General features: G+C 42.0%; 56 protein-coding genes and 1 other annotated feature (1 of these 57 running past the window's edge). Of the genes, 42 read left to right on the forward strand and 14 right to left on the reverse strand.

Features of this window, described 5'->3' with window-relative positions; all coding sequences use genetic code 11:
• The first annotated feature begins 201 nt into the window (after positions 1–201).
• The 3 genes from NE665_RS03650 to NE665_RS03660 are packed head-to-tail and all read left to right on the forward strand — an operon-like array spanning position 202 to position 3278.
• Complete coding sequence (locus NE665_RS03650) at positions 202–504, forward strand: cupin domain-containing protein (protein WP_178760055.1); 303 nt, start codon at positions 202–204, stop codon at positions 502–504.
• 10 nt (positions 505–514) lie between these two features.
• Positions 515–2227, forward strand: coding sequence for a hydroxylamine reductase (hcp, locus tag NE665_RS03655; protein ID WP_256302462.1), 1713 nt, complete (start codon positions 515–517; stop codon positions 2225–2227).
• On the forward strand, positions 2220–3278 hold the full coding sequence (locus tag NE665_RS03660) for a hemerythrin domain-containing protein (protein WP_178760057.1): 1059 nt from the start codon (positions 2220–2222) through the stop codon (positions 3276–3278). The genes hcp and NE665_RS03660 overlap by 8 nt, the downstream gene beginning before the upstream one ends.
• 130 nt (positions 3279–3408) lie before the next feature.
• On the opposite strand, the gene NE665_RS03665 is transcribed toward NE665_RS03660, so the two are convergent.
• The 3 genes from NE665_RS03665 to NE665_RS03675 all read right to left on the reverse strand — a co-directional run bounded on the left by NE665_RS03665 (position 3409) and on the right by NE665_RS03675 (position 6446).
• Positions 3409–3648: a hypothetical protein gene (locus tag NE665_RS03665; RefSeq protein WP_118654482.1), complete on the reverse strand. Its 240-nt coding sequence runs from the start codon at positions 3646–3648 to the stop codon at positions 3409–3411.
• 14 nt (positions 3649–3662) lie between these two features.
• Positions 3663–4916, reverse strand: a complete 1254-nt coding sequence (locus tag NE665_RS03670; protein WP_118654481.1) for a hypothetical protein — start codon at positions 4914–4916, stop codon at positions 3663–3665.
• A gap of 564 nt (positions 4917–5480) precedes the next feature.
• Entirely contained in the window at positions 5481–6446 is a 966-nt protein-coding gene (locus NE665_RS03675; protein ID WP_233104808.1) for an Rpn family recombination-promoting nuclease/putative transposase, read from the reverse strand.
• A gap of 427 nt (positions 6447–6873) precedes the next feature.
• Positions 6874–7082: a binding site (T-box leader), on the forward strand.
• A 34-nt stretch (positions 7083–7116) separates the two neighbouring features.
• Between NE665_RS03675 and metG the strand changes: the two genes are divergently transcribed.
• From metG to NE665_RS03690, 3 genes are all read left to right on the forward strand, one after another.
• Positions 7117–9090 (forward strand): methionine--tRNA ligase, encoded by a 1974-nt coding sequence (metG, locus tag NE665_RS03680; RefSeq protein ID WP_117441747.1) that lies wholly within the window; start codon positions 7117–7119, stop codon positions 9088–9090.
• Entirely contained in the window at positions 9091–9282 is a 192-nt protein-coding gene (locus NE665_RS03685; protein ID WP_117441746.1) for a hypothetical protein, read from the forward strand.
• Positions 9283–9611: 329 nt separating this feature from the next.
• Positions 9612–10877 (forward strand): DUF4143 domain-containing protein, encoded by a 1266-nt coding sequence (locus NE665_RS03690; RefSeq protein WP_117441745.1) that lies wholly within the window; start codon positions 9612–9614, stop codon positions 10875–10877.
• 60 nt (positions 10878–10937) lie between these two features.
• On the opposite strand, the gene NE665_RS03695 is transcribed toward NE665_RS03690, so the two are convergent.
• Positions 10938–11885 carry a CehA/McbA family metallohydrolase gene (locus NE665_RS03695; protein WP_117441744.1) on the reverse strand — a complete coding sequence of 316 codons (948 nt, stop codon included), beginning with the start codon at positions 11883–11885 and terminating at the stop codon, positions 10938–10940.
• Positions 11886–12223: 338 nt separating this feature from the next.
• Between NE665_RS03695 and NE665_RS03700 the strand changes: the two genes are divergently transcribed.
• The 8 genes from NE665_RS03700 (at position 12224) to NE665_RS03735 (ending at position 19954) form a co-directional block, all read left to right on the forward strand.
• Positions 12224–14671 (forward strand): sigma 54-interacting transcriptional regulator, encoded by a 2448-nt coding sequence (locus NE665_RS03700; RefSeq protein ID WP_238135226.1) that lies wholly within the window; start codon positions 12224–12226, stop codon positions 14669–14671.
• 61 nt (positions 14672–14732) lie between these two features.
• Positions 14733–15143: a hypothetical protein gene (locus tag NE665_RS03705; RefSeq protein ID WP_117441742.1), complete on the forward strand. Its 411-nt coding sequence runs from the start codon at positions 14733–14735 to the stop codon at positions 15141–15143.
• A gap of 11 nt (positions 15144–15154) precedes the next feature.
• Complete coding sequence (locus tag NE665_RS03710; protein WP_117441741.1) at positions 15155–15940, forward strand: PTS sugar transporter subunit IIC; 786 nt, start codon at positions 15155–15157, stop codon at positions 15938–15940.
• A complete protein-coding gene (locus tag NE665_RS03715) occupies positions 15927–16736 on the forward strand; it encodes a PTS system mannose/fructose/sorbose family transporter subunit IID (RefSeq protein WP_117441740.1) in 810 nt (269 codons plus the stop codon). Before NE665_RS03710 ends, NE665_RS03715 begins: the two co-directional genes overlap by 14 nt.
• Positions 16737–16745: 9 nt before the next feature.
• Positions 16746–17234, forward strand: a complete 489-nt coding sequence (locus NE665_RS03720; protein WP_117441739.1) for a PTS sugar transporter subunit IIB — start codon at positions 16746–16748, stop codon at positions 17232–17234.
• An 8-nt stretch (positions 17235–17242) separates the two neighbouring features.
• On the forward strand, positions 17243–17851 hold the full coding sequence (locus NE665_RS03725) for a YitT family protein (protein ID WP_117441738.1): 609 nt from the start codon (positions 17243–17245) through the stop codon (positions 17849–17851).
• Positions 17852–17902: 51 nt separating this feature from the next.
• Positions 17903–18913, forward strand: coding sequence for a Gfo/Idh/MocA family oxidoreductase (locus NE665_RS03730; protein ID WP_256302460.1), 1011 nt, complete (start codon positions 17903–17905; stop codon positions 18911–18913).
• Positions 18914–19066: 153 nt separating this feature from the next.
• The gene (locus tag NE665_RS03735; protein WP_178759809.1) at positions 19067–19954 is read left to right on the forward strand and encodes an aldose 1-epimerase family protein; all 888 of its coding nucleotides are present in this window, start codon (positions 19067–19069) and stop codon (positions 19952–19954) included.
• Positions 19955–20170: 216 nt separating this feature from the next.
• Here NE665_RS03735 and NE665_RS03740 read toward each other — a convergent pair whose 3' ends face one another.
• Complete coding sequence (locus NE665_RS03740) at positions 20171–20641, reverse strand: DUF6088 family protein (RefSeq protein ID WP_256302463.1); 471 nt, start codon at positions 20639–20641, stop codon at positions 20171–20173.
• Positions 20642–20720: 79 nt separating this feature from the next.
• Positions 20721–21257 carry a flavodoxin family protein gene (locus NE665_RS03745; protein ID WP_117441734.1) on the reverse strand — a complete coding sequence of 179 codons (537 nt, stop codon included), beginning with the start codon at positions 21255–21257 and terminating at the stop codon, positions 20721–20723.
• 276 nt (positions 21258–21533) lie between these two features.
• Between NE665_RS03745 and NE665_RS03750 the strand changes: the two genes are divergently transcribed.
• The 10 genes from NE665_RS03750 (at position 21534) to NE665_RS03795 (ending at position 31802) form a co-directional block, all read left to right on the forward strand.
• A complete protein-coding gene (locus tag NE665_RS03750) occupies positions 21534–21845 on the forward strand; it encodes a hypothetical protein (protein ID WP_178759811.1) in 312 nt (103 codons plus the stop codon).
• Between the two features lie 628 nt (positions 21846–22473).
• Entirely contained in the window at positions 22474–24048 is a 1575-nt protein-coding gene (locus tag NE665_RS03755) for an alpha-glucoside-specific PTS transporter subunit IIBC (RefSeq protein ID WP_117441732.1), read from the forward strand.
• Positions 24049–24104: 56 nt separating this feature from the next.
• Complete coding sequence (locus NE665_RS03760) at positions 24105–25430, forward strand: 6-phospho-alpha-glucosidase (protein ID WP_178759812.1); 1326 nt, start codon at positions 24105–24107, stop codon at positions 25428–25430.
• Between the two features lie 177 nt (positions 25431–25607).
• Positions 25608–26384 carry a MurR/RpiR family transcriptional regulator gene (locus NE665_RS03765; protein WP_117441730.1) on the forward strand — a complete coding sequence of 259 codons (777 nt, stop codon included), beginning with the start codon at positions 25608–25610 and terminating at the stop codon, positions 26382–26384.
• 7 nt (positions 26385–26391) lie between these two features.
• Positions 26392–27012: a MerR family transcriptional regulator gene (locus NE665_RS03770; protein ID WP_233104547.1), complete on the forward strand. Its 621-nt coding sequence runs from the start codon at positions 26392–26394 to the stop codon at positions 27010–27012.
• The gene (locus tag NE665_RS03775) at positions 27012–27542 is read left to right on the forward strand and encodes a MerR family transcriptional regulator (RefSeq protein WP_178759813.1); all 531 of its coding nucleotides are present in this window, start codon (positions 27012–27014) and stop codon (positions 27540–27542) included. Before NE665_RS03770 ends, NE665_RS03775 begins: the two co-directional genes overlap by 1 nt.
• Positions 27543–27735: 193 nt before the next feature.
• Complete coding sequence (locus NE665_RS03780) at positions 27736–28800, forward strand: DUF2185 domain-containing protein (RefSeq protein WP_178759814.1); 1065 nt, start codon at positions 27736–27738, stop codon at positions 28798–28800.
• Between the two features lie 264 nt (positions 28801–29064).
• Positions 29065–29439 carry a GntR family transcriptional regulator gene (locus NE665_RS03785; RefSeq protein WP_178759815.1) on the forward strand — a complete coding sequence of 125 codons (375 nt, stop codon included), beginning with the start codon at positions 29065–29067 and terminating at the stop codon, positions 29437–29439.
• A complete protein-coding gene (locus NE665_RS03790; RefSeq protein ID WP_178759816.1) occupies positions 29432–30325 on the forward strand; it encodes an ABC transporter ATP-binding protein in 894 nt (297 codons plus the stop codon). The genes NE665_RS03785 and NE665_RS03790 overlap by 8 nt, the downstream gene beginning before the upstream one ends.
• A complete protein-coding gene (locus NE665_RS03795) occupies positions 30285–31802 on the forward strand; it encodes a hypothetical protein (RefSeq protein ID WP_178759817.1) in 1518 nt (505 codons plus the stop codon). Before NE665_RS03790 ends, NE665_RS03795 begins: the two co-directional genes overlap by 41 nt.
• A gap of 278 nt (positions 31803–32080) precedes the next feature.
• Here NE665_RS03795 and NE665_RS03800 read toward each other — a convergent pair whose 3' ends face one another.
• The gene (locus tag NE665_RS03800; protein WP_178759818.1) at positions 32081–33016 is read right to left on the reverse strand and encodes a PD-(D/E)XK nuclease family transposase; all 936 of its coding nucleotides are present in this window, start codon (positions 33014–33016) and stop codon (positions 32081–32083) included.
• Between the two features lie 363 nt (positions 33017–33379).
• Between NE665_RS03800 and rpmE the strand changes: the two genes are divergently transcribed.
• From rpmE to NE665_RS03865, 13 genes are all read left to right on the forward strand, one after another.
• Positions 33380–33583, forward strand: a complete 204-nt coding sequence (gene rpmE / locus NE665_RS03805) for a 50S ribosomal protein L31 (protein ID WP_002607019.1) — start codon at positions 33380–33382, stop codon at positions 33581–33583.
• A gap of 217 nt (positions 33584–33800) precedes the next feature.
• Positions 33801–34394 carry a thymidine kinase gene (locus tag NE665_RS03810; RefSeq protein WP_117441723.1) on the forward strand — a complete coding sequence of 198 codons (594 nt, stop codon included), beginning with the start codon at positions 33801–33803 and terminating at the stop codon, positions 34392–34394.
• Positions 34395–34794: 400 nt separating this feature from the next.
• Positions 34795–35259: a PTS sugar transporter subunit IIA gene (locus NE665_RS03815; protein WP_117441722.1), complete on the forward strand. Its 465-nt coding sequence runs from the start codon at positions 34795–34797 to the stop codon at positions 35257–35259.
• Positions 35259–35543 (forward strand): PTS sugar transporter subunit IIB, encoded by a 285-nt coding sequence (locus NE665_RS03820; RefSeq protein WP_117441721.1) that lies wholly within the window; start codon positions 35259–35261, stop codon positions 35541–35543. Before NE665_RS03815 ends, NE665_RS03820 begins: the two co-directional genes overlap by 1 nt.
• Before the next feature lie 9 nt (positions 35544–35552).
• Positions 35553–35837, forward strand: coding sequence for a PTS sugar transporter subunit IIB (locus NE665_RS03825; protein ID WP_117441720.1), 285 nt, complete (start codon positions 35553–35555; stop codon positions 35835–35837).
• A 32-nt stretch (positions 35838–35869) separates the two neighbouring features.
• Positions 35870–37249, forward strand: a complete 1380-nt coding sequence (locus NE665_RS03830) for a PTS transporter subunit IIC (RefSeq protein ID WP_117441719.1) — start codon at positions 35870–35872, stop codon at positions 37247–37249.
• Positions 37250–37251: 2 nt separating this feature from the next.
• Complete coding sequence (gene dhaL, locus NE665_RS03835; protein ID WP_117441718.1) at positions 37252–37902, forward strand: dihydroxyacetone kinase subunit DhaL; 651 nt, start codon at positions 37252–37254, stop codon at positions 37900–37902.
• Between the two features lie 5 nt (positions 37903–37907).
• The gene (locus tag NE665_RS03840; RefSeq protein WP_117441717.1) at positions 37908–38906 is read left to right on the forward strand and encodes a dihydroxyacetone kinase subunit DhaK; all 999 of its coding nucleotides are present in this window, start codon (positions 37908–37910) and stop codon (positions 38904–38906) included.
• 77 nt (positions 38907–38983) lie between these two features.
• A complete protein-coding gene (locus NE665_RS03845; protein ID WP_117441716.1) occupies positions 38984–41062 on the forward strand; it encodes a BglG family transcription antiterminator in 2079 nt (692 codons plus the stop codon).
• A complete protein-coding gene (locus NE665_RS03850) occupies positions 41056–41724 on the forward strand; it encodes a class II aldolase/adducin family protein (RefSeq protein ID WP_117441715.1) in 669 nt (222 codons plus the stop codon). The genes NE665_RS03845 and NE665_RS03850 overlap by 7 nt, the downstream gene beginning before the upstream one ends.
• 1 nt (position 41725) lies before the next feature.
• A complete protein-coding gene (locus tag NE665_RS03855; protein ID WP_117441714.1) occupies positions 41726–42358 on the forward strand; it encodes a histidine phosphatase family protein in 633 nt (210 codons plus the stop codon).
• Positions 42339–43349 carry a dihydroxyacetone kinase subunit DhaK gene (locus NE665_RS03860; RefSeq protein WP_117441713.1) on the forward strand — a complete coding sequence of 337 codons (1011 nt, stop codon included), beginning with the start codon at positions 42339–42341 and terminating at the stop codon, positions 43347–43349. Before NE665_RS03855 ends, NE665_RS03860 begins: the two co-directional genes overlap by 20 nt.
• Positions 43350–43359: 10 nt before the next feature.
• Entirely contained in the window at positions 43360–43992 is a 633-nt protein-coding gene (locus tag NE665_RS03865) for a dihydroxyacetone kinase subunit L (protein WP_117441712.1), read from the forward strand.
• Positions 43993–44176: 184 nt separating this feature from the next.
• Here the strand turns inward: NE665_RS03865 and NE665_RS03870 are convergent, their stop codons facing one another.
• Complete coding sequence (locus NE665_RS03870) at positions 44177–44809, reverse strand: transaldolase family protein (protein WP_117441711.1); 633 nt, start codon at positions 44807–44809, stop codon at positions 44177–44179.
• Between the two features lie 203 nt (positions 44810–45012).
• Here NE665_RS03870 and NE665_RS03875 point away from each other — a divergent pair, with 203 nt between their 5' ends.
• The 3 genes from NE665_RS03875 to NE665_RS03885 are packed head-to-tail and all read left to right on the forward strand — an operon-like array spanning position 45013 to position 46811.
• Positions 45013–45825: an iron-containing alcohol dehydrogenase gene (locus NE665_RS03875; protein WP_233104546.1), complete on the forward strand. Its 813-nt coding sequence runs from the start codon at positions 45013–45015 to the stop codon at positions 45823–45825.
• Positions 45800–46000, forward strand: a complete 201-nt coding sequence (locus NE665_RS03880; protein WP_233104545.1) for a hypothetical protein — start codon at positions 45800–45802, stop codon at positions 45998–46000. The genes NE665_RS03875 and NE665_RS03880 overlap by 26 nt, the downstream gene beginning before the upstream one ends.
• Entirely contained in the window at positions 45993–46811 is an 819-nt protein-coding gene (locus NE665_RS03885) for an HAD family hydrolase (protein ID WP_117441709.1), read from the forward strand. The genes NE665_RS03880 and NE665_RS03885 overlap by 8 nt, the downstream gene beginning before the upstream one ends.
• Before the next feature lie 128 nt (positions 46812–46939).
• On the opposite strand, the gene NE665_RS03890 is transcribed toward NE665_RS03885, so the two are convergent.
• On the reverse strand, positions 46940–48427 hold the full coding sequence (locus NE665_RS03890; RefSeq protein ID WP_117441708.1) for a PRD domain-containing protein: 1488 nt from the start codon (positions 48425–48427) through the stop codon (positions 46940–46942).
• Between the two features lie 421 nt (positions 48428–48848).
• Between NE665_RS03890 and NE665_RS03895 the strand changes: the two genes are divergently transcribed.
• The gene (locus tag NE665_RS03895; RefSeq protein ID WP_117441707.1) at positions 48849–50225 is read left to right on the forward strand and encodes an MATE family efflux transporter; all 1377 of its coding nucleotides are present in this window, start codon (positions 48849–48851) and stop codon (positions 50223–50225) included.
• A gap of 51 nt (positions 50226–50276) precedes the next feature.
• Positions 50277–51179 carry a hypothetical protein gene (locus NE665_RS03900; protein WP_178759819.1) on the forward strand — a complete coding sequence of 301 codons (903 nt, stop codon included), beginning with the start codon at positions 50277–50279 and terminating at the stop codon, positions 51177–51179.
• 187 nt (positions 51180–51366) lie between these two features.
• On the opposite strand, the gene NE665_RS03905 is transcribed toward NE665_RS03900, so the two are convergent.
• The 5 genes from NE665_RS03905 to NE665_RS03925 all read right to left on the reverse strand — a co-directional run.
• Complete coding sequence (locus tag NE665_RS03905) at positions 51367–52539, reverse strand: aminotransferase class I/II-fold pyridoxal phosphate-dependent enzyme (RefSeq protein WP_347285917.1); 1173 nt, start codon at positions 52537–52539, stop codon at positions 51367–51369.
• Positions 52536–53024: an Lrp/AsnC family transcriptional regulator gene (locus NE665_RS03910; protein ID WP_117441704.1), complete on the reverse strand. Its 489-nt coding sequence runs from the start codon at positions 53022–53024 to the stop codon at positions 52536–52538. The genes NE665_RS03905 and NE665_RS03910 overlap by 4 nt, the downstream gene beginning before the upstream one ends.
• 194 nt (positions 53025–53218) lie before the next feature.
• On the reverse strand, positions 53219–55861 hold the full coding sequence (locus tag NE665_RS03915) for a sigma 54-interacting transcriptional regulator (RefSeq protein ID WP_178759821.1): 2643 nt from the start codon (positions 55859–55861) through the stop codon (positions 53219–53221).
• A 64-nt stretch (positions 55862–55925) separates the two neighbouring features.
• The gene (locus tag NE665_RS03920) at positions 55926–56822 is read right to left on the reverse strand and encodes a dihydrodipicolinate synthase family protein (protein WP_178759822.1); all 897 of its coding nucleotides are present in this window, start codon (positions 56820–56822) and stop codon (positions 55926–55928) included.
• Positions 56823–56831: 9 nt separating this feature from the next.
• Positions 56832–57671: the 3' portion of a phosphoglycerate dehydrogenase gene (locus NE665_RS03925; RefSeq protein WP_178759823.1), read on the reverse strand. Its footprint extends 111 nt past the window's final position; only the last 840 of its 951 coding nucleotides appear in the window; its start codon lies off the right edge, out of view — the gene reads right to left on this strand; it ends in the stop codon at positions 56832–56834.

Below are 57671 nucleotides of genomic sequence, written 5' to 3' on the forward strand. Positions count from 1 at the left end.
AGTCATCAAAAAATTCAATATATCCTTCAAAATATACAAAAAAAGACAATTTCATTTCGAAAATTGCCTATATACAATAAAAAGCCTATGTCCTTACGAAAAGGTATAGGCTTTTGTCAACAATCTGAAACGGTAATATAGATTACCGCTTTTTTTCTGTCTGTACGCTATACTTGCTTCGTAATCAAGGAGGCGATATCTGTGAAAACAGAAACAATACAGGAAATGGCCGCGATACAAAGCGGTGCTATCGTATCGAACGTACTGACGCAGAACGGAAGTGTAACATTATTTGCTATGGCACAGGGAGAATCTATTTCTGCACATACAAGTGCGTGTGCAGCTCAGGCTGTTGTTTTAACGGGTACTATTATATTTACAGTAGACAAGGAACAGAAGGAGCTTCAACCGATGGAGTGTATCCATCTTACGGCGAATTTACCACATGCACTGTATGCAGAGAAGGACAGCAGAATGCTGCTGATTCAGAAGGGAGAGCAGTAAGTTGGAAGAAATGTTTTGCTTTCAGTGTCAGGAAGCGATGAACCAGACGGCATGTACCGTACAGGGCATGTGTGGGAAAAGTGCGGCGTGTGCCAATCTGCAGGATGCCTTGATACGGGCAAGTCAGTATTCCGCATTATATGATACAGCATCAGATGAACAGCTTATGAACAATCTGTTCATGACGATAACAAATGCTAACTTTTCGACAGCGGATATCCGCAGGGCGATTGAAAAAACATATACCGGAAAATCTGTGGAGGAGCTGCTACAAAAGAGAGGTCTGAAGGATTGTGAAGAGACGAAGCGTTCTTTGCAGGAGCTTATTCTGTACGGACTGAAGGGACTGTGCGCCTATCTGTCGCATGCCGCTGTGCTGGGATTCCAAAAAGCAGAGCTGAGCAGCTTTGTTCGCAGCACCCTTGTATATTTGCTAAAGGATTATGCACAAAAGGAGTATCTGGCTTTGCTTGATAAAACCGGAGAGATGGGGGTACAGGCCATGGCGCTGCTGGATGAAGCGAACACAGTCACCTATGGTCAGCCGGAAATCACCACGGTATCTCTGGAAACAGGAAGCCGCCCGGGTATTCTGGTATCCGGACACGACCTGCACGATTTAAAGGAGCTGCTGGAACAGTCACGTTCACAGTCGATCGATATTTATACACATGGAGAAATGCTGCCAGCGCATTATTATCCGGAATTTAAGAAATATGAGCATTTTAAAGGGAATTACGGAAATGCGTGGTGGAAACAGAATGAGGAATTTGATACATTCAACGGGCCGATTCTGATGACAACCAACTGTATCATACCAATAAAGGATAGCTACAAGCATCGAATTTTTACAACGGGTGTTGTCGGATATGATGGACTTAAACATATAGAAGCAGTAAATGGAAGAAAGGACTTCCGCAGTATTATCGAACTGGCGAAGCACTGCCCTGCACCGCAGCAGCTGGAAACAGGAAGTGTAACCGGCGGCTTTGCACATGCACAGGTCATGGCGTTACAGGATCAAATCGTGGAAGCCGTAAAAAACGGGGATATCCGACAGTTTATCGTTATGGCAGGCTGTGATGGACGGCACAGCTCCAGAAGCTACTATACCGATTTCGCTAGGACACTTCCAAAGGATACGGTGATTCTGACAGCCGGCTGTGCGAAATACCGTTATCTGAAGCTTGATCTGGGAATGATCAACGGGATTCCCCGTGTACTGGATGCGGGACAGTGCAATGATTCCTATTCTCTGGTACTGATTGCAGAAGCACTGAAGGAGGCCTTTGGTTTACAGGATATCAATGAGCTTCCGATTACCTATAACATCGCGTGGTATGAACAGAAGGCGGTTATCGTACTGCTGGCTCTGCTGCATCTGGGTGTGAAGAATATCCATCTGGGCCCGACACTGCCTGCCTTTTTGAGCCCTGCGGTGGTGCAGTGGCTAAAGGAGAACTATGGTATCAAAACAATTCAGGAGGTTGAAAAAGATATGGAGAATTTCGGTATTACGAAACGTGAACCATCCTATAAGGATATGACGATGGCTGAGCTTTTGAAGCTGGATGAGGGGATGGAGGATGTGCTGTATAAGGCAGGCTTTCACTGTCTGGGATGTCCAAGCGCCCAGTTTGAATCCTTACGCGATGCCTGTGAGCTGCATGCCCTGGATGTTGATGAGGTATGCGCAGCCATACGGGAGTACGTTCATGAGTAAGCGGCTGGGAGGGATTCATCAGCTGCTGTATAAGCGCATCTGTTTTCTGAGCGAATGGAATGAAGCGTTGTGCAGTGCCTTGCACAGGGAACAGAAGCATAGCTATCACAAGCTGCAGCTAGCGGATCTGATTGATGAAAACAGCATTCATGAAAGCCTGCAGGAAATGATTCGGCAGGTACAGTGCGAGCATGCTGCGTTAAGTGAGCGTCTTGTCCATGAACAGGGAAAAGAGATTGCCGCGCAGGTGCTTGCAGACTTTGGACAGCGGCATACAGTCAATGGTGATCTGACACAGCTGCTAAAGCATATCGAAGCACTGTTTCTTCATGGAATGCCCTGTGAACGTAACCTGATCATGGAAATGCAGGATGATACGCATGCACGTATTGTATGGAAGAATGATTCCCAGCTGCAGTATTATCAAAATCCTTCCTTATGGCTGTGGGAGCGGGAACAGCTGCTTCAGAAAATGCTTCCGGAAGGCTATGTATATGAGGAGTATGCAAAGGAAGCAGTTTTATATAAAAACGCTGTATCCCGTACATGGGTGGAACAGCTGGAATATGAGCATGCAATGATTTCACACCTGCTTGCTGCCATGCAGGAATACTCGCTATCCATACTGCGGACAAAGCAGGTGGACAGGGAATGGCTGAAAAACTGTCTTGATCATCTACAGGAATATGCGGATGTCTTTCATCATCAGAAGGAGGAGGAGCTGGTATTCAGCCGCTTGAAGCAGGCAAGTCCACAGGGGAAGCTCCTTGTTGAACAGGGAATGCTTGTGGAGCATGATCTGGCAAGATATTACATCCGCTCCATGAAAAAGCTGCAGGAGGAGACTGTCACAGAGGAGGTCTGTGTGCGGCTGATCGGTTTCCTGCAGGCATATATTGATCTGCTGCAACGCCATATTGAAAAGGAAAACAGCGTGGCGTATCCCTATGCTGTCCGTATGCTGAAACAGGATGAAATTCAGAAGGATTTTGATGCACATGGTGATTATGAGCGTATGGAGGAGTTAAGGAAGTTTTTGAAGCTGTCATAGCTTGTTTGAGCCATGGGCCGCAGCTAGTTGCTTGCCGTAAAAAACCTTTCTATTTGTATAAAAACACAGGCCATGAAGTTCTTCACAGCGGTGTTGATATCCAATAGAAAGGCTTTTTCTATATAGGTGTTTATTCCAGAGAGCCTGATGTATTGGCTTTATGCTTCAGGTACAGCTGTTTCAGCTCTCTTTGATAAAACAGCAGAAGGAAGATGATGGATGCAAGACCTCCCCTGAGGATATAAAGCGATGCTGTTTGGTAGTCACTGTAGAATACAAACAGTACAGCTCCGCTGGTCATTTGATAGCCTGTTAGGATGAGTGATGCAATCATAAGCACGATGCTTCCATATTTCAAATATGCTTTCATATCGGTTCTCCTATCTATCCTGCCAGTGTCGGCGAGTCATTGATTTCTTTATCAAAGGTAAAGGTAATGCCGTCCTTTGATTTGTACCGCCCCTTGACAAGTGCGCCATCCTTCATATAATCGGCGTCTGTTCCCTGCGCGACGATCATATAGGTGGTTCCCTTCTTTTGATAAACATATTCCATATGAACGAATGGCTTGAAGCTACTGCCCAATATCTTTACCTCATGAGCAGGGATTGTCAGAGTGGTATACGTATTTCCATCATCCTCTGTATAGTACACAAGCGGATTTCCCTGTTCATCAGTACCTGCGCTGACATAGGCAGTCCCATCGGAAATAAAGATGATGTCTCTTTTCTCATTCAATGCTTCACCAATCAGCTGCTTCCAGTTTTTTAAATCATCACTTTTGAACGTACTGTAATACTCATGACCAAGTGAACGATCTGTCGCCAGTGTGATATAACAGCTGTTTTCTGTTTTTGACAGATAGAGGTAGTCTCCGCGATATGTTCTTGAAATGATTCTGCTTTTTTTCCATGTCTTTCCCATGTCTTCACTGTATTGCAGGTAGCTTCCGGTTTCGTCATAGCAGACAAAAGCAGTAAAGTCCCTGCTTACGATATATCCGTGTGCCGGTAGCAGTTCATTGTAGGTGCTGTTATTTGTCCCTGCGATATCCTCATAAGGTACCGGAACCTCGGTAAAGCTTTTCCCTGCATCATAGGTGACATACAGCTGATTTTGAGAGAATGCATAGGTTTCCTTCTTATCATCCATCGCGTAATGCGTGGTTGGCGGTTCGCGCAGGGAAGGGTCTGTCTGGATTTGATACTGTACCGGAGACATTTTGTTTTTCATTGTATATCCGATCGATGTTTTCTCAAGCTGTAATACAACCTGCGCTACATGCCAGCCGTTCTCCTGTAAGGTAGCGGTATAGTAGGCTGTGACATAAGGGTTATCGCTTGCAGGCTTGAATTCATAATCGAGCTGTACAAAGCCATCTTCTTTGTTTAAGACCGCGATGGTTTTTACCCTTTTCTCCTTTATACGGAATTCAAAGGGGACAAAAAGGCCTTCATATTGCTTGAAAAAATCATCAAACCATTGCTCAGTGACTTCCTTTAAATCGGTTTTTTCCGTTTGTATGCTGCTGCCGATTATCGCTGTGGGATTGTATTGATTCCAGATACCAAAAAGTACTATAGCCGATACACCGCAGGCGAGAAGCAGACACAGCAGAGCCAGTCCGATTTTTTTCATGTTATGCACTTCCTTTTTTCATAGTATAGCACAGGTTGACAGCTATAGATACATGAAATACGATATGGTAAAATGCCATGATTTCCGGTTTCTTGAAAATCATACACCTTTGATGTATGTCCTTCCTGACAACGCACTCGTCGGTATACAGGCATTTCCGTTATTTATTAAAAGCAGTATGTTTATCATATCAGGCTTTCCCAAACGGACACACCTGCATATAGCTTTCTCATGGATAGTAAGATAAGAACCCCTGCTCGATGTTATCGGCTATGCCGAATTGTTACTGAATCAAGGGGCTAATAAAGGGTACTCCTTTTTTATGGATTACTGCTATGCGATAATTTTGTTTTTTTACCCTTTTTCCAATCTTTTTTCACAGATATATAACATTTAACAAACGAATTTAAAGTGCTGCCATCTCCTGCTTTTATGTATACTGTGTTTTACTTCCTGATAAAATCAGCATGTTTCAAGGCGTTATTTCGTAAACATCTCGTATACAGCTGCAATGAAAAAAACTGTTCTCGTTCATAAAACAGTTTTTTTGTTGTTTCATATGTATTATTTTTTAACTTCAAGCTGATTCTTCAGTTCTTGTAAGGTATCACAGGTAAACAACAGATTGGATACAAGATTGAGCTGTTCCATTGTCAAAGGATAAAGCCATGTTGAGCAGTCTTCATGGTACTTGCTTTCCATTTGTCGATTCAACAGCAATCTCATACCTTCTTTTTGTCCTTTTTCTCGTCCTTGCTCAACACCCTCTTCAAAACTATCCAAAATAGCATTTTTTTCACGCTGTTCCTGTATCTGCGTTGCCATCGCTATCGACCAGAGGTCTTCCGCATCATGAAATTTCCTGTACTTTTCCATAACCTTCTTCACCAGCCTTTCCTCTGTTTTTAGTATACCATCTTCATCATTATTTTTAAACAGGTAGCACAGTTGTTCAAAGTCGTTCAGCTTCTCAAATCCCTTGCGCTTGACGATTGCATTGATTTCCGGCAGATAGATGTAAATTCTCCTCATCAGGCTTCGCTTACTTTCCACTTCACCTTCCTCATTTCTCATCTGATAAGTATCGATCAATTTTCTGGTATGTTCGGCGTAGGAATCAAGAAAGATGATTTGATAAACAGGAAGAAGCTCGTAATACTTTTCTCCGCTATCAAGCTGATTCGATAACATTCTAGCACCGTACAGTTCAAAGCGCTTCAACTCTGATTTCTTTGAATAGGTAGTCTGCATTTCGATGCCGTATTCTCTTCCTTTGTTGTCCTTCACACGAATATCCAATACCATTTTCTTCTTTTTGAGGATAGCGGGATCCAGATTGGGATTTAATACAGAGCTTTCCTTAGGATGGATTCCTGTAACTCGTTCGATAATGGTGTTACGGATAAAAGCCGCATCTTCATCTTCTGTCCCAAGAGCGAACTTAAAGAAAATATCGTTATCATAGTTAAGTCGTTCTTCCACCTCCTCTTTTTTCATATCTTTGTTTCCTAATACATCTTTTGTAAGCATAGTATTCACTTCCTTTCGTATGCAGTCTTATGCTTTACACTACTACATACGTAATGAAATGGCGAAATTCCTAAAAATTAGATAAATTTCTTTATATATTTAACAAATTTTATCAAGTGACGTTATCGTCTATGAAAGAACATCTATTCAATACTTTTACCAGGCTGCTACATAAGAATTATAGCGGTATCTCTCTGCCTTGATTGAGGTTCGGTGTGAAACAGGAGAAAACACGTTACAATAATCCAATAACTAACAAAGGGAATGAAAGATATAAGGAAACAGTTTTATCTATTGATCTAATATCTCCTTTAACCTGTATCACGGGCAAGATGGATTTTCTGCGCTGTGCAGTATAGATAACTGAAATCCTTCATTTTATGTATTTTTCCTTGTCTTTGCGGGAAGAATTCTATATAATGATACTACAAAGGTAATGACAGGAAGAGTAGCTTTTATCCAAGGCGAAGAGAGAGAATGGTTGGTGTAAATTCTCATGAGGAAAAAAGCGAACATGGCCCTGGAACCGTTTTTCTGAATAATTAGGAAGAACCGCAGGCCGGCGTTAACGGCAAATGAGGTGTACGCGTATGCGTGCATGAATAAAGGTGGTAACACGAAGCTTTCGTCCTTTGGCGGGGGCTTTTTCTTATATAAGGAGGATATGAATATGTGTAAGGAATGTAAGAACAAAAAACCATACTACATCACAACCGCGATTACCTATACATCGGGAAGACCGCACATCGGTAATACGTATGAAATCATACTGACAGATGCAATCGCTAGATACAAGCGCCAGCAGGGCTATGATGTGTTTTTTCAGACAGGCACGGATGAGCATGGACAGAAAATCGAGGAAAAGGCAAAGGAAGCCGGTGTAACGCCGAAGGAATTTGTCGACAAAGTTGCCGGAATTGTGCGCAAAAACTTTGATATGATGAACACATCCTACGATTACTTTATTCGTACAACGGATGATTATCACGAAAAGCAGGTACAGAAGATCTTTAAGAAGCTGTATGAGCAGGGCGATATCTACAAGAGCACCTATGAGGGCTTATATTGTACGCCGTGTGAATCCTTCTGGACGGAAAGTCAGCTGGTTGACGGAAAATGTCCGGATTGCGGGCGTCCTGTGGAAAAAGCAAGTGAGGAAGCATACTTTTTCAATCTACAGAAATATGCACCGCGTCTGATTAAGCATATTGAGGATCACCCGGAATTTATTCAGCCGGAATCCAGAAAGAATGAGATGATCAACAACTTCCTGAAGCCGGGTCTGCAGGATCTGTGTGTATCCCGTACATCCTTCAAATGGGGTATTCCTGTTGATTTCGACCTGGGACATGTTGTCTATGTCTGGATTGATGCCCTAAGCAACTATATCACATCACTGGGCTTTGACGCTGATGGAAACCATGGAGAGCTGTATCAGAAATACTGGCCTGCGGATGTACATATCATCGGTAAGGACATTCTGCGCTTCCATACCATTTACTGGCCAATCATGCTGATGGCACTCGGTGAGCCGCTGCCAAAGCAGGTGTTCGGTCATCCATGGCTGCTTGTTGGAGATGGAAAGATGTCCAAATCCAAAGGAAACGCCATCTATGCGGATGAGCTTGTGCATTATTTCGGTGTGGATGCTGTGCGGTATTTCGTCCTGCATGAAATGCCGTTTGCACAGGATGGAACGATTACCTGGGATCTGGTCGTGGAGCGTATCAATTCTGACTTGGCCAATGTTCTGGGAAATCTGGTGAATCGAACCATTTCCATGCAGAATAAATACTTCAACGGTGTGATTTCCAATCCGCTAGAGCAGGAGGATATCGACAAGGAGCTGATTGCTCTTGCTCTGGATACACCAAAGCGTGTGGAAAAGAAAATGGAGACTCTGCATGTCGGAGAAGCAATTGATGAAATCTTTACCCTGCTGAAGCGCTGCAATAAGTATATTGATGAAACGACGCCATGGGTGCTTGGCAAGGATGAAGCGAAGAAGGATCGTCTGGCAACTGTACTGTATAACCTGCTGGAATGCATCCGTATCTCTGCGGTACTGCTGAGCAGCTATATGCCGGAGACTGCTGAGAAAATTCTTGAGGAGCTGAGCACATCCGAGCGTGATGCAAAGAGCCTGAAGGAGTTTGGAATGCTGGAATGCGGACATACGGTGGAAGGAAAGCCGGAAATCCTGTTTGCACGAATTGATGCAAAGGAGTTTATGGAAACACTGGAAGCAGACCGCAAGAAGGAAGAAAAAGCTGCGAAAAAGGCTGATAAAAAAGAAGCGAAGAAAGAAGAAGCACCTGTTAAACAAATCGGTATCGAGGATTTTACGAAGGTGGAGCTGAAGGTTGGGACGATCATCTCTGCTGAAAAGCATCCAAAGGCTGACAGATTATTGGTGGAACAGATTGATCTGGGTGAGGAAACACGTCAGATTGTCAGTGGCATTGCCGCAAGCTTTTCACCAGAGGAAGTTGTCGGGAAGAAGGTCATCGTAGTGACCAATCTGAAGCCGGTCAAGCTGCGTGGTGTAGAGAGTCAGGGCATGATTCTGTGCGCCAGCAATGCGGATGATCTGGATATTGTAACGATTGTTAAGGATCTGCCAAACGGAACGAAGGTGAGCTAATTGCAAACAAAAACGGTACTGCCTGCATTACTGACAGCTATATTCGTATGTCTGATTTCCTGTTTCTTTATCTATTATGGTATCGACAGTGATCAAATCGTGTTGTCGGTCATCGGCGGGGCATTGCTGATTGTTGGAATTTTACGTCTGGTATTGTTTACGAAAGCATATCGTGAGCATAAAGAGAATTAAGAACTTATGAAGAAGGATTCCATTTCTATCAAAGATATGGAGCCCTTTTTTTTGTATTTGCCTACAGATGGAGGCTGGAACTTTTGTACCGTGATGGAATGGTATTACTATCAAAGGGGTGGTATTGCATATCCTTTTGCCGGCTTACTATAAAATAGAGGATGTGTATATCATTTATAACGATCATAAACGATAAAGATAGTTTGGCACAAATCACTTTAATGAAATACCACAAATTACATTAGTGAAAAAGCACAAATTACTTTAATTCGCTTGATACTCATCGAAAATAAGGGTATACTTCTTATAGAATAGGAGGTGTGCATACTATGGCTGAATATATGAAAAGAATTATCGATGGGATATTAACAGAATATCTGGAGGTCTTTGGAGCTGTTTTGCTTGTTGGACCCAAATGGTGTGGAAAAACTACAACTGCTAAACAACAGGCACGAAGTGTTATTCAACTTCAGGATCCTGCGAAAGCACACGAATATATGAAGATGATAGATGTAAACCCTTCTCTGATTTTAAAGGGAGATACCCCGCTGCTTTTAGATGAATGGCAAACTGCTCCCACTTTATGGGATAGTGTCCGTACGGAAGTGGATAATAGAAATTCATCCGGACAATTTATATTGACAGGCTCTGCGGTACCTGTAGATAATAGCAGGATGCATACAGGTACAGGCCGAATTGCAAGAGTAAAGATGTATCCAATGAGCTTATACGAGTCCAAAGAGTCAAATGGAAACATATCACTGGAAGCGCTGTTTAATGGTATTACGGATATAAATGGAATATCGTCTTTTATGCGAGTGGAAGACATTGCTTATGTCATATGTAGAGGAGGCTGGCCTGCATCGATTGGGAAAAGTGCGAGAGCATCTTTTCTGATAACCTCCAGTTATGTAGATGCATTATGTGAAAGCGATGTTTCAAGATTAGATGAGAGTATGAGAAATCCACAAAGGATACGATCCATACTTCGTTCCTATGCACGAAATGTATCCACTCTGGCTACAAAAGCGACGATACGTAAGGGTGTGATTGCGAATGACCAGAATATTTCAGAAACGACATTCTTCTCCTATTTAAATGCATTGGAGCGCTTATTTGTTATAGAGGATATACCTGCATGGAATCCAGCAATCCGTTCAAAAACAGCAATTCGTTCCGGAACAAAAAGAGGGTTTGTCGATCCTTCTCTTGCATGCGCTTCCCTGGGGCTTACTTATGAGGGGTTAATGCAGGATCTCAATACCCTTGGATTTTTGTTTGAATCTCTTGTGATTCGTGATCTGCGTATTTATTCCCAGCATCTGGGTGGAGAAATATCATATTATCATGATCGCTACGGTCTGGAATGTGATGCTGTTCTACATTTACGTGATGGTCGTTATGCGTTAATAGAAATGAAGTTGGGCAGCCGTGAAATTGAAGAGGGAGCTTCACATTTACGTAAATTAAAAGCATTGATACAGGAGCACAATCTGAAGGAGCCGTCATTCCTCATGGTGATTACCGGTGGTCAATTTGCATATAGACGGGAGGATGGGGTCCTAATCGTTCCTATTGGCTGTTTAAAACCTTGATATTGAAAAAATCTTCTTAGCTCCATAAGCTTTGGAACCAGGAAGATTTTTTGCTATAAATCAATCCTCCAGATAGATGGGGTTTGACCATGCACATCTGCCTTTCTCATCTATGCACTTCACACGAATCCATTTTTCACCACCGCGAAGGGCATAGGTTGCAGTAGAACATCCGTTATCATTTGTTGGCTGTATGCAATATCCTCTTTTTGGCCATGCCTTAAATACAATAGATGCAACCTTACTACAAGTAACACTAATCTCATTACCACATCGTGAAAACTGATAAATTTCAGGTCCGCTAGAAGCATAAAATCTTCCGTTTTTTAGAGCATCACTAATTCCCTTTCGACTAAACTCATCCAACTGTAGCATGGTAAACCCACCAAAGCTATCCCACATATGAACACCGGGAATATAGCGATTAGAATTATGATTATCATCAGCGGCAACTGCTTTTACGTTTTTATATTTAAGAAGCTCATCGAAAAAAATTTCATTGTTTCCATGATCTGTTCCTATATGGCAGTTATGATTATACACTTCAATAAAATCGTAGTTATTGAGAGATTGAAGATGTTCAAAGGTATTAAAAGACCAGTAAGGATGATTTAACATAACAAAGTTTCCTCGTTCCTTCACTTCATCAATGATGGTTTGTACATCCTGCATATGGTTATATTTCGGTACCGGTATGTATTCATCATGGCGATATCGGTTTGAGCATTCTTCGCTGTAATTGGCAATGCCATGGATATGAAAGGCTTCTTTATCCGGCAGCTCAATACTTCTTTCTATCCCAGGATAAACAATCATATCGTTTGTGTCAAATTCTTCAGTATCTGTATACTTTTCATGTTCAGATAAAGTAAGAATCGAATATCCTTGTTCTTTATAGCACTTAATCATTTGTTCGGGAGTAAGTAATCCATCGGATCTTGTAGAATGAGCATGGAAGTTAGCTTTGTACCAGCGCTTGTTTGTATCAAATTGTTCAAATTTTTTCATAGTGTCACCTCTCATGCATAAAGCAGCAATTTCCATGCCAAAAAAATTTGACACTAAATGGCATAGAAATTGCTACTATTATATTGTATATTTAAGAAAGACAGGGGATTCTTATGAAAGGAGAAGATGCAGGGGACATCAAATATATTATGCGTGTAAAAGATACTGTATTTGAAAAACTAAAAGAATTGACAATAGAGTCAAATAACGGAATCAGTGCCGCTGATCTGGCAGAGCATTTGAGTATGCGACGAAATCTTGTTTCCCAATATCTGAATGAACTAGTGATGGAACAACGAGTTGTGAAATCAAACACACGACCAGTTTTGTTTCAATTGATGAGCAATGAAACAGAGGAAGGAAAGAACCAGGAGGAGAAAACGGATGTGTTTTCTTCCTTTATTGGCGCGCAAGGAAGCTTACAATATGTGATTGAACAATGCCGTTCTGCGGTGCAATATCCGGGCAAAGGATTACCGATTCTTTTAAATGGTTCCAGTGGTGTAGGGAAAAGCTTTTTGGCAGAGCTGATTCACAGCTATGCAGTGGAAAGTGAAAATATAAAAAAAGATGCGCCGTTTATTACCTTGAACTGTGCGGATTATGCAAGCAATCCGGAACTTTTATCCGCACTGCTTTTCGGTTATGCGAAAGGGGCGTTTACCGGAGCAGAGCAAGCAAAGGCTGGTTTGATTCAGCAAGCTGATGAAGGGTATCTGTTTCTTGATGAAGTCCACCGCCTTAGCAGTGAAAGTCAGGAAAAGCTGTTCCTTCTCATGGATAAGAATGAGTATAGAAGAATTGGGGAAACCGATACGGTGCGCAAAGCACATGTCCGTATGATTTTTGCAACCACAGAGGATCCGCAAACGGTTTTAACACATACTTTGCGCAGAAGAATACCTATGATTATACACATACCATCACTGCAAGAACGTCCGATAAAAGAAAAACTTGAGTTGATTCGTTTATTTTATTACAGGGAATGTCAGGTATTTGAGCAGGAGGTATGTGTGCGTTCGCAAGTTATCAACCTTTTGCTTTCCTTACACGCAGAAGGAAATGTGGGAAGTCTACAAAATATTATTCGATATAGCTGTGCTTCTGCATTTCATTCCAGTCAAAAAAGAGATCAAATTCTGGTAGATGTTCCATCCCTTCCGGCAGATTGCAAGCTATCACAAATAGAAATGAAGGAATATGTGAAAGAAGACTTGGTGGTACATCGTCTTCAAAAGTTACAAATGGAAAGAGAATTGCATCATGAGCAGGATTTAACAAATATCTTGCGTGAATTTCAATCGAATTATGTGGAAAGTAAACACGAGTTTCAAGATATAGGAACGATGCAAAAAGCACTGTATCGCATTCTGGATACATATCACTTAGCTCCTGAACATGCTTTACAGGCTTCTCTGATTGAAGTTGTGATAACAGATTTTGAAGAAAAAAACGGCATCCATTTAGCTATGAATACCGGTAAAATTATCACTTGTTTATTAGAACGCTATGGAGAAGATTGTTTCAAAGATTTGGATAAATCCTTTACAGCAGAAATTCAGCGATTAGAAGGTTATCATTTTAAATTATTTTCCGTGGCACAGCGTCTTATTTATCAACTAGAAACAGCACTTGGTATTCATATGCGTTCACATTTACAATTCTATATTCTTCTTTATATCATTGTTACCAATTGCGGAAGTAAGGCGGTATGTTGTAATGCTTTGATTATGGCGCACGGAAACTCTACCGCAACCTCTATTTCCTCAGCCGCAAATGAAATGCTGGAGGAATATATATTCGAGGCTTTTGATATGCCGATTCACACATCCTATGAACTGTTTTCAACACTCCTTAAAAAGTATATGGAAAGAATCAATCCGAACTATCCTACACTTATCCTTGTTGATATGGGATCCCTGATGGAAATAGACAAGTATATGGAAGTAAACGATTATCAAGAAATCGGTATCATAGATTCTGTTAGTACAGCGTTGGCTTTGCAAGTCGGCGATATGATTCGTAAAGAAGTACCGATTGCTAAGCTTCTGCAGGATATTAGTGAACAAACAAAGCTGCACTATCGCTATTTACCTCCGAAAAAACGTAAGAAAGCTGTTGTTTGTGTATGCATTTCCGGTATTGGAACAGCGGAAAAGATAAAAGATATTATGAAGGATTTTGTACAGCCGGAATATGAATTATTGACCTGTGATTATATGAAAATTATGAAGGAGGGGAAAAACAATCAGGTATTTCATGACTATGATGTACAATGTTTGGTTGGAACATCAGATTTGGATGTTGCAGATATGGATTGTATCAATATTAACCATCTTATGAATAATGAGCAGACACAGGATATTGCAATCTTTATGGATAAAATTGTCGGAGCAGATGCACATGCTGATTTTAATTTGATTCAACAAAAAATTATCAAATCATTTTCTCTAGAAAATTTAATCAATCGTCTGGTGTTTTTGAATCCGCAGACCATTATTGATGATGTAGAAACTGTAATATTTGACACTGAAATTGGGATGCATTTAAAGTTTGACACTGATATACGTATGATGTTATTTCTTCATGTAGCAGTTTTAATTGAACGTGCTTTATTAAAGAATTGTGATGAGGATATTTACCAAAGTGAAGCATGGATGCTGGAACATAAAAGTGAAATTAAGCTGATATCTAAAGCGTTTTCAAGAGTTGAGAAGAAGTTCAATATTCATATAACAGATGCAGAAATTGTAAGTATTCTTTCTATGATTCAAATGCGGAAATAAAAGTTGACACAAAATTGGCACGTAAATTGCTAGAACACTGGTGAAAGGTGGTGATCGACGTATGTATAAAATTTTACTTGTATCACATGGTGTTATTGCCAAGGGGTTTTATGACACAATGCCGATGATACTGGGAACGCAGGCAGATGTAGCTTATGCATGTCTTGATGAAACCGGATCCGTAGAACAATTTGAAAAGACTGTAATACATCAGCTGAATGAGGTATGGGGGCAAGATGAAGTTCTTGTGCTGGCAGACATGATGAATGGGACGCCATCCAGAGTAGCAGCACAGCTAATTTCACAGCGTTCCTGTAAAGGATTGATTCTATGCGGAATGAACCTGAATGTACTGCTGGAAGCCTATATGAAACGCAATGAGGATCTTCAGATAATAGCGCAGGGACTTCTGACATCTGGGAAACCATCTTTTATGGAACTATATGCTTCAACGAATGAAGGAAATGAATAGGAGGAAATAGTATGGAAATACAATTTTGGCAAATTTTACTATTATCAGCATTTGGCTTTTTAGCGATTTATGACGATCTTAATACAAAAGTTGGTATTTTTGAACCAGTTGTTACCGGTTTGTTTGCCGGGCTAATCATGGGAGATGTAAAAATAGGACTTGAGATTGGTGGTACACTACAATTGATGGTACTAGGTATCGGAACATATGGTGGTGCAAGTATTCCTGATTATATGGCTGCTGCAATCATATCGACAGCATTTGCAGTAGCAAGCAATCAGGGAATAGAATTTGCACTTGCATTAGCGGTACCGATTGGATTATTACTAATGCAGATGGACGTTCTTGCTCGTTTTATCAACTCATTCTTCCAGCATCGTGCAGAACATGCATGTGAACAACATAATTACAAGAATGTTGAAAGATGGCACCTTACAGGAATCTTATCTTGGGGATTATCACGTTTCATTCCGATTTTCTTAGCATTGTACTTCGGATCAGATATTGTAGAAAAGGCAATTGAAATTGCACCACAGTGGTTGATGGATGGACTTAAAATAGCAGGTGGAGTATTACCGGCACTTGGTGTAGCGATATTGCTTCGCTATCTTCCAATTAAAAACTTCTATGGATATCTTATTATTGGTTTTGTATTAGCAAGCTATATGCAATTACCAATGCTTGCTGTTGCACTTGTAGGTGCAGGTCTGGCTTTGATTCGCTTTAAGCAAATTACAAGTAATGAACCAATGGTATCTGCTGTAGATCGTGGAGGAGATTTTTATGAAAACGAATAATCATTATGAGGTAACGAAAAAAGACTTAAATAAAAGCTTTTTCCGTTGGATTACACACGGACAGGACGCTTGGAGTTATGAAAAAATGCAGGCACTTGGATTTGCGTATTCTGTTATGCCTATTCTGAGAAAAATTTATAAAGATGATGAAAAAGGTATGCATAAATCAGTGATTAATCATATGCAATTCTTTAATTCAGGCTCCTATTTAGTACCTTTGATTATGGGGATTTCTGTTGGTATTGAGGAAAAGGAAAAAGAAAATAGTACAGAAGTTGTAGCTGCTATAAAAACAGGGCTTATGGGACCGTTAGCAGGTATTAACGATACATTATTTCAAGCAATTATTAAAACCGTTTTCGGTGCTATCGCAGCATATATGGCACTGGAAGGAAGCACAGTTGGAATTTGGTTATGGATTGCAGCAAATCTTGCGAAAGTGTTTGCATCCTATGAATTGATGCATCTTGGATATAAACAAGGTGTTAAGCTTGTTAATACGATGGAAACACAGCTGAAGAAGATTACTGAGTGCGCTAATATTCTAGGTATCATGGTTATTGGTGCATTGATACCAAGTGTTGTAAAAGCAAATTTTGCACTTGTATACAAAAGTGGAGAGATAGAAATGGAATTACAATCTTTTGTAGATAAAATTATGCCATCCCTTCTTCCAGTTTTGATTGTTGCAGGTGTCTATTGGTTATTAGGGAAAAAGAATATAAATTCTACAAAAGCTGTATTGATTCTAATCGCATTTTCGATTCTCTGCGGTTTCTTTGGAATCTTAGGGTAGGTGAATTATATGGAAGGAATTGTACACGTTAGAATTGATGATCGAATGATTCATGGTCAGGTAGCAGTTTTTTGGAGTAATAATTTTCGAGTAAATCGAATCATGGTAGCGAATGATGCTTTGGAGAATGATGAAATAACAAAAAGTGCTTTGCGTATGGTAGTACCTACAGGAATGAGTACCTCCTTACTTACTGTAAATACTGCAGCTAAAAATATTCTTGCCGGAAAATATAAAGGACAGCGCGTACTGTTAGTTTTAACTACACCGGTCACAGCGGTAAGATTGATGGATATGGGGGTAAAAATCGAATCTATTAACGTTGGTAATATGTCAAATAGAGAAAATACGGTACAGATTAAACGTACTGTCAGTGTAACGCAAGAAGAAGCAGACGCATTCCGCGAATTGCATAAACGCGGAGTGGAATTAACAAGTATGATGGTTCCAGATGAACCTAAATCATATATTATGGACTATCTGGAAAGGAGTGATTAAAGGACATAATGAACAAAGCAAAAGATATTTTATTTATTCTAATAGGTAATTTGCTCATTACATCAGCGTATGCCTTTATAACTGTTCCGCATGAAATAGTTAATGGAGGAATCACAAGCTTCTCCATGGTGATAAGTAATATTATTCATTGTGATATATCGTTAATAACAAATCTAATAACCATTATTTTATTGGCACTTTGTTTATTCGGATTGGGGAAAGAAACCTTTCTAAAATCAATTTTCAGCAGTTTATGTTATATGGTATTATTTAGCTTTTTTCACTCATTGGGGTTTACATTGCATATGAATCAGGTTGTCTGTCTAATCATAGCAGCAATTATGGTGGGATTCGGATATTACTTTTGTATTATTGCCAATTCAAGTACGGTAGGTTTTGATGTGATTGCGTTGATTGTTAATAAACGCAATGCGTCTATTTCAATAGCAAAGACTATGCGTTTAATCAATATAATCGTCATCCTTTTAGGATTCCTTACCTATGGGGTAACGTCCATTATTATGGGGATTGTGTTTGCATTGATTCAAACAAAAGTGTTGGATGTATTATTGAATATAGATGTAGCCCCCAGATTGTTGAGAAAAATGCATAGCTGAAAATATTAAAAGAGCAGTTATTATAAGTATTATAGGAAAAGAGGTAACGAAGTGAAAAAAATTAAAATCGGAGTGGTAGGAGCCGGAATTTACGGTACTTATCATATCCATACATATATCTGTGACCCGCATGTGGAAACGGTGGTGTTCTGTGATTTGAATGATGAGCGCAGGGCAGCCACACAAAACCGCTATCAGATCAGGGGATATGCAGATGTCAGGGAAATGATTGTGGCAGAGAAGCTGGATGCAGTTAGTATTGCGACACCGGATCCATATCACTATGAACCGGCAAAGGCTGCCATGGAGGCAGGTATAAAGTATCTGATGATTGAAAAGCCGCTGGCAACCTCCGTAGAAGAATGTGAGGAACTGATTGCCATGGCAGAGAAGTACGGTGTGCAGATCGCCGTAGACTTCCATAAACGCTGGGATCCAGCCTATAACAATATGCGGGATGAAATCCATATGGATAAAGAAAACATCATCCGCGGCTATATGTCACTGGATGATGTGATAGATGTTCCTATGAACTGGTTTACCTGGACAGATCAATCCTCTCCCTCCTGGTTTCTCGGTGTACACTGCTATGATCTGATTCGCTATTTGAGCGGCAGTGAGGTGGAGAGTGTGTATGCAGTGGGAAATAAGGAAGTATTAAAAAAGCAAGGCTATCACACCTATGACAGTATCCAGGCCATTCTGACAATGCAGGATGGAAGCAACTGGACGGTGGAAAACTCCTGGATTCTTCCCAATACCTATCCCAAATCAAATGACGGACAGCTTGTGATCGTGACGGAGCACAAGTATCTGAAGAATGAATCCTATCGGGGAGTAAAAACCTATACTGACAAAAAGGCAAGTCTGCCGAACTATATCTTCATGAAGTTTGATGAACATCATGCAAGCGGCTTTGGACTGGAGCCGATGCAGGAATTCGTCAGCGACATCGTAAACCAGCGGGCATTCCGGACAAATGCCTATGACGGTTTACAGGCGACGAGAATTGCTGCAGCAGTGCATGCATCCGCAGAAAGCGGCAACGTAATTCATTTATAAAAGAACAGGGCAGGACGATCTGATAGCTTGCAAGTACAGTATACTACAACAATCAGCTCTCATGCTGCCCTTTTCTAATATGGGAAAAGAATTCAATGCCTATATGCAAAAATTGTGTGTAAGCACAGCTATGGAAAGCAGAAAGGGGCATATATGATACAATTAAAATCAGAGGAGCTGGAAGCAAGCATTGATCCCTTTGGTGCACAACTAACAAGCATACGGGGAACAAAAGACAATATAGAATATCTTTGGAAGAAAGATCCTGAAATATGGAATAGTTCAGCCCCAATCGTATTTCCTATTATCGGAAAGCTAAACAATATGGAGTATAAGCTGGATGGAAAACGGTATTCCATGAAATCAAACGGACTGATTCGTTATGAACTGCTACAGGTACTTTATACAAGTGAAAATAAGGCAATCCTGCAGTTCACATCAAATCAGGAAACCTACAGGCGATATCCGTTTCATTGTCATGTGGTTCTGAGCTTTACATTGAATAAAGACACTCTTCGTGTGCATACGGATATATACAATGATGACGATAAGGATATGTTATTTAATTACGGGGGCCATCCAGGATTCCGTATACCTCTACAGAATAATGAATCCAGTGATGATTATTATGTTGAATTTGAAAAGCCAGAGAATGCATGGATTTATGAGGTGTGTGAAAGCGGTCAGCTGACTAGAAAACAGCGGCAGTTCTTTCATGATGAAAGGAGATTCTTTTTGCGCAGAGAATTGTTTATGAAAGAGGCATTGGCATTTCAGGATGTTTGCTCTGAGGCGGTGGCAATCCGTAATCTACATAATAAAAAGGCTGTTGTTTTGCGTTTTTCAGATTTCGATGGATTGGGTGTGTGGTCACCATGTAAAAACCACCCCCTTCACTTTGTTTGTCTGGAGCCCTGGATGGGCCATGCTGATTTTATTGATTTCAACGGCGATTTGAAAGATCGCCCTGGCATGAAAAAGCTGACGGCACATGATATGTTTTCCTGTGAATATGAAATACAGATTCAACAGGATATGTAAGCTTCATATAGAAAGATGTATAGTATTTATCATTTTAAGACATGAACGAAACCAGACTATAATATAGGCATATATCTGATGAAATGTATTCAGACGTTTAATAAACGACTTGGTGCATTCATGCTGATGAGCAGATATATGTCTTTTTCTACGTTTGATGCTTTAAGTACCATATATCTGAATTTTGTGATTGCACACGAGCGCAATGATTATGCCTTATTGAATACGAGTTCCTTTTCGTTTAACGGTAGAAATTTCCTCATTGTCATTTACCTCCGCTATGTTTTTTAGTGTTTTCTTTATCCATGATGGGATACCCTTGGTATCCTGGATTAAATTTTCTTTAACATTTTTCTCGCAGTAGGCGCAAAGCCGTTGAAATTCCTGCTCAGTCAGATTATCCTTTCCTATTTCACGTATTGCCTGTATCACCATGGCTAGTGGTTTTGAGAACTGCAAGGCATGTATTTGACTGGTGTGTTTAAAGCGTATTAAATTATTACGATATACATAATCACGATACGGCCCGGTACTGATATATACGAGATCATTCGGTATCTGTGTGGATAAGCCCAGATTATTTAAGGCAGCCTCTCCAGCTGGAAGTATGCTCAATCCGTATTTCTCTGCAATCTTCTCTGCCATTTCCTGCACAGAAGGAAAAACTTCTTTATTTGCTGCCTCTATATAATAAGGATGTTAGAATAACGTTATGAAGTAACAAAAAAGGAGAACCCGATATCATGAGTTCTCCTCTTTTCAACACTTATAAACTGCGTCCCAGCTCGTACGCCTCATTCGGATAAACCGAGTGCTCAATATCCTCTCTGACATACATTCCCAATGCATACACACTGCCGATGCATGTCCAACGCATATAGCGGAAAGCATCTGCAAAATGGTGCTTTAATGCGTCAAATGTCCAGTCCTCCGTATCGCCGCAGGTGGCTAAAACGATGGTTTTTTTCTGCTGCTCCCGTAATGCACTGTTGTTCGCATAGAAGCGGTCGAATACGGCTTTGAGCTGCGCACTCATCCCAAAATAATACAATGGTGTAACAAACACGACCAGCTCTGCATCCGCGAGCATTGGATTCAACTTTTCCATTCCATCCTTAAACACGCAGCCATTTCCTGCTGTACGGCAGGTATCACAGGCAATGCATGGATGGACATCCTCTCTGGCAGCATGAAACACATGGATGACATGCCCTTTTTCCTGTGCTCCCCGTATAAATTCCTCCATCAGTCGTGCAGACGTACCTTTTACATGCGGACTTCCGTTGATAACAAGTATGTTCATAATTGTGCTCCTTTTCCTCTTTACTACGTATGATACCACTTCATGTCCTGGAAGTAAATCGTACTACGAAGATCCTAATCAGATATCCTTCATCAATGATCCTGTTCATCATAGAAACAACAGATATTGTTATATAATGAAGATATCGATATAATATAGAAAACAGTAAATAAACAGATATTTGCAATAAAAATGAATGAACAAACAAAATAAAAATTTGAGCTGCAAAGCATTTGATGCAGAGTTTATAAAAAATAAAACGAAGGAGAAAGGAATATGAAAATTATCACCGTGTGCGGAAGCCTGAAATTTAAGGATGAGATAATGAAAATCACTGAGGAAATGACATTGCAGGGGAATTGTATGTTAAGTATTGTATATCCGGCAGATTCAGGTAAAACAGTGTATACAAGAGAAGAAAGGGAGCTGCTTGGCAGGATGCATAAAGAACGCATACGTATTTCCGATGCCATCCTGGTCGTTGCAATCGATCATTATATTGGCAGCAGCACACAGGGTGAAATTGATTTCGCAAAAGCTTTAGGAAAAGAAATCATATATTATACGGGGATTGCCACTTCCAAATAGCTATCGGATTTATCCTCTGGTTTTTTATGCACAGGTCAGTGATGTACGATAACAGGGGCATCGCTAAGCGAAAAATAAAGACGAATGTATTCTAATACCCGAAGGAAATCACAGGAATCGCCTGTTTTGGAAATGTTAAGAAAAAGCATGACAAAACTGTAAGAATAGGGTAAGGAAATCGTATGGTATGGATAAGCTTTCTACGTTATACTGATAGTAACAAAAGGAGGCTGAATGCATGACACAAAAAACAATGACCGTTCTGCTTGCCACTGCCTTTCTGGTTGGCGTTGGATACAAGGCGGTGCGTCACGTATTTCCAAAAAGCAGATAATCAGTATACGAATACATAAGAAAGTCATGAAAAGCCGCAGAGGACATCTGCGGCTTTTCATACACCTGTGGGATATGAAAATCGCTGTAAACACGGATAGCTGCTAGTGCCACCTCATAACTACCTACCCCATAGATGCTTTGCTGGGAAATTTCCTGTAAAAAGGGAAAAATTCCTAGTTCTGCGACCTTGGGACGAAACGAACCGGATTGCTTGTGGATGGTAAGCCTTTTACGATACAATAGCGGTGTTAATGAAAACCTTTACATGTAATTGGGAGAATTGGAGGATGTTATGAAACAGAAGATTCAAAAATTTGGAGGGGCCATGTTTACACCGGTGCTGCTGTTTGCTTTTGCCGGAATCATGGTCGGTCTTGCGACGACCTGTATGAATCCGCAGATCATGGGGGATCTGGCGAATCCGGAATCCATATGGTACAAATTCTGGGCGATGATCAGTGCCGGTGCGAATACGGTATTCAATCAGCTGCCTGTCCTGTTCGCAGTTTCTCTGCCGATTGCGCTTGCGAAAAAGCAGAATGCCAGAGCATGCATGGAAACCTTTGTGATCTATATCACGTTCAACTACTTTGTCAGTGAATTTTTAAACCAGTTTGGCGCTTCACTGGGCTTTGATTTTGCCGCTGAGGTAGGCGGTACCAGTGGTCTTGCCATGATTGCCGGCATCAAAACGCTGGATACCGGAATGATTGGAGCAATCCTGATTGCAGGTATCGCGATTTACCTGCACAATAAATTTTATGACAAGGAGCTTCCGGATTATCTCGGTGTCTTCAAGGGATCTGCCTTTGTTGTCATGATCGGCTTCTTCGTCATGATTCCTGTCGCTATCCTCATTGCACTTGTATGGCCGCATGTACAATCCGCCCTATTGGGTTTGCAGGGCTTCTTCAAGGCGAGTGGCGCTGCCGGTCTGTTCACATATAATCTGTTACAGAAGCTGCTGCTGCCATTCGGTGTTCATCACTTTATCTATGCACCGGTTCTGTTTGATAACGTCATTGTGGACGGTGGTACGATATCCTATTGGGCACAGCATCTGCCGGACTTTGTCAACTCCTCCAAGCCGCTGATTGAGCTGTATCCGCTGGGTGGCTTCTCCAATGGAGAGCTTGCGAAAATCTTCGGTGTCATCGGTGTTGCCCTTGCCTTCTATAAAACAGCACGTCCGGAAAAACGGAAGATGGTTGTCGCACTGATGGTGCCTGCCTGTCTGACAGCCATGATGACCGGGATTACGGAGCCGCTGGAATTCACCTTCCTGTTTGTGGCGCCTGTGCTGTATGTTGTCTATTCTGTCCTGTCCGCACTGCTTGCGGTGGTCATGCTGCTGTTCGGTGTCATTGGAAACTTCGGTCAGGGTATTCCCAACATCATTTTCCTGAATCTGATACCACTGTTTAAAAATCATGAAATGATGTATGTCTGGATGCTTGTCATCGGTGTTGCCTTTACCGCAATTTACTATTTTGTATTCAAATTCATGATTCTGAAATTTAACTACGCAACGCCGGGACGAGAAGCGGTGGATGAGGATGCCAAGCTGCTGACAAAGGATGAGTACAAGGCATTAAAGGATGAGAAGAAAAGCACCGGAAGTGACCGCTTTGATGTAAACGGCATACTATCCGCACTGGGCGGTGGAGAAAACATTCTGGAAATCAGCAACTGTGCAACACGCCTGCGCTTGCTTGTTAAGGATGAAAAGGCGGTACAGAGCCTGGAAGAATTTAAGAAATACGGGGCAATCGGCCTTGTGAAAAACGGCACCTCCATTCAGGTCATCATCGGTCTGGATGTACCAAAGGTAAGAGAACAGGCAGAGCTTCTGCTTGGAAGAGAATAACGAGTATAGTTTATAACGACAGCCCTTAAAAACGGCTGATAAAGGAGGATACTGATATGAAGAAATTTTCAATATTGATTGCAGGGGGAGGAAGCACCTATACACCGGGTATCGTTTTGATGCTGCTGAGCCATCTCGACCGCTTTCCGCTTCGCTCTATCAAGTTTTACGACAATGATGCGGAGCGTCAGAAAATCGTTGCGGATGCATGCGAGGTCCTGATTCGGGAGCGGAATCCGGAGATCAGCTTTTTGGCGACTACCGATCCGGAAACAGCCTTTACGGATGTAGACTTCGTCATGGCACATATTCGTGCGGGAAAATATGCAATGCGTGAGCTGGATGAAAAGATTCCGATGAAATACAATGTCGTTGGACAGGAAACCTGCGGACCCGGAGGAATTGCATACGGTATGCGTTCCATCGGTGCGATGCTGGAGCTCGTGGATTACATGGAGAAATATTCACCGCAGGCATGGATGCTGAACTATTCCAATCCTGCCGCAATCGTAGCAGAGGCGACAAGAAAGCTGCGTCCGAAATCCCGCATTCTCAATATCTGTGACATGCCGATCGGCATTGAACGTCATATGGCGGAAATCCTGCATCTGAATTCCAGAAAGGATATGGATATCTCCTATTACGGACTCAACCATTTTGGCTGGTGGACAAGCATTCGGGACCATGCGGGAAATGATTTGATGCCTGCGTTAAAGAAACACATCAAGGAAAAGGGGTACTGTGTGGAAGCGCAGATGTATCAGCACACGGATGACAGCTGGACGGATACCTTCCAAAAGGCAAGGGATGTCTATGCACTGGATCCGGATACCCTGCCAAATACCTACCTGAAATATTACTTCTACCCGGATTATGTTGTGGCGCATACCGATCCTGCTTATACCCGTGCCAATCAGGTAATGGATGGCCGTGAGAAATTCGTGTTTGGGGAATGCCGCAAGATTGCAGAGGCACAGAGCAGTGAGGGTGCTGATCTTCATATTGACGAGCATGCATCCTATATTGTCGATCTGGCATGTGCACTGGCATACAATACGAAGGAGAAGATGCTGTTGATTGTGGAAAACAACGGAGCTGTACAGAACTTTGACCCAACTGCAATGGTTGAGGTACCTTGTCTGGTGGGAAGCGATGGTCCGCAGGCATTGTGTATCGGGGATATTCCACGGTTCCAGAAGGGATTGATGGAGCAGCAGGTTGCTGTGGAAAAGCTGGTTGTGGAAGCATGGGCGGAACAGAGCTATCAGAAGCTGTGGCAGGCGCTGACGCTGAGCCGCATGGTACCAAGTGCAAGTGTTGCAAAAGCGATTCTGGACGAGCTGATCGAGGCGAATAAGGAGTACTGGCCGGAATTAAAATAAGAATATAAAAAATTATGTTATTGTTATAGATATAGAAGAGAACACCCGTAATTGCATACGCTTATGCATATGGGTGTTTTTTTGCTGTATCCTGCGTAGGAATGCTGTGATCTTTTTCAGAATTGCTGGCGTATGGTTGAATTCATGATATAATCGTAGAGAATGAGGTGAAGGATCATGAAACTTGCAGAGCTAGTCAATCAGCATTATAAGGAGCTGTCCTCCAATGACCTGTATATTTGGGACTACATACAGGCGCATCGAAAGGAATGTCAGAATCTGTCCATCGTTGAGCTTGCACAGCGCTGCCATGTTTCCAAAACGACGATCCTGCGCTTTGCCCAGAAGCTGTCATTAAAGGGATACAGTGAGCTGAAGGTATACCTGAGCTGGGAAAACCGGCCATCCGAGGATATGGTGATTGATGAGCATCTGATTGAGCATGTATGTGATACAAGCAAATACGCCATTGATGAGCTGCGGGAGCGTGATTTCACGGATATCTGTGAAATGCTGTATCATTCCGGACGCATATTCGTATATGGAACAGGAGCTTTGCAGGATTCTGTGGCAAGGGAGCTGCAGCGTATGTTTTTGTATTGCGGGGAATTTGTCTATGTCCTATCCGGTGAAAAGGAAACGGAAATGGTTCTGCCCTTTTTAAAACGCGATGATGTTGTTATTTTGATTTCACTGCGTGGAGAAGGAGAGCTAATCAATGAGTTTGCTGCTCAGCTGCGTCTTAGAAGCATTAAAACGATATCCATGACACGGCTGAAAAATAATGAGCTCGCCCTTAAATGTACAAAGAGCATCTATATCACTACCTCACAGGTGATGATTGGTAATCATATTCTGCATGAGGCGGCAAATCTGTATTTTGTATTGGCAGAGCTGTTGTTTCTGCGCTATTCCCAATATAAACAGAAACAGGATGGTATAGGAATAGGATAACCGCAAAATGGCGGTTTTTTCTTTGAAAACTCTTGCGGAAGACGCAGGGGAATCGTCTACAATAGGGGAAGAGGTGAAGAATATGTATCAGATTCATGAGGTGTGCGAACGCTGTCATCTAAGCAGAAAAGCAGTTCGTCTGTATGAGGAAAAAGGACTCTTGCATCCGGGAAGAATACAGGGAAATCGAATATATAATAAAGAAGATGTATTGCGTCTGCATTGTATCAGCTATTATCGTGGACTTGGGTTTTCTCTGGAACAGATTCAGCAGCTGTTGCATGGCAGCAGTGAAAAATGCTTGAAGGAGCTGCTTGTGACACATAAAGAGCAGCTGGATCGAAAGCTGGAGGAAAAGCAGGATCAGCTGCGGGCTGTAAAGAATGTTATACATGCAATCCGGCAGCATGAGGAATTTGATATCACTGCAGCGGTATCGGATGAACAGCGTGACGATGATTGTGTGGAGGGGATGCTGATCTGGAAGTGGAATTCCATCTATCAGATTTATGACTACCGATGCAGTAGAAAGACCTATCGCCATGCAGTTATTTCCGCACGTCTGTTTTGTGCAATTCTTGTGATTGTACTGGTGTTTGCATTGCTGGAGAAGGGAGGGATTCTGTAATGAATACCATACGTGAGCTTGCGGATTCCTGCAATATCAGTGTACGAACACTGCAGTATTATGATCAGATTGATCTTTTGAAGCCCAGCGGTTATCAGGGGCGCATTCGCATGTATGATGAAGCAGCAAAGGAAAAACTGAAAGGTATCCTTGCATGGAAGGTTCTGGGTCTAAGTCTAGAGGAAATCATAAAGCTTCAGCAGGGAGCTATGGATCAGGAACAGCTGTTGATTCTGCTGGAACAGAAAAAGGAACAGCTTATGATGGCAAAGGATGTTTTACTTAAAAATCAGATGCAGGTGGATGACATATTGTATCATATCCGGCAGTCTAAGGAATGGAATCCCGGCGACTATACGGAAGTTTTATCACTGCAAACCATGGATCGTCCGTATTCACTGACTACACATCTGGTTGCGTTACTGCGTAATATGACGCTGTTAAAGATGATCATTTTAATATTTTACATGTTGGATGCCCTCTGTATTGCCGCACTTGTCGCAAAATGTGCAACCCTTCTAATCCCATAGGACAATAAATCACAATTCAGATGCTTTGATAGAAACAAATTGAAAACGGCGATGTGCTTATTCGTATTCGGAGCGATTTCGTATTCATGCAGAGGCTAAGCTGAATGAGAAGATAATCTTATACATCCGTCGTTTCCCTACCGGGTAAACTGTTGTATAATAGTGATATTGATCATACAAGGAGACGAAGGATATGTCACAGAAAAAAATTACCTATATCAAGCTGCTGCATCAGCTGGAAAAAAAGATGAAGACCAAACGACTAGAGGGAAAGGTCGCTATACAGAGAGAAGAATTTGAAATTCTGTTATCCGGAATACCTTCTATTTTAAACGGATACGATCTGATAAAGCTTGAGGTAGGGGATAAAATCAGCCGTGATGCTTTACGCAACCATTTAAAAGAACAGTTTGAAATCATTGATAAAGATAGTGCAATCAGGGCAATCAAAGCCTTTTTGAATGATAATGTGCAATGGCAGTACGAACAGTTTCTGGGCTTTTGGAGGGATGAACCTCAGTTTGATTTAGAAGAGCTGGATGAAAAAGCAAGGCTATTCTTTGAGGGCTGTAAAACCTTTGCGAAGCAGTTTTATCCATTTCTGAAGGAACAAGGCTTTGCCGGTTTTGATTATGGAGAATGTGTCCGCATGATTCGGGAATGCTATGCTGTGGAAATTCTGGATCGGGAAACGGCGGAAATGATGCTGCAGGATATCGGAACCCGGGCATTTCGACAGTTTGACAGCTGGGAGGAATATGCGATCAGCTATCTGTGCGGAGGCTGTTATTTTATGTTCCGCAGCTCCGGGATGAATAATGATTATGGAAGTATGATGTTTCAAAATGAGCTGCAGGCGATTGAAAAGCTGTTTTTTGAAAATCGTACCAACGTATGGAACCGTTATGCATGGCTGGAGGGAAAGAAGTATTTCCCATGCATCAAAGAAGGAAAAAAGCTGATTGACAGCACGTTGGGCTGCTTTGTGACAGATCGTGTCAGCATCGATCAGGAGGACATCTGCTATATGGTACGCGAGGAACCCTCCAAAGACAATCCGGACAGCGGCTGGAGAATCTTCGCAGGAGATGAAACACAGGAGTATATCGATGATATTGAGCATACACAGGTTTTCGCTTTAAATACCGTATGCAACTATGATCCGGAAATCATTCCGTTTCTTGACGAGCCTGTTGGTACGGTGATTGTGCGCAATCGGGAAGGAAAGTTTGAAATCGAGGAAAAGCAGGCACAATAACAGCTTATCCATATAGGGCTTTATATTATGTTTATAGTGTAGCGGGTAAACAGCTTATATATAACATAAGGTTTGGACTTGATCTGAATTCAGATTGTCTGAACCTTTTTCATATCCATGCTGGGTGGTTATTGGCCCTAAGCAAACAAGGAGTGAAAAAAAGCTTGAAAAACAGATATCCTTTATAGTTGTTATTGACAGAATACAAATACCATGATAGTGTATTACTGTAGTTAGTACACTAATACACTGGAGGTGCAGTTGATGTTTGTAATTGACACGCAAAGCAAGCTTCCGATATTTGAACAGCTGAAAAAGCAAATACTGGAGTTTATCACAATTGGTATTCTATCACCAAACGACAAACTTCCTTCTGTTCGTGCCATGGCTTCGCAGATTGGTGTAAACCCCAACACGGTTGCCAAAGCCTATCAGGAGCTGGAAGAGCACGGATATATTTATTCGGAGAAAGGAAAGGGATGCTTTGTGGCAGACAATGAATCCGATAAGCTGATACGGGAAGAAAAGCTAAAGGACTTTAAGGGGACGGTTCGTGATATGAAGCAGCATCATATCGAAAAGGAAGCACTCTATAAAGCGGTGGATTCCGTATATGAGGAGGGAAAGGATCATGCTTAAAATCAGGTCACTGACAAAGAAGTTCAAGGATAAGACCGTGCTGATGGATGTAAACCTGGATATTCATAGCGGGAGTGTATTCGGTCTGATTGGTCCCAACGGATCCGGTAAATCCACGCTGCTGAAAATCATGGCGGGTATTATGAAGCCGGATTTGGGATGTATCTGTATTGACGATGAGAAGGTATTTGATAATCCCGGGGTGAAACGTGATATTCTGTTGATCAGTGATGATCCGTTTTATTTCTTCAATGCCACATTAAAGGATATGAAGGAATTTTACCGTGTATGGTATCCAAATCTCAGCGATGAAATCTACGAGAAGTATCGCGCTATCTTCAAGCTGGATGAAAATAAGACACTGAAGAATTTCTCCAAGGGCATGAAGCGGCAGTCCTTTATTGTTCTGGCTCTTGCCATTTCACCGAAGTATTTGTTTCTGGATGAGGCGTTTGACGGCCTGGATCCGGTGATGCGGCTGACCTTTAAACGGGCAATCAGTAAAATGATTGAGGAAAAGGAAATGACGGTAATCATATCCAGCCATAATCTGCGGGAACTGGAGGATATTTGTGATACATTCGGTATTTTGGAGGATAATACGATTCGTACGGCAGGCTATGTTGATGAGACGAAGGAAAATATCCACAAGATTCAGCTTGCGTTCAAGGAGGAGAAAAGTGAAGATGATTTTAAAGCCTTGGACCTGCTGTCAGTGCATGTGCAGTCGCGTGTAGTGAATCTGGTTGTTAAGGGAGATATTGAAAAGATTAAAAATTATTTGAATACAATGGACCCTCTGATGATGGAAGTTCTGAATGTCAATCTGGAGGAGGTCTTTATCTATGAAATGGAAAAGAAGGGGTATGGTGTTTATGATGAATGATTTTAAGGCCTATCTACGCTATTATGTAAACAGCAATAAACGGCTGTTGGTATTGGTTTTTATCATTCTGTTTCTGATAATGCCGTTCCTTACCTTTAATTATATGGGGCTTCCGCATGGCTCGTATTCCCTGGATACCTTCTATATGGGGTTCATCGCTCTGGGAGCGGCAACCTGTGCCGGAGGCTGTGTCCTTTCATATCTGATACCGATTTTCAATTTCCGTTATCTGTATAAGAAGAGAAGTCATGAGCTGTACTTCTCTTTGCCGATTCAAAGAAAACACCTGTTTCTATATAACTATATCAGCGGCTTGCTTGCCGTATTGGTACCGTTGCTGATCAACTATCTTCTGGGCTACCTTGTATTGCTGGGACTTGGATATCGGGAAAGACTGCTTTATATGCTGTTACCATTATTGTTCTTCCTCGGGTTATCCGTTCTGCTTTTGATTCAGTATACCATTTTCACCTTTCTGAGTGTGAAATGCAACAATCTGATTGATAGTATTCTTGTCAACGGTGCTTACGTTGTCATGCCGTTTATTGTCATACTGTCAGCAACGATTTTCTTTAGTAATCAGATAACGACGATTCTTGGAAATATCGGTGCATCACCAAGTGAATTCATTAACATGGGAATGATCCAGATGCTGCTTTCCATGCCGAGTACGATTTATGCTTTTCTATTTAACACACTATCTGCTATGGCTTCGGAAATGTATAGAACAGACAACCTGATAAATGTTTTTAACTGGCTGTACTTTCTATACTGGGGAATCATCGGAGTGCTTTGCTTCTGGTTTGGTTGGAAATCCTTTGTGCAAAGAAAACCGGAGGATGCAGAGCAGCGAACCGTTACATTATTTGGATTTCCTGTAATCATCACAGTCATCACCTTCTGTATGGTTTTATTAGTAATGAATGTGGATGGCGGTGTCGTTGTTCCAAGCTTGATTATACTGGTTGCTTATTTCTGTATGATATTCTTTTCCAATCGAAAGATACAGGTAAAAAAGCTTCATGTAATCGTATTTGCATTGCTTTATATGGGGACCTTCGGTTTTAGCTATATGTATACGCAGACAAAGGGACTGGGGATGGTAAAGGAATATCCATCCCTGACAGAAATGAAGCGTGTTGAGATTGATGTTCGATCATCCTATCTGGAAGATTCGTCTGCTATGTTATTCTATGATGCAAAGGAAAAAGAGTATTATGATGGCTACAGTACCGTTGTTCAGGATGAGGAAGGCATGAAATTTCTACAGAGTGTGCAAAAGAAAGCCAGTGAGCTGAATATAGAGGATTACTTTGTTGATGAGGCATATTATATCAATGTTTTCTATATCAAGCAGGATAATTCACAGGTTTATCGTTCCTATACGCTCAAAGGGAATAAGAAGAATAAGGAATATCTTCTGAAGCTGATGGAAGAGCTGAAGCATACGGAAAAATTCTCTGTTATGCAGCATTGAGAAATGAGTGGATAAGCTAGGAATCCTTGTTGCTGCTCAAAGCCTGAAAAGAAAAAGCCATTCATTTATCACAAAAGGATGGCTTTGCTGTTGAATGAAAGGTGTTAAATTGCATGATAGAATTCATAAGGGAATCGCAATGTGATACCTCTTATAGTAAGTAAAAAGCTCTCAGCATTCATGTGTGCAGAGAGCCTTTTTGCGTTGTACATTCTAAAACAGTAACACACAATTTATGTATGGAGATGTGTTACTAGGCGTTGCTTACAAATGACAGCTTATATCGTTGTGTCGGACTTGCTTATTCGTTCTTTGACAGACTCGAAGGTATCACACTCCAGAACTAAAGTGGATACAATATGTATTTGCTCCTCAGTTAATGCCTGCAGCCACATTGCGCAATCCTCATGATACTTGATTTGCATCTGTCTGTGTAAGAGCTGCCTTTCTCCTTCCAACTTACCTTCCATTTTTCCGGCAGCTTTTCCCTCTTCAAAGCTGTCATGCAAGCCGTTGCGATAACGTGCTTCTCCCATCTGAATCGCCATAGCCGTTGACCATAGCTCGTCATCCTTCTGCATTTCCTCATACTTGTTCATGAATACCTTCACCAGCCTTTCCTTTGACTTCAGTATATCATTTTTTTCATTATTTTCAAACAGGTATACCAGTTGTTCAAAGTCATTCAGCCTCAGTATTTCCTTCTCTCTTACAATGTCATTGATTGCCGGCATATGAACAAAGGTGCGAAGGATGAGAGGATAGTAGCTTTCATTCTCTCCCTGCTCATTGCGCATCTGATACTGATTGATCAGATTTCGGTTGTTCCATGCATACTCATCGATGAATATGATTTGATAAACCGGCTTTAATTGATCATAAAACTCACCGCTTTTCAGCTGATTGTTCAACGCTCTGGCGCCGTAAAATTCAAAGCGCATCATTTCCGCTATTCCTGCAAAAGTGGTCTGCATCTCGATATTGAAATGGCGATTCTGCTCATCCTTTACATGGACATCCAGAATGATGCGCTTCTTACCGATGATGCCCGGATCCAGATTCGGATTGAGTACGGTGCTTTCCTTTACCTTAATTCCGGTAACACGTTCAATAATGGTGTTACGGGCATACACAGAGCCTTCATCCTCACGGGAAAGGGTGTACTTAAAAAATAGATCGTTACTGTAGTTGAGCTGATTCATTGCATTTGACATTTTTATGTCCTCCATTCTGTAAGGACTCCTTACACTCTTCTATACGTTAAAAACATAGGGAATTCCTAAAAAATCCACGAATTATTGATAAAATTTGTTATTTTTCACGTTAAAAGGAATTTTAACTATAATGGCATTGTTTTTAAAGTGTTTCCTAAGCAATTTGCAAAACGATCTTTCACTTTCAAACAGTAAATGAAAAGTATCTGATGGTCCTGCGATTCGCAATATCTCACATGAAATGTTTCATGTATTCTTATGTGAATTTACAAAAAACCTATTGCTTTCGCAGAAACTTATTGCTATAATTGTATAGCACTTACTTTAAACCCACCTGAGGTTTAAGGCGGAAGGAGAGTTAAAATGAAAAAAGGAATTCATCCAGAGTACCACCGTATTATGGTAAAATGTACTTCTTGTGGAGCTGAATTTGAAACTGGTTCAACTAGCAAAGAGCTGCGTGTTGATACTTGTTCAAACTGCCATCCATTCTATACTGGACGTCAGAGATTTGCTGCTGCACAGGGACGTATTGAAAAATTCAACAAAAAATACGGACTTAAATAACAACAACTACAATGGGAAAGAGGCATATGCCTCTTTTCTTTTGCCTTATCTGTAAGCGCCTGCCCTGATGGCTATTTACAGGAACTGGATAAAAAAATAGCAAACAGTCAGGATATAGGATGAAAGAAAATGAAAGTTAAGTAACAGATGTAAAATGTACATACCGGAATCACTTTATGATATAATACAAATCGTAATGTTAGTGAGGAGTGTCGTTATGTATCAGCAGTATAAGGAAGGGTGGCTGGAGGTTATATCCGGCTGTATGTTTGCAGGAAAGACAGAGGAACTGATTCGACGTATTAAGGTGTTGGAATATGCAAAAAAGAAAATCGCTGTATTCAAGCCGAAAATCGATGATCGTTACAGTGAGGAATGTGTGGTATCGCACTGCGGAAGCACGGCAAAAAGCTTTGTGATATCCCGTGCGCATGAGATTTTTGATTACATAGATGACAGCTACGATGTGATTGCAATCGATGAGGTGCAGTTTTTCGATGAGGAAATCGTAGAGATATGCGATTACTTTGCGGACCATGGAAAACGGGTTATGGTTGCCGGACTGGATATGGATTTTCGTGGAGAGCCATTTAGCGTCATGCCGCAGCTGTTTACACATGCGGAATTTGTGACAAAGCTGACAGCGGTGTGTACAAAATGCGGAGCACCTGCTACAAGAAGCCAGCGACTGATTAACGGAAGAGCCGCTCGGTATGATGATCCGATTATTTTGGTTGGAGCAAGTGAGCAGTATGAAGCGAGATGCCGTCATTGTCATGAGGTTCCGGGAAAGCCTTTGATTCATAAATAAACAGAGAATTACTTGAAAGCAGATGATGTCAATGTGTGTGACAATCTGCTTTTTTTTGTAAAGGCATATCTGTATACTGCAGCTTTTCAAGAAACACCCGTATTTATTTCTGTTTTAGAATATAGCCTTTGTGTATGTTTCTTGCTTTAAATGTATACGAAGGTATTTTTATATAAAAGGATGGCGAAGGCTTGCCTATAGCGGTAAGTAGTTCTTTCATATGCGAGTCGTTTTATTTTTTGCACAACGTGAATGCTCATCATAGTGATGTGCAAACGTATACCCAAACATAGTACCTAACAGTTCTTGTGAAAACGGTTTCTATAAAATATACTTATTTTGTAAGGAAGAGCTTGCGCGCAACTATGATTTTCCTTTAAGGAAAAGGAGGTTTGATAAGATGAATGATACATTGATTTGTGATGAACTTTGCGAACTTGATTTAGATGTGAAGAGTACAGATGAGTTTTTTGAAGTCATGAGCAAAAAGGCAATGGATCTGGGCTACGTAACTGAACAATTTCTATCAGCCATAAAAAAAAGGGAACAGGATTATCCTACTGCATTGCCGGTAGAGCCGTATCCGGTTGCGATACCACATTCCGATCCCATCAATATCGTAAAGCAATTTATAGCACCAGTGCGTTTGAAAACTGCAATCGACTGGTGTGAAATGGCGAACAATGACAGCATTCTTCCGGTAAAAATCGTATTTCTTCTGGGCTTTAAAAGAGAAGAGGGGCATGTGGAAATTTTACAGCAGCTATTACAGAATTTCCAAAATGAAGATACGATGGAACGCTTATTGAAGGCCGCAACAAAGGAAGAATTTTTAGAAATTGTTAAGCATATGGAAGGGCTCTGATGAAAAAAGTGATCGTTGCTTGTGGGAATGGGGTTGCAACCTCTCAAACAGTGGCCTATCGAATCAATCGAATGCTGGAAAAAGAGAATATCACAAATGTCAGAGTGGAGGCAGTGAACTTGCGTTCTTTGCAAAGAGAGCTTCGCGGAGCTCTTGCCTATATTGATATCACGAATAGCCATATTGATTATGGTATTCCTACTATTAACGGACTTGCTTTTCTCTCAGGAGAACATAAAGAAGAAGCGTTTCAAGAGCTTATTGAAATCATAAAAAACAGTTAGGAGAATATTATGAAAAAAGTAATCGTAGCATGCGGAAGCGGAGTAGCTACCAGTCAGACAGTTGCATCAAAGGTAAATCGTTTGCTGAAGGAGAAAAACGTAGATGCGAAGGTAGAGGCGGTTGATTTAAAATCGGTAGACCGTTACCTTGTAGATGCTGCAGCATATATCACAATCACAAAGGTCACAAAGGAATATCCAATCCCTGTGATTAACGGAATCGCATTTTTGACTGGTATGAATCAGGAAGCGGAGCTACAGAAGCTGATCGAGGCCATAAACAGCGCAAAATAGAACTTTGAAAGAAGAGAAAGAAGGGAAATATAATGGAAATTTTATCAGATGTTGTTAATTATCTATTGAGCTTAGGTGCAGCAATCTTTGTTCCTATTATCATTATCATTGCCGGTTTGATTGTAAGAATGAAATTAAAGGATGCAATCTCAGCCGGTATCACTCTTGGTGTGGCGTTTACCGGAATGACGATGCTGATCAATTTTATGACAGGCGCCATTTCACCGGCTGCGGAAGCTATGCTGAAAAATACAGGGATATCCTTACCAATCGTTGATGGCGGCTGGACAACGATGTCAACCATATCATGGTCCTGGCCATATGCGTTCCTGATGTTTCCGCTCATGATTATTATCAATATTATCATGCTGGTTATAAAAAAGACGAATACCTTCAATGCGGATTTATGGAATGTATGGGGGAAAATATTTACAGCAGTTGGTGTTGTGGCAATCACCGGCAGTGTACCGCTGGCATTTCTGGTAGCCGCTATTCAGATTGTATTTGAATTAAAAACAGCGGATGTTCACCAGCGTAGAATTGAAGAATTATCCGGTATTCCAGGTGTTACCTGCACCCATAAGATGGTGCTGTTTGGAGCGCTGATGTATCCGATTGACTGCCTGTTGAAAAAGATACCGGCATTTAATAAAAAATTCGATGCTGCCGCATTAAAAGACAAGGTTGGTATTTTTGCAGAGAATCATGTATTAGGCTTTATACTTGGAGTTGTTTTCGGTTTGCTTGCACAATATCCTGTCGCAGAAACACTGACGCTGGCGATTCAGTGTGCAGCAGCCCTGACGCTGTTCCCTGTTATTACAAAATATTTCATGCAGGCGCTGTCACCGATCAGTGAAGCAGTATCTGACTTTATGAATAAAAAATTCAAGGGAAGAACGCTGCTCGTCGGTCTTGACTGGCCTTTCCTTGGCGGATCCAATGAAATATGGCTGGCAGTTATCTGGTCCGTACCGGTAACCTTGATCTGTGCAATGATTTTACCCGGCAATGCGATACTGCCATTCGCAGGTATTATCAATATAGCGCTGGCTGTACCCGCTTATCTTGTCACAAAGGGAAATCTTCCGAGAATGCTGATCTTATGTACGCTTGGCGTTCCTGCATTCCTATGGGTTGGCACTGCGTTTGCACCGTTCATTACAGACCTTGCAAATACAACCGGTGCAGTCGCATTAAAGGCAGGGGAAATGATATCCAATTCCTCGATTGACGGACCGGTATTCACCTATGCGATCTCACAGGTATTTGATGTCATCAACGGAAACTGGGTTCCGATTATTGTATTGTTTGTCTGGGTTACCTGCTATGCATTCTACTATCGTGCATTAAGCAAGGAAAACAAGCTTGCTGAGGCGAAGGATGCAAATGCGGAAGCAGTAGGTGAGTAAGCATGTCTTTTACAAATAAAGAAGGAAAGCTCATTGTATTGAATATCATAGATACCATACAAAAGCATAAGGATTATCTGAGTGAAATTGATGGAGCCATCGGGGATGGCGATCACGGTATCAATATGAATAAAGGTGCAGCGATAGCGAAGCCGCAGGTGGAAAAGAATGAAACGTTAAGTGAAGCACTGCTTTCTCTTTCCAATGTGCTTATGGAAAAAATAGGAGGGTCTATGGGGCCGTTATATGGTTCCATTTTCATGGGCATGCAGGCGGTATTGGGAAATGCTGAGATAATTGACGGAGCACTCATCGAGAAAATGCTAAAGCAGGCATATGATAATATCCAGATGATTTCTTTAGCTAAGACAGGCGATAAAACCCTGGTAGATGTCCTTGATCCTTCTGTTTCAGCGTATACAGCTGTCTATGAGAAAACACTGGATACATGTGCAGCACTTACTGCCTGCTCACAGGCAGCTGAAGAGGGCATGAAGGCAACCTGCAATATGCAGGCGAAATTAGGAAGAGCTGCCCGGCTGAAAGAGAAATCCATCGGACATCAGGATGCAGGGGCAACCTCCTGCTGTCTCATTCTGCAGACATTCTGTTCAACAATAATAGCATTTGAGAAAGCAAATGAAAGGAACTAAAATTTATGCAGCGATTTGTTAATGATCCGGACATGATTGTGGATGATATGCTGAAGGGATATGTGAAATGTCACAAGGATACCCTGCATATCAGTGAAAAAAATGATCATGTAGTTGTAAAAAATCAACGGAAAAAGAATAAGGTGGGTATCGTAAGCGGAGGAGGCAGTGGTCATGAGCCGTGCTTTCTCGGCTATGTAGGCGAGCATATGCTGGATGCTGTCGCAGTAGGAGAAGTATTTTCTTCTCCCCCTGCAACTGCGTTTCATCAGGCGTTTTTAGAAGCGGATACAGGTGCGGGAGTTGCCTGTCTGTTTGGTAATTATGCCGGTGATAATATGAATGTAAAAATGGCAGTTCAGATGGCGGCCATGCAACAGGTAAATGTCCGCTATGTAACTGCCAATGATGATATAGCTAGTGCACCTGTGGATGAAAAAGAGAAACGTCATGGAATTGCAGGAAGTCTGTTTATGTGGAAAATCGGTTGTGCAAAGGCTGAGCTTGGCGGTACGCTGGATGAAGTGATCAATGCGGCACAGGCTGCTGTAAACGAAACAAGAAGCCTGTGCGTTGGTCTGACGCCATGTTCTATTCCGGCTGTCGGTCATGCCAATTTTGAGATAAAGGAAGGCACCGTGGAATATGGTATCGGACATCATGGTGAACCTGGACTGCTTGTTGCGTCATTGAAAAACGCAAAGGAAATCGCTACGGTACTCTGTGAAAAAATAGAGGCTGATTTAAAGCTGAAGCATGGAGAAGAAATTGCGGTCATTGTATCCGGGCTAGGCGGTACACCGATTATGGAGCTGTATGTACTTTATGACGTAATTGAGAACTATTTCTCAGACCGTAAGATTTCCATTTACCGCTCCTTTGTAGGGGATTATGTAACCTCTTTGGAAATGAGCGGTGCAGCATTGACGGTGATGCGCATGAAGGAAGAATTCAAGGAATTGCTGGACCTTCCTGTTGATACTCCGGCCATCACTTTGAAATGAAGCATTTAGAAGAGCTGTGCAATCAGTAAGGCGCAAAGGTAGCTTACGGATTGTGTTATCGATAAGGAGGAATAGCAATGTCGTTGGATGAAAGAGGCTTGAATATTTTAAAACTGCTTGTAAATAATCCGACGATCAGTGGTTCTCAGCTGGAAAAGGAAGCGGGCTTGTCACGTAAACAGCTAAGCTATTCGTTGGGAAAAATAAATTTTTATCTCAAGGAAAACGGATATGAAGAAATCGGCAGGATGCGGACTGGGAAATTTATCATTCCCCATAATGTTATCAATTCCTATAAGACAAATCAATTTACCTTTGATGAGGGTGCATATGTATTCATAGAAAAAGAACGTCTTTATTTAATTGCACTGATTCTTTTACAGCATAAGGAGGAACTGAGTATCAATCATTTTACCTCTATTTTGAGAATCAGTAAAAACACGGTGTTAAATGATTTGAAAAAACTGCAGACCACAATTTTACAGGAGTTTGATTTAAAGCTCTGGTATGATCGCTCAAAGGGGTATTATCTGGTTGGCAAGGAATATGAGAAGCGCACGTTGATGATTCGCATGATTCAAAGTATCCTTCCATTGCTGAGTGGGGAATCTATACTGCTTTCCATTCTTGAAATTGACGAGAAGCGGATTCGGATGCTATGTGCCGATGTAGAGGAAGTAGAAAGAACCTTAAAGGTACGTTATACCGATGAACGTATACGTGAGATCCCCTTTATTTTATACTTTATTCTTATACGGATTGAAGCCCAGAAATTTCTGGATGTGCTTCCGGAGGATTATCAGCACATTGCAGGTACGAGTGAGTACGGGGCTATCATAAATATCTTCAGTAAGTATGATATTCAGAATACGATGGATAAATTGTATCTTGTATCCCAGTTTCAGATATCGAGTGTCAATTTTGAAGACAGCAGAAGTAAGAAGTTTGAAAAAGAGCTGGCAGAGGCAGCCGAAAAAACGCTTACGAATTTTGAGAATCTCGTCTGCATTCGTTTTCAGGATCGAAAGGCATTGCTGGATGCACTTATTCAGCATCTGAAGCCTGCTCTTTACAGGATACGATATCAGTATCATATTGAAGGGAACATCCTCAATATGATTCTTCCTCATCATTCCTATCTGTTTGAAATTACAAGACATGCCATGGTGCCGTTTGAGGAAATGTTCCATATCCTCATTCCACAGGAAGAAATGGCATATATCACCATTCTGTTTGGAGGCTGGATGACAAAGGAAGGAATGCTGGATTTTCTTGAGAAAAAACGAAAGGCTATCGTTGTTTGTACAAATGGTATTTCAATTTCCAATTTTCTGTTCCTGAAGCTGAAGGAGGCATTTCCCGAGCTGGATTTTCTATGCTCCCTATCCTCAAGGCAGTTTTATGAATATCATAAGGAATATGATGTGGTCTTTGCCACAGTACACCTTGATACAGCAGTTCCACAATTTCTGGTTAAGCCAATCATGGATGATACCGATTTGCATAATCTTCGGAAAAAGGTATTTAATGAGCTTTTAAACAAAACCATTTATGAGGTTAACTCAACGAGTCTGTTACATGTCATTGGTAAATATGTGGATGTGAAGGATCGTAAGGGTCTCATGGCGGCATTGAAGAACTATCTTGGTGAAACAACACAAAAGACAGTTCCTGCTGAGCATTGCCATCAGGAGGATAAAAATAATCTTCATGATCTATTGACACCGGAAACAGTCCATATAGCAGATCATGGGCTTACCTGGATAGAAGCGATTCAGACAGCCTCAGAGCCCTTGTTGAAGAGCGGCTGTATAACGACAAAATATGTAGAAAATATGATTCACAGTGTTACATGCGATAAGCCGATTTGGACGATTGCAGATGGGCTCATACTGGCACATGCAAGTGTCGAGGAGGGTGTTAATGCCCTGGGTATGTCCCTCTTAAAATTGCCGGAAAGCATTTCATTCAACGGTTATATGAATGCAGGCATCGTTGTTGTTATGGCAACGCCGAATCGTGAGATTCATTTAAAGGCGTTGTATGCACTGATTGATATTGTGGAAAATGAAACAGATTTTAATCGAATGAAATCAGCAGATTCCATTACAGAAATATTAGATATTATATCTAAAGAAAGGTACGAGACATGTTAGAAAATTTAAAAAAGGATGTATGTGAAATTGCGAAAAGAGCACAGCGGGATGGTTTATGTAAGCATAAATCAGGAAATTTCTCAGCCCGAGATGCAAAAAGCGGCTATATCGTCATAACACCGACAAGTGTGGATCGTGAGCTGCTGACACCAAGGGATATGATCGTCATGGACGTAAATGCTAATGTAATCGAAAATTTATCCGGTTTAAAACCAACCAGTGAATCCTTGATGCATATCACCATCTATAAGACAAGAGAGGATGCTAATGCTATTGCACATACGCACTCTATGTATGCTACTACGTTTGCATTATTAAATAAGCCGATTCCTGCTATCGTATATGAGGTAGCCAATATGGGGCTAACAAAGGGACGGGTACCGGTAGCACCTTATGGAAGACCGGGAACTGTAGATTTGGCGAACAGCGTGATTGATGCGTGCAAGGAAGCAGAAAGCTTTTTGATGGAAAGTCATGGGGCTGTAGCATTTGATTCACAGGATATTTATGAGGCCTTCTTAAAGGCAGCTTATATCGAAGAGCTGGCACAGCTGTATTATAATGCATTGACCGTGTTACAGGGGAATGAGCCGAAGTCCTTCCCACAGGAAGAATTACAAAAATGGGAATATCCGAAAGAAATTAAATTCCCGAAGCAGTGATATGATTTATTTCTATTTTGTGCGGCATGGAGAAACTCTCTCAAATATATGGCATACGCTGCAGGGGTGGTCGGATACCCCTCTGACAGAAAAGGGAATCTCTCAGGGGAAAGCACTGGGAAGAGGCCTTGCAGCCATACCATTTGAAAAGATATATACCTCGACAAGCGAACGTGCCTATGATACAGCCTGTTATATCCGGGGAGAACGCGACTTAAAGATCACCATGTGTAAAGGACTGAAGGAAATGAACTTTGGAACATTTGAAACCAAAGCGAATACGTTTTCCGGATGTAAAACCTATTTACAGAGATTACAGTATCCATGGAAGGCTGCTGGCGGTGAAAATCTGGAGGATGTCTGTAACCGTGTTGGTACATTGATCACGGATCTATTGGAAGAGAATGAAGGTATAAACGGCAATATTCTGTGTGTGAGTCATGGAATCGCCATACTTGCCGCTTTGTATACTGCGGATAAGGATGTCTATGAAGAATGTCTGAAGAATGAAGTAAGATTTAAAAATTGCAGCGTTACAATTATCGGCTGCCATCAGGGGAGTTACACGGTGGAGTGTGTAAATGCAACGGAATATATTACGAAGGGAGGCTATTATGAAGAAGATTATCAATGATCCAAAGCAGTATCTGTCTGAAATGCTGGAAGGGATTTATATCGCTCATCAGGATCAGATAGCATATGTGAATGACGATCCGCAATGTCTGGTTACCAGAACAAAAAAAGCGGGGAAGGTTGGTATTGCGACCGGTGGAGGAAGCGGACACCTGCCCTTATTTCTGGGCTATGTCGGTGATGGGATGCTGGATGGCTGTAGTGTGGGCGATGTCTTTCAGTCTCCAAGTGCTGAACAGATGCATGCGATTACAAAGGAGATTGATTCGGGTGCAGGTGTTCTGTATATTTACGGGAATTATAATGGAGATATTTTCAATTTCGATATGGCCGCAGAAATGGCGGATTTTGAAGATAATATACGTGTAGAAACAGTTCTTGGCGCAGACGATGTCGCAAGTATCGGTCCGCTGTCACCGAACGAGAAATCAACAAGACGAGGTGTCGCGGGTATTTTCTTCGTATATAAATGTGCCGGAGCTGCCGCTGATTGCATGATGAATCTGGACGAGGTGACACGCATAGCAAGAAAAGCAAGCTGGAATACAAGAACGCTGGGCGTTGCTTTAACCTCCTGTGTGGTACCGCGTGTCGGACATGCCGGATTTCATATAGAAGAGGATGAAATGGAAATCGGAATGGGGATTCACGGAGAGACAGGTATACGTAGAGGGAAAATCGAAACAGCAGATCAGATTACGGAAGAGATGATGAATAAAATATTAGATGATCTTCCCTATGTGTCAGGCGATCGCGTAGCTGTACTGGTGAATGGTCTTGGCGCAACACCATTGGATGAGCAATATATTGTGACAAGAAAGATCGATCAGCTTCTTATGGATAAGGGGATATCTGTACATCGCTATTATGTAGGGGAATATGCGACCTCACTGGAAATGGCAGGATTATCCATATCTTTGCTGAAGCTTGATGAGGAGCTTACCAAGCTCCTTGATTACCCGGCAAATACCCCGTTCTTTAAACAGCTGTAGGAGGTTCAAGATGGATGCGAACTATATAAGAAAACTGCTGCATTGCTTTGCACAGATTATGCAGGAAAATAGAGAATTTTTAATTGAACAGGATAGTATTGTTGGAGATGGTGATCTTGGATTAACAATGAGCGATGGTTTTCAGGCGGCTGCGGAATATGCATGCAAAAGTGATGAAGCAGATGTAGGAAAGCTTCTGTATATGGCAGGAAAAGCGATGTCTGTCGCTGTGCCTTCTACCATGGGAACCCTGATGGCAAGTGGATTTATGCAGGCGGGTAAAGCGCTGAAGGGTGTTTATGAGCTTGATTTAAAGCATATAACTGCGTTATTTCAGGCATATGAGGAAGGTGTCATGCATAGAGGAAAAGCGAAGGTGCATGAAAAGACATTTTTGGATGGAATTGATCCGGCTGTCCAAAGTATGAGAAGCAGTCTGGAAACGGAGGAAGACATGGAAAGCTTTGCACAAAAAGCTTATGAGGCAGCTTGTGCAGGGTATGAAAATACTGCTACCATGCTAGCGGTTCACGGCAGGGCTGCTACCAGAGGGGAAATGAGTCGTACACTGAAAGACCCTGGTGCCTGTGTTGCTATGCTGATGATGAAAGCATTTATGAATTCGGTTGCATCTTCATTGTAAGCCGTATGTTTGTTAGCGGAGGCGGAAAGTAAGAATCATGAGCATATGATTGAAATAGTAATAGATTTGCTATTGGCTTCTGATGTAAGCTGCATTTGGATGAAAATATAAAAAGGACTGTGACCAAATAGGATTACAGTCCTTTTCACCGATATTCTAGTGCGCTATGCCACCTGATACAAATTTATCTCAGATAAAAGTCATCCTCAAACGTGCGTGCACCGCTCTCGGTCAACGGATGAACGAGTGATTTCATATACAGGGCATACGGGATTGCGGCGTAGTCCACCCCCATTGCAGCCAGCTTCTCCAGCTGGGCAAGGTTCTTAATGGATGCCGCTACGGTTTTTACCGGATACCACTTTGCTTCAATCATCTGCTGCATATCGCTGAGAATACGCATCGCATCACTTCCATACTCCTCGTTTCTTCCGATAAAGAAAAACAGATAATCCACGTGCGCATTGATGGCGGCTACTGCCTGTCCCATGGTGAAGAGTAAGGTCATTGCCGTTTTTACTCCGCGTTTGTGCAGGGTATCTGCCAGATGCAGACCATCCTTTGAGAAATTGATTTTAATAACGATATCACTGCTGAAAGCAAGCAGCTCCTCTGCCTGTCTCAGCATTTCCTCATAGGTTCCGATGACCTCGCCGCTTAAAAAATCAAGCTCCCTTTTGGAATATTCCTGTACGAAATCATGCAGACGGATATTGTTTTTACGATACATACTTGTGTTGGCTGTTACACCTCTGGCTCCCAGCATCAGGGCTTCTTCTATTTCCTGTGCATTTCCACTGTCAATCAGATACAGCATACCATCACTCCTCCTCTTTTCCTAAAGTATACAAAATCTGCGTATATTCAGGTGCTGATCATGCAACGATTGCTTCCACAAGTATGCGGTAAGTATCTTCCTGTATTTTTTTCCGTATCGATATGGAAGCACTCCGTATATCCATGTTCTATACAGCAATGAAAAAACACGTATAATGAAGCTGTATAGAGGAGGTATGTAGTATGTTTCATTATTATCAGCCAACAAAGATTCATTTTGGTGCCGGACAGCTGAATGAGCTGGGGCATGTATGCAGAAGCTATGGAAAGACCTGTTTTCTCGTGACAACGCCGGATGCTCCCCTGCAGCCGTTATATGAGCGTGTGAAAAAACTGTTGAACGCAGAAGGAATCCGCGTCGTTCACTTTGATAAAGTAGAACCGAATCCTAGTGTGGAAATCGTAGAGCAGGGCTTTGCTATGCTGAAGGAAGAACCAGCTGACTTTGTACTGGCAGTTGGAGGAGGAAGCTCGATTGATACAGCAAAGGCGATTGCATTTGCGAATGGAAAGGCGTCGATCGACTGGGATTATCTGTTTGACGAATACAGCTCACCGTTTGAATATTATCCATCCTACAGTGAAAAGCATCTGCCCTTGTTAAGTGTTCCGACTACCTCAGGAACGGGTTCTCAGGTAACGCAGGCAGCGGTTATCACCAGAGGAAAAGAGAAAATCACATTCTTTCATCCGGATAACTTCTCGCAGGAGACAATTCTGGACCCGCAGCTGATGCTGACACTGCCAAAGCGCATGAGTGCTGCCACCGGCTTTGATGCATTTACCCATGCGTTTGAGAGCTATATCAATGCCAACGCTTCTTCTTACAGCGCAATGGATTCCATGGAGGCTATGCGTCTGGTGATTGAAAATCTGCCACGGGTACTGGACGATCCGCAGAATCTGGATTTCCGTACAAGCATGTGTCTTGCTGATACCTTGGCAGGACGTGCACTGGCAAACTCCGAATGTGGCGAAGCTGTTTGGCAGCGATGATCTGCACACTGCTATGGTCACCTTTCTGGAAACAATCGGACTTCATAAGAAGCTGAAGGATTTCAATGTCAGCGAGGAAGAATTCCGTGAAATTCTGGCATCTCCAATCCTGGATCATCTGCCATTTGGAAGCAGAGAAGAACTGGAGGCCATACTGAAAGACGCGTATGCCTGAGATTCGTCTGATCGGTCTTGATCTGGATGGGACTTTGCTGAGAAGGGATAACTCGGTAAGTGAAGAAAACATCCGAATATTGCGGGAATGTGTAAAACGAAATATACAGATATATCTGATCAGCGGACGACCTTACTGCTTTACGAAAATGATTGCGGAAAAAATTCATCCGGCCGTACGGGTCATTTCCTCAAATGGGGCAATATATGAAATAGGGACGACGTGTATTACCCATACGATAGAGTCACATGTCCTGTATCAGATTATCGACGTGCTGAAGGAGCATGTACATGCACATGCATTTTTCAAGGGAAAGCACGAATTCTTTACAACAGAGCCTTATGATGAGCGATTTTTGTATGATCATATCAATGAACAGCTGCCGGTGGATATACAGGTGAAATCCTATACCGGTATGAGCTGGGAGACGTTAAAGCACAGCGCACATGATATTGCAAAGATTCTGGTCTATGATATGCAGGCCGAACGACTTTTACAGGTAAGAAAACAGATAGAATGTATAGAGAATACCACGGTAACCGATTATCAGCCCATCAGCTTTGATATCACTGCCGGCGGTGTACATAAAGGGAATGCTATAAAAGCTGTACTGCAATCTCTGCATTTAGGAAAAGAGGAGTTCATGGCTTTTGGTGATGCGAGAAATGATCTTCCTATGTTTGCGGAAGCAGGGCTAACCGTAGCCATGGCAAATGCAAGCGAAGAAATTCAGGCTTCCTGTGATATTATCACTTCGGATTTCATGGATGACGGGGTTGCAAAAGCAATACAGCGATATATTTTACGATGAAAAGGACTGCTCAATAGCAGCTGATGGCATCAATCAAGGAAGCAACGGTTGATGTCATGAACTGTTCGATGCAGCCCTTTTTTCTTGTTGAAACGAAGGTATCACGAAAGGTACATAGCCTTGCTCTGTTAGAAATGATTCTGATGATTGAAGATGCTTCGTATATCATCCCGCAGATGCTGTAGAAATATCCGGTCCGGCAGCATTGGAATCTGATACCAGTGAACCGACGGAGGTACAATAAGGGGAAAGGTGGAAAAAATGATAGGATAGTGCATCCACAAATCCGTATCGGTAACCTCCTGCCAGCGTATCACACGGCGAATTTCCACCTCCTGTATATGCGTTTGCAGCAAACTGATGGAGAAGATAAGCTCACTATAGCGATGCTCATATAAAAAGATTGCCTCTAATGGCTGTAGCGTGTATTGCAAAGCAGCCGCTATGTGAAGGGTGATGTAGGATATTTCATCCTCTGGAAGCTGTATACCACAAATCTCCTGAACAATTTCGTTCATGGAGGAAGCCATATGATAAGGAAGCGGAAATTCCGTTTTAATAGTATCCTTCAGCGGATTGTCATATTCATAATAGTAGACAGATTTTTCCAGAACATTTGATAAATGCTGGAAGAGCCGTTTTTCAAATTTAACACTGTCAATTTTCGGGTAGCGCTCATAAAGTGACGGTGTGAAGCGCCGCAGGATTTCTTTGCAGGCTGCTTGTATTTCAGGAGTTTGCAGTAATTCCGTATTAGTGTTCTTTAATGTTAGAAGGATAGACAAGGCGTAGGAAAGTTCTTCGTTGGGAATCCTCTGCTGTAAATCGTCTTCTATTTCTGTGTGCAGGTTCATTATGCGTTGAAACAATGCTGATTCCTGCAATGGATTTCGACTCAAAATGCTTACATGATGTCCTCTGGATATACGATCCAGCGCGATATAATACAAAACACTGACAAATTCTTTATCTGCTTGATTGAGCTGCAGCAAGCTGTATACTTCAAACTGATGGATATAGAACAAGATATTCTTTTTTACTATATTGTTTGAAAAGCAATCCTCAACAAAGTCATTCAGCGTCTTATGGAAGGTTATGGTGCGTGTTTCGTGCAATTCATTAACCAGCTGTGCCAATGCTTTGCGTATGCGCTTTTCTCCTTGTGTTATCTGTATACCGCTTCTTGTATGCGTGATAGTCAGATGATACGTCCGCAGCCATTGGTCTGCCCTTCGTATGTCTGCATATAGAGAGCTGCGGGATATGTGTAATATCTCCTCCAGCTGATACATGTGCAGTGTATGTGAAAAGCGCAGCAGGCTGTATAGGATGTAGCTGACGCGTTCCATCGGAGCGACAAGGGGGCAGTGTGTCTTTTCCTTTAGCAGATAGTTTTGCAGTCTCATCATGTTTTCTCTGCTTCCGGACAGTGTGATTCCACAGCCCGGCTTGCGCATGAGCGATAATGCAAAATCAGACAACAAAGGCTCCGTATGCTTCAGATAGGTGCGTACGGTTTTTTCAGAAAGCGCCAGCTGCTTTGCCAGCGAGGAGGCGGTGCAGTAGGGTGTAGCAATCAGCTGCTCCAGAAGCTGATATAAAATATATGGTTTCATTGTTCATCACACCATTAGTATAGCACGAATAGCAGATGCAGGCTTCGTACAGCTTTACCGTTTTATTACGGTAAATTCTGCATAGGTATTTTGGCATATCTGCGGTATAATAAAGATGTCAGGAATGATGTTATCATCCCATGGCAATGGACATCCTTTGTTTACAGATGTCGTTGTGTCATGAAGTCTGAGCATGATACATGAAAAAAGGGCGCTGCGGTGTCCTTTTTTCATATCCTGAATCGCGCGGTATGATAAAGGATAATCGTGTATTTGAATCCTGCACGAACCAAAAGCATACGTTCTCAGAGGAGTATATTACCTTCCTTAAATTATTACAAAGCGGATTCCTACGCTTATAAGCATGATTGCTTCCCGATAGGAAAGTATGATAAAATTACTCTCAGTTTGAGGTGATAGCATGATAGATCGAAAGGTTTTTATACGTCTGCTTCTGACCATCGGATTACCGATTGTTTTACAGCAGATTATTTCATTGAGTCTGAATATGATCGATACCTTCATGATCGGAAGTATCGGTGTGGGAGAGCTGGCAGCTGTAGGGGCAGCCAATAAGGTATACTTTATTTTTTCCATTATCTGTTTTGGGATTTACAGCGGCTCGAGTATTTATGTATCCCAATACTGGGGAATCCGCGATGTCAGGAATATCCGCAAGGTGATCGCGATTGAGATGCGTATCGGCTTTTTTCTTGCCTTGTTTACCGTTGTGCTTGCTCTGGTATTCGCACCGCAGATTCTGCATCTGTTTGTAAGGGAAGCGGGTGTGGTGGCAATCGGAGCCTCTTATCTGCGCATAACCTGCTTTACATATCTGATGACTGCGTTTTCTTTTCTTATGAGCTTCAATTCACGCGCTATTCATAATCTGAAGATTCCTACCCTTGCCAGCGTGCTGGCAATAACCATCAACACGGCTTTGAATTACGGACTGATCTTTGGGAATTTTCATTTACCGCGCTTGGGCGTTGAGGGCGCTGCTATCGCTACATTGACCGCAAGGTTTGTGGAAATGCTGTTAATTCTCGGTTATGTTTATTTCAGTGAGGATCATCCGCTGGCAGTTGACGGCGCAACCATTCGCAGGCTTGATCTGCCGTTGATGAAGCGTGTCGTGAAAACTGCGCTTCCGGTTGCTATGAGTGAGAGTGCATGGAGTATCGGAACAACGGTCTGTTTCATCGCGTATGGATTGCTGGGAACGAGTGCGGTAGCCGTTGTACAGGTGGCCAGTGTAATCAATGATCTGTTTCAGTGTGTGTTCTTTGGACTGGGGAATGCCTGCGCTGTTATGATTGGCAATGAGCTGGGAAGAAATCATACAAAGCTCGCATACGCATATGGAAGAATCTTCATCGGTATCAATATAGGCTTCTGTCTGGTAATGACAGCTGCTCTTCTGCTGTTGAAGGGCACAATCATTGCTGTCTATAAGTATGATGCTGTAACCAGTCAGATGCTAAACCTGACGTTGATCGCCTATGCCTTGTATACTACACCGAAAATGATGTCCTATGTACACATATGTGGAATTCTTCGCTCCGGTGGTGATACAAAGTTCTGTATGTTCTGCGATTTGATTGGTATATGGTGTGTGGCAATCCCCATGTCTTTTCTTGCGGCAGTTGTCTGGAAGCTGCCGCTTCACTGGGTGGTAGCTCTGTCCTTTAGTGATGAGCTGGTGAAGGCTATGGTAACACTATGGCGCTTTCGCTCTAAAAAATGGATTCATGTGCTTGTTCATAAGGAGCAGGAATGTGAAATAAACGGCGCATAAGGCTTGAAATTATGCTACTATATACATATAAAAAATAAGGGAGAAGTCATTATGGATCATTTACCTGCACAGGAGGCAAGACATGTCATCAATCTGCTCAGCGGTCTGTTCCTGTACGCATATCGAACTAAGAATAAAAAAGCAAAAGTAACCATGGAAAATATGGAGCATCTGTGTCATGTGGGGAGTACGATCGTGTTCCGCAATGAGCAGGCAAGCAAGCGTCTTATTGCGCAGTACCTCAAGCTTCATCCACAGCTGCCAAAGGAGGATGCCGCCTGTATTGCACGATTTCAAGGCTGCCGTAAGCAGCAGCTGTATGTCATGCAGTATGAGCAGGAGTATACCTTTGTAATGGATCGTAAAGGCAAAACGCTATATGGCGTAAAGGGGATTACAGATTCTCTGGATTTCATGCTGCGCAATCAGACACTACCCTGCATGGTGCAGTATGCTATCCTGCCATATAAAAATCATTTCATCCTCGATAGCATCGGAAACACGCAGGCAATTACAGATCTATCCTTCGTAATAGAGCTCTTTGAGGAATATCGCGGTATCGCTATAGAGAAAGGTGCCCTGCTGTCAGAGCATGAGACGGCTTCCTTCACAGTGCTAAAGCGCAATATGCACGAAAAAAAGGAAGAGCTTTTTTCTGATTATCTGCAACCTTTGAGCGGTATCTTGCGGATGAAGGGGGAGGATCAGAAAAGCAGTGTTCTGGAGCTGGCACTTACCGCATGGAATCTAAGCTATGGAAGTGATGAACAAGCTGAGGAATTCTTTACCAGAGACACATTTCGACGGTATGTGAAGCCGCTGATGGAATATCGCAGAACGGCATTCACCAATGTGAAATTCCTCATAGATCGCCTGGAGCCACCGCGTAAGGGGGAAACAATGCTGCAGGTGGTAGAGAAAAAGAATGTGGAGCAGCTGGAGCTGGAGCTGTAAACAAACAGTGCGGAAAACCGGGAAGGCTTTTAAGAAAACCGGATGCAGCTAGCAAGAATCGCAGGAAACGGTAATAAGGATCAAAAAGAAAAGGCTCAGACCTATTTCCCATGGAAAAGGAAGGTCTGCGTCTTTTGGTAATACAGGAAGAAGCGAGCCTCTGCACAACATGGCAAAGGCTCGCTGTTTACTTCTGTCTGAATTTTTCCATGAAGCGGTCAATACGTTCGATAGCCTCACGAATGTGGTCAATACTGTAGGCATAGGATACACGAATGAACCCTTCTCCTGCATCACCGAAGGCTGTCCCCGGTACACAGGCAACGCGCTGATCCTCCAGCAGCTGCACACAGAATTCATCACTGGTCAAGCCGGTGCCGCGAATATCCGGGAAGATATAGAAGGCACCATGCGGCAGATGCGTTGGAAGATTGATACGGTTGAAGCCCTTTGTAATAAAGTTTCTTCTTGTCATATAGGATTCCCGCATCTCTGCGACATGTATATCTCCATTACGCAATGCATCTATGGCACCATATTGCGCAGCTGTTGGTGCGGACATGATGATATACTGGTGAATCTTATTCATGGCATCTGTGAAGGTCTTGTTCGCAAGCACATAGCCAAGCCGCCAGCCAGTCATGGCATACGCCTTGGAGAAGCCGCTGATGATGATAACCTGATCCTTGATCTCATCAAAATTGGCAGGAGAACAGAAGGTCCCGTCATAGGTCAGCTCTGCATAGATTTCATCACTAATAACGATAATCTCGTGTTCCTTCAGTATCGGAACAAGCTTTGCATAATCCTCCCTCGTCATGACACCGCCGGTTGGATTACTCGGGAAATTCATCAGAATTGCTTTGGTCTTCGGTGTGATTGCAGCTTTCAGCTTTTCCGGTGTCAGCTTGAACTGATCCTCATGCTCCAGTTTGATATGCACGGGTAGCGCACCGGTAAGCTCAACACTTGGTGTATAGGCTACATAGCTTGGCTCCATCAGGATGACCTCATCCCCCGGATTCACAATGGCACGCATGGCGATATCTATAGCTTCGCTTCCGCCGACCGTTACGATAACGTTATCCACAGGGTCATACTCCAGCTGGAAACGGCGCTTCTGGTAAAGACAGATTTCCTCGCGCAGCTCCAGCAGACCCTGATTTGCTGTATAATGTGTTTTTCCACTCTCAATCGAATAAATAGCAGCCTCACGGATGTGCCATGGTGTATCAAAATCCGGCTCTCCGACACCCAGAGAAATCACACCTTCCATTTCACTGGCGAGGTCAAAATACTTACGTATACCGCTTGGCTTAATGGTTTGTACGTGCTGACTTAAAAATTTTTCGTACATTATGGCGTCACAACCAGTCTTTCACTTGGTTTTTCTTCTTCATCCAGAACGATGCCGTTGATCTTGTACTCCTTCAGCACGAAAAAGGTAGATGTTGAAACGACATTTTCTGTTGTAGCCAGCTTGGCACCGACAAAGTTGGATATCTCCTGCATGGTTCTTCCATAGATGATGACGATAAATTCACTCTTTCCACTCATCAGATACATCGTATCGACCTCCGGATAGCGATAGATGTTCTTAGCGACTCGATCATAACCGAAATCCCGCTCTGGGGTTACATCCACCTCAATCAGAGCCATGACCTTATCCTTGTTGGTCTTCTCCCAGTTAATAATTGTATGGTAACCACAAATGACCTTTTTCTTTTCCAGCTCATTCATGGTGTGGATGACACTTTCCTCATCCTCCAGCAAAACATCCGCCAGATCTCTGGTGGAGTATCTTGCGTTTGTTTCCAGCAATGACAGCAATAATTCTTTTTTCATCCTTTATCACCTCGTATAATACCTATATTTTAAACCGAGATGCTTATGAAGTAAACAAAAAGGTGAAAAGATGATGAATCATCAGGTATCAAGAATACATATGAGATTGCTTCATTTTTCTAATCTGGCCAATATTTTAGAGCGGTATGAAACACTGTTGTCTTAGTTTAGGCATATCACAAAAAGCAATCGGATTAGAGAAATATCTGGGTTACATAGGCCAGTTCTTCCTTTGGGATTTCTGCCACGGATACAGGGAGATGATGAGCGGATACAGAAGTAATCAAATTGAATAAATCAGCATGAAAAATTTCAATATCATGAAGTTCGTTGCATTCCATGATTGGCTCGTCATGAAGCAGACGCTCGATACAAAAGGAATAATGAATGACAAAGCGTGCAATATGGGTTGGTAATATTCGTATGTTCATTTTCTCTTCTAATTCTGAAAGTGTTTCAAACACGCAAATCAGAATATTATCTCTGTATTCTTTATCCAGATTATCATATACGAACTGCTTCGCCATCTGCTTTGCATCCTGAACCGTTTCGATCTCCTGTGAGGATTCATATTCTGCCATTTTACCTATTTGCTGTACCATCAGCTCATGGATAATATCTTTTCCGTTTTCAAATAAAAGCCGTTCTATACCGATAAAAGGGATGTTTTGATAATGCGGATTTACAGTACCTACGATTGCGAGGATATTGTGATAATTGGCATATTCATGAACGTCGGAAACTTCATCTATTGCGATGACATCCACATCCCGTATGTTGTTTTGTATAAGGAAATCATGTAAGAAATCAATGAGCCGTTTGGCGGTTCCTCTTCCCGTTAGACAACTTGTCAGAATGACTTTCCTTGTATCTGTACTCTGCATGGCGTCAATGCTGTAATTGGCTGCGATCGTGTCAGCAATCGTGTCTGCAGACATATTGCTGTACTTTGCCATTTTACACGCTTCAATAACAAGTAACGTCGTTGCCATATCGAGAATACCGACACTAATTCGATATATCTTCTGAATAAATTCCTTCAGTGATTTCAGGGAACCCATATCAACAATGAGTAATACATCGTGAACATCATCAAGCTCATCCAGTTTTTCTCTTACCTTTCCTTCTACCATGCTCACTGTAGAATCCAAAGGCATATTGATTGCAGTGATATTTTCATAATCTAATAACTGAACTGCGACATGGACAAGGCTACTGGCTGTTGTATCACCATGACATAGCACGATAATTTGTATCATGTTTTTCTGATGCTTATTCACAGCATATACATCCGCAAAGCAGGAAAGAACGATGCATTCCGCATAGGAAAGAGGACAATCCACAATGTCGTTTATATAACCAATATGCTTTGTGATGCATTGATATTTCTGATCTGTATGAAAATAATTCTCACACGCATCGTCATGTATCTGAAGACTGTTCATGCTATTTACATATCGAAGGTACTGTGTAATGGCGTTTTCAAAGTCTGCTTGGAAAAAACAGCGCAACTCCTTTTCAAGCGCATATACAAATTGCCCGACATCGCAATCCTTTTTATCAATTTGAGGATATGTTTTATTAAGCTGCCGGAGAAACGCTGCTATATCTTTTTTCAGTAATTTTTTGATTTCATCCAGTGTCAAGCCGCTTTGAACATAGTGAACGATAACCTCTTCAAATCTGGACTGACTCGTAAAGGATGGGGATATGGAGCTGTCATGCTCCTCTCCCTGATGAAAAAACATGATCTCTTCAGTCGTAACGATGGATTCCAGCTCCTGTAACTGTATATTCTCACTGAAATAATGAATCTGCAAATTTCCTGGAAGATGCGTTATGTAGATTCTTATCAAATCATCAATTTTCTCTGTGGAAATATAGTTAAGAAACGCTTTTGCACAGGCAAGGCGTATTGTGTTTTTCAGCTCTCCAATATTTCCATTCATATTAAATGCCAACAACGCAATCATGCAGTTAGAGCGAACAAGTAACGATATGCCAAGATGATTGGCTTCTTCCTGAAAGTAATGCATCATCAGGTTCAGCTTTTCATAAACTGGCCGCTCTGATAAGGAAGGTAATATAATCTGTGTTGGAAAGCGCCTAATAAATGTGGTAAGTAGACTGTCCTTTGGACTGATTGATGTGGCGGTAATGATACGCAGGCTGACATGAAGCGGTTTTGAGGAGTCACCCAGCTTGTAAAAATATCCCTTGTCAATAAGCAGGAATAGCATTTCCTGCCCTTCTGGAGGTAGGCGGTGTACTTCATCAAGAAATAACAGACCGTGATTCGCTTTCATTATGATTCCATCTTCTTCACTTTCCGCCCCGGTGAAGGAACCGCGGCTGTGACCGAACAGCTGGGATAATAACAACTGTGGATTGTTGGCATAATCGGCACAATTAAATATGATAAAGGGAGCATGTTCCTGAATTGTTTTTGTTTCTACGGCATACTGAAACATCAGTTCTGCCAGATAGCTTTTACCGGAACCTGAGGGACCGCTTATGATGGTATTCAAACCGTTGGGAGGATAAATTACGGAGGCTTTGGCAAGCTCCACCACATGCTTTAAACTGCCATCAAAGCCAATCAGCTGTGTAAAGCATTCAGGTTGCTTTGATACACCTGCTGTTTTCAGCCAGTAGCGAACCGGCCGCCCTTCTGATTTTGCCACAATACCTTCCCTGTATAATTCATTCAGATCAGTACTGACGTTATGGCGTGATAGCTGAAGGTGGTCTGCCAAAAAGGAAGTTACAACACTCGCTTCCTCTGTATTAATGGCATATTGTTTTAAGTAGCTTAATATCATTTGTTTACGTCCCATAATACGCCTCTTTTCAATGTTATATATATAGTATACATGATGGTGCTTAAAATTCATATTTTAGTTATAAAATTACCTTATATTTCCTTAAATTATTTTTCAGCTCTGCTTCCTGTTCAGGAGAAGGCATTTGAAATGGCCTTTGACAGACACCGCCCTGTATACCTCTAAGACTGAGATATGCCTTCAACTTTGGTATGGTTGAAATCTCTTTTTTCATAAAGGATGTCAAGTCTGTAATTTCCCGCTGCAATGCATTTGCTTCGTCAAAACGGCCTGCTTTATAGCAATTATAAATGTTAACAAAGTATTCTGGAAAAACAGAAGAGTAACCGGAGATAACGCCGTCACAGCCTAAGGAAAGAGCAAGCGTTGTCAACAGATCTCCACCCTGAATCACAGAAAAGTCATTTGTTTTTATTTTTAGATACTCCTGTGTTCTGGCCATGTTGCCTACACTGTATTTGATACCTGTGATGTTCTTACAGCAGCTTGTGATTTCTTCTGCCATTTCGGTAGTTACATCAATCGTGGAGTACTGTGGAATATTGTACATATAAATCGGGAAGTCTTCTGGCACCTGCTTTGACAGTTCTTTATAGAACGCGATAACCTCATGACGTTTGAATGGCCAGTAGGAAGGCGTTACGGCTCCGATGCCATCTGCTCCCGCTGCATAAGCATGTCTTGCGAGTTCCATAGTATCCTCTGTGCGTACAGCACCGATATGTACAAATACCGGAATACGGCCATTCACCTTGTCAATCACTGTTTTGGCAGCCAATTTGCGCTGTTCTAAACGCAATAGATTCATTTCACCAATACTACCTAATGGATACAGACAGTGGACTCCTTTTTCAATCAGAAATTCAACATAATCCTCAAGTTCTTTGACCAGAACTTCTCCGTTCTCATTGACAGGTGTCAGCATTGCTGTCGTAATTCCATACATTCTTTTCATAATAACCTCCTATAGTTTATTTTCAGGTGTTTTGCCCTGAAATATATCAAGTATATTGTGTGCCGTGCTCAAGCTGATTCGTTCATACGCCTCGCAGGTCTTGCCTCCGCAATGCGGTGTGCAGACAACCCGTTCATGACGGAATAACGGCAGCGGATCTGTTATCGGCTCTATTTCAAAGCAGTCCAGACCGGCTCCCAACAGATGCTGTTCATCCAATGCCTTTTGTAACGCTGTCAAATCAATGAGATTTCCTCTTGCGGTATTGATCAGAATTGAATTCTGCTTCATCATAGATAGGGCTGACTCATTTATAATATGTGAGTGTTCACGGAAGCCTGGAATATGAAGACTAATAACATCGCTGTGTGTGAGCAGTGTATCAACATCTGCATAGATAACGTTACGCTCATCTGCACGCTCTTTGTTGAAATACGGATCATATGCAAGGATATTCACGTGAAAGCCTGCCAGCATTTCTGCAAACTTCTGAGCGATATTTCCAAAGCCATATAGTCCGATGGTCTTTCCATATAGCTCATATTGAAGCTCGCGATCCCAAATTCCTTTCTTAACATGTGTGTTGAATTTGCTAAGATTTTTCACAACGCTCATCAGCAGGGAAAAGGCAAGCTCAGCAACAGACACGGCATTCTGTCCAGCCGCATAGGTGACCGTTATTCCCTTTTTCTTCGCAGCCTCCACATCAATGTTGTCATAGCCGACACCAAACTTTGCAATGATTTTCATCCTGTCTGCTTTTGCAATTACCTCCTTATTCCATGGATCCATTCCTACGATTGCGGCATCATAGGCAGGAACCAGCTTACTCAATTCATCAGCGGTATA

It is taken from the genome of Clostridium sp. DFI.1.208 (genome assembly GCF_024463855.1).
In the GTDB taxonomy this organism is placed as follows: domain Bacteria; phylum Bacillota_I; class Bacilli_A; order Erysipelotrichales; family Erysipelotrichaceae; genus Clostridium_AQ.

What these genes read in the sequence shown, in the direction of transcription:
- hcp (WP_256302462.1), top strand. Translation starts at nt 515, where the DNA reads ATGTTTTGCTTTCAGTGTCAGGAAGCGATGAACCAGACGGCATGTACC.
- NE665_RS03660 (WP_178760057.1), top strand. Translation starts at nt 2,220, where the DNA reads ATGAGTAAGCGGCTGGGAGGGATTCATCAGCTGCTGTATAAGCGCATC.
- NE665_RS03665 (WP_118654482.1), bottom strand. Translation starts at nt 3,648, where the DNA reads ATGAAAGCATATTTGAAATATGGAAGCATCGTGCTTATGATTGCATCA.
- NE665_RS03670 (WP_118654481.1), bottom strand. Translation starts at nt 4,916, where the DNA reads ATGAAAAAAATCGGACTGGCTCTGCTGTGTCTGCTTCTCGCCTGCGGT.
- NE665_RS03675 (WP_233104808.1), bottom strand. Translation starts at nt 6,446, where the DNA reads ATGCTTACAAAAGATGTATTAGGAAACAAAGATATGAAAAAAGAGGAG.
- metG (WP_117441747.1), top strand. Translation starts at nt 7,117, where the DNA reads ATGTGTAAGGAATGTAAGAACAAAAAACCATACTACATCACAACCGCG.
- NE665_RS03690 (WP_117441745.1), top strand. Translation starts at nt 9,612, where the DNA reads ATGGCTGAATATATGAAAAGAATTATCGATGGGATATTAACAGAATAT.
- NE665_RS03695 (WP_117441744.1), bottom strand. Translation starts at nt 11,885, where the DNA reads ATGAAAAAATTTGAACAATTTGATACAAACAAGCGCTGGTACAAAGCT.
- NE665_RS03700 (WP_238135226.1), top strand. Translation starts at nt 12,224, where the DNA reads ATGAGCAATGAAACAGAGGAAGGAAAGAACCAGGAGGAGAAAACGGAT.
- NE665_RS03705 (WP_117441742.1), top strand. Translation starts at nt 14,733, where the DNA reads ATGTATAAAATTTTACTTGTATCACATGGTGTTATTGCCAAGGGGTTT.
- NE665_RS03710 (WP_117441741.1), top strand. Translation starts at nt 15,155, where the DNA reads ATGGAAATACAATTTTGGCAAATTTTACTATTATCAGCATTTGGCTTT.
- NE665_RS03715 (WP_117441740.1), top strand. Translation starts at nt 15,927, where the DNA reads ATGAAAACGAATAATCATTATGAGGTAACGAAAAAAGACTTAAATAAA.
- NE665_RS03720 (WP_117441739.1), top strand. Translation starts at nt 16,746, where the DNA reads ATGGAAGGAATTGTACACGTTAGAATTGATGATCGAATGATTCATGGT.
- NE665_RS03725 (WP_117441738.1), top strand. Translation starts at nt 17,243, where the DNA reads ATGAACAAAGCAAAAGATATTTTATTTATTCTAATAGGTAATTTGCTC.
- NE665_RS03735 (WP_178759809.1), top strand. Translation starts at nt 19,067, where the DNA reads ATGATACAATTAAAATCAGAGGAGCTGGAAGCAAGCATTGATCCCTTT.
- NE665_RS03745 (WP_117441734.1), bottom strand. Translation starts at nt 21,257, where the DNA reads ATGAACATACTTGTTATCAACGGAAGTCCGCATGTAAAAGGTACGTCT.
- NE665_RS03750 (WP_178759811.1), top strand. Translation starts at nt 21,534, where the DNA reads ATGAAAATTATCACCGTGTGCGGAAGCCTGAAATTTAAGGATGAGATA.
- NE665_RS03755 (WP_117441732.1), top strand. Translation starts at nt 22,474, where the DNA reads ATGAAACAGAAGATTCAAAAATTTGGAGGGGCCATGTTTACACCGGTG.
- NE665_RS03760 (WP_178759812.1), top strand. Translation starts at nt 24,105, where the DNA reads ATGAAGAAATTTTCAATATTGATTGCAGGGGGAGGAAGCACCTATACA.
- NE665_RS03765 (WP_117441730.1), top strand. Translation starts at nt 25,608, where the DNA reads ATGAAACTTGCAGAGCTAGTCAATCAGCATTATAAGGAGCTGTCCTCC.
- NE665_RS03770 (WP_233104547.1), top strand. Translation starts at nt 26,392, where the DNA reads ATGGCGGTTTTTTCTTTGAAAACTCTTGCGGAAGACGCAGGGGAATCG.
- NE665_RS03775 (WP_178759813.1), top strand. Translation starts at nt 27,012, where the DNA reads ATGAATACCATACGTGAGCTTGCGGATTCCTGCAATATCAGTGTACGA.
- NE665_RS03780 (WP_178759814.1), top strand. Translation starts at nt 27,736, where the DNA reads ATGTCACAGAAAAAAATTACCTATATCAAGCTGCTGCATCAGCTGGAA.
- NE665_RS03785 (WP_178759815.1), top strand. Translation starts at nt 29,065, where the DNA reads ATGTTTGTAATTGACACGCAAAGCAAGCTTCCGATATTTGAACAGCTG.
- NE665_RS03790 (WP_178759816.1), top strand. Translation starts at nt 29,432, where the DNA reads ATGCTTAAAATCAGGTCACTGACAAAGAAGTTCAAGGATAAGACCGTG.
- NE665_RS03795 (WP_178759817.1), top strand. Translation starts at nt 30,285, where the DNA reads ATGAAATGGAAAAGAAGGGGTATGGTGTTTATGATGAATGATTTTAAG.
- NE665_RS03800 (WP_178759818.1), bottom strand. Translation starts at nt 33,016, where the DNA reads ATGTCAAATGCAATGAATCAGCTCAACTACAGTAACGATCTATTTTTT.
- rpmE (WP_002607019.1), top strand. Translation starts at nt 33,380, where the DNA reads ATGAAAAAAGGAATTCATCCAGAGTACCACCGTATTATGGTAAAATGT.
- NE665_RS03810 (WP_117441723.1), top strand. Translation starts at nt 33,801, where the DNA reads ATGTATCAGCAGTATAAGGAAGGGTGGCTGGAGGTTATATCCGGCTGT.
- NE665_RS03815 (WP_117441722.1), top strand. Translation starts at nt 34,795, where the DNA reads ATGAATGATACATTGATTTGTGATGAACTTTGCGAACTTGATTTAGAT.
- NE665_RS03820 (WP_117441721.1), top strand. Translation starts at nt 35,259, where the DNA reads ATGAAAAAAGTGATCGTTGCTTGTGGGAATGGGGTTGCAACCTCTCAA.
- NE665_RS03825 (WP_117441720.1), top strand. Translation starts at nt 35,553, where the DNA reads ATGAAAAAAGTAATCGTAGCATGCGGAAGCGGAGTAGCTACCAGTCAG.
- NE665_RS03830 (WP_117441719.1), top strand. Translation starts at nt 35,870, where the DNA reads ATGGAAATTTTATCAGATGTTGTTAATTATCTATTGAGCTTAGGTGCA.
- dhaL (WP_117441718.1), top strand. Translation starts at nt 37,252, where the DNA reads ATGTCTTTTACAAATAAAGAAGGAAAGCTCATTGTATTGAATATCATA.
- NE665_RS03840 (WP_117441717.1), top strand. Translation starts at nt 37,908, where the DNA reads ATGCAGCGATTTGTTAATGATCCGGACATGATTGTGGATGATATGCTG.
- NE665_RS03845 (WP_117441716.1), top strand. Translation starts at nt 38,984, where the DNA reads ATGTCGTTGGATGAAAGAGGCTTGAATATTTTAAAACTGCTTGTAAAT.
- NE665_RS03850 (WP_117441715.1), top strand. Translation starts at nt 41,056, where the DNA reads ATGTTAGAAAATTTAAAAAAGGATGTATGTGAAATTGCGAAAAGAGCA.
- NE665_RS03855 (WP_117441714.1), top strand. Translation starts at nt 41,726, where the DNA reads ATGATTTATTTCTATTTTGTGCGGCATGGAGAAACTCTCTCAAATATA.
- NE665_RS03860 (WP_117441713.1), top strand. Translation starts at nt 42,339, where the DNA reads ATGAAGAAGATTATCAATGATCCAAAGCAGTATCTGTCTGAAATGCTG.
- NE665_RS03865 (WP_117441712.1), top strand. Translation starts at nt 43,360, where the DNA reads ATGGATGCGAACTATATAAGAAAACTGCTGCATTGCTTTGCACAGATT.
- NE665_RS03870 (WP_117441711.1), bottom strand. Translation starts at nt 44,809, where the DNA reads ATGCTGTATCTGATTGACAGTGGAAATGCACAGGAAATAGAAGAAGCC.
- NE665_RS03875 (WP_233104546.1), top strand. Translation starts at nt 45,013, where the DNA reads ATGTTTCATTATTATCAGCCAACAAAGATTCATTTTGGTGCCGGACAG.
- NE665_RS03885 (WP_117441709.1), top strand. Translation starts at nt 45,993, where the DNA reads ATGCCTGAGATTCGTCTGATCGGTCTTGATCTGGATGGGACTTTGCTG.
- NE665_RS03890 (WP_117441708.1), bottom strand. Translation starts at nt 48,427, where the DNA reads ATGAAACCATATATTTTATATCAGCTTCTGGAGCAGCTGATTGCTACA.
- NE665_RS03895 (WP_117441707.1), top strand. Translation starts at nt 48,849, where the DNA reads ATGATAGATCGAAAGGTTTTTATACGTCTGCTTCTGACCATCGGATTA.
- NE665_RS03900 (WP_178759819.1), top strand. Translation starts at nt 50,277, where the DNA reads ATGGATCATTTACCTGCACAGGAGGCAAGACATGTCATCAATCTGCTC.
- NE665_RS03910 (WP_117441704.1), bottom strand. Translation starts at nt 53,024, where the DNA reads ATGAAAAAAGAATTATTGCTGTCATTGCTGGAAACAAACGCAAGATAC.
- NE665_RS03915 (WP_178759821.1), bottom strand. Translation starts at nt 55,861, where the DNA reads ATGGGACGTAAACAAATGATATTAAGCTACTTAAAACAATATGCCATT.
- NE665_RS03920 (WP_178759822.1), bottom strand. Translation starts at nt 56,822, where the DNA reads ATGAAAAGAATGTATGGAATTACGACAGCAATGCTGACACCTGTCAAT.